This is a genomic window from Shewanella sp. MF05960, from assembly GCF_050849305.1.
Classification (GTDB): domain Bacteria; phylum Pseudomonadota; class Gammaproteobacteria; order Enterobacterales; family Shewanellaceae; genus Shewanella.
The window spans coordinates 173,015-229,926 of record NZ_JBOZPS010000007.1 but is presented as its reverse complement, the minus strand read 5'-3'; the positions used below and the strand labels follow the sequence as shown (position 1 = coordinate 229,926).

Sequence of the window (56,912 nt, the reverse complement as noted above, 5' to 3'; positions counted from 1 at the left end):
AATGATACAAATTACTCAACGAGTCATATTGCAAGACAACGAAGTCGAATGGCAGTTTGTTCGCTCAAGTGGCGCTGGCGGCCAAAATGTCAATAAAGTATCGACCGCGGCCCAGCTTAGCTTCGATATTGCGTCATCGTCTTTGCCTGAATTTTATCAACAAAAGCTGTTAGCCAAAGCCGATCACCGCATTACTAAAAGCGGAAAAATTGTCATTAAATGTCAACAATCAAGAAGCCAGGATTTTAATCGCCAAACCGCGTTAGAACAATTTATTGAGCTGGTAAAAAGTGTCGGCATAGTACAAAAGAAGCGCATACCGACCAAAGCGACCAAAGGCAGCCAAACAAGACGAATAGAAACCAAAAAGCAACGTGGCGCCACCAAAGCTATGCGTCAAAATAAAACCGGCTATTAATGCATATTTAGCCGTGAGATGAACATTTTTAGGTTTACCACGCGCGCATCTTCAGTAAGAATGGACTCATTCGCTTATCGCCCACTACACAGGAAGTCCCATGAGCAGCACTACCAAAGTTTTAGTGATTAACGGCCCTAATCTAAATTTGCTTGGCCGTCGCGAGCCGGGTCACTATGGCCATCAAACCTTAGCCACTATTGTGAGCGATTTAACCGATGCCGCAAACCAGGTTGGTGTTACGTTAGAGCACATTCAATCGAACGCTGAATACCAGCTTATTGATGCGATTCATGCAACCGATGCCCAGTTTATTATCATCAATCCTGCTGCATTTACCCACACCAGCGTAGCCCTGCGTGACGCGATACTCGGCGTTGCCATTCCGTTTATTGAAGTGCATTTATCCAATGTGCATGCGCGCGAACCTTTTAGACACCATTCGTATTTTTCAGACAAAGCCCTAGGGGTTATTTGTGGACTAGGTGCACAAGGTTATGATTTTGCTCTGCAAGCAGCGATTAAGTACCTAAAAGAGCACAGCAAAAGTTAATCTGATTTGAGTAAGCTAAAAGCCGACGTCAGCATTGTTTATAGTGGACTCTTTAGTCAATGGAATAGCGAGAGCGATGACTTGCCACGTTTTTTAGAGGCGACAGTTCACGTTCCCGCCGTTATCGATACAGAGTTTGGCTTTATTGCTCGGATCAAAAAAGCCAAAAACCAAGTATTAACCTACTGCATATATCATCCTGATATTCCTGACGACGATGGCAATGTGAGACCACCGTTTGATGGGACGGTTAATACCCAATCGACCTGAAGATGCTCGATTTCAGCAAGAGTTTACACACGTTTAGGCAAGGCATTGATTGCGGGTAATGGTTGTTCCCTTTCCAAAATCAATAACGCAGCATAAACGCGTGTAAAACTTGCCCTTTGGGAGTTTCACCGTGTTCCCACTACGTTGTTGCGCTAATTTATAAGGTGCCTACATTACCGCATTAACGCGCCTAGTATTGAAAATACGGTGAAGCTCTGAAACATGCATCGTCAGGTTGATTGGGTATCGATCAAAGAAAACGATTGGCGCTTTTACTTGGGTGATTGCATTTGGGCGCCCGTGAGTAATAAGCTCGGTAACTGGCGAATGACGCTTGAACTCAATGGCAAAATTGTTGCCGACAAAACCTTTAAGGTATATCTCCCCGAATAAAGTGAAGCTTTATCGATAATCTCACTACCACATTAACGATGATTGCATTTCGACTCCAGTAAACAACAAAGTCGGTAACTGGCGAATGACGCTTAGGCTTAATGGCAAAATTGTTGCCGACAAAACCTTTAAGGTATTTATCCGCGAATAAAGTGAAGCTTTATCGATAATCTCGCTACCACATTCAAGGTGATTGTTTGCTATACTCCGCGCAAATTGCCCCGCCATTATCGAGTGTCCATGTCTATTCAAGCTGTTTTAACTGATGCGTTAGCGAAACGCGCTGCCTTTTTTGAGCACGCTAAGCAACATAACACCGATTGTTATCGGGTATTTCATGGCACTGTAGAAGGCGAAAATGGCCTTAATATTGACCGTTACGGCGATGCGTGGTTAATCCAAACATTTCACCAGACATTATCAGACGAGCAACTGGCAGAGATTTCAAGTGTGCTGACCGCTCATGCTGACTTTCATATCGTTTACAACGATCGCTCAGGCAGCCACTCACGAGTCGCCAACGCTGGCGTAAACGAAGCCCAGGATTACGCCCAAACCGAACAAGTTATCCGTGAAAACGGCATTCTATTTACCTCTAAGCTACGCCATGAAGGTCAAGACCCGCTGTTGTTTTTAGACATGCGTATTGGTCGTGAATATGTGTGCGACAACAGTAATGGTAAAACCGTGCTCAACCTGTTTTCGTACACTTGCGGCATTGGTATTGCCGCAGCCATGGGCGGCGCGCGTAAAGTGATGAATGTCGATTTTTCATCATTTGCACTTGAAGCTGGGCTAAAAAATGCCGAGTTAAACAAGGTCACAGATGTGTGTGAATTTGTGCAAAGCGATGCGTTTCCGGCGCTGCGTCAATTAGCGGGTTTACCCGTTGGCGGACGTCGTAATCAAAAACTGCCTAAATTCCCAAAACTGCGAGCAATGCAATTTGATTTAGTGTTTTTAGACCCACCACGCTTTGCTAAAAGCGCTTTTGGCATTGTCGATTTAGTGAATGATTACCAGGGTTTATTTAAACCTGCAGTGCTCACCACTAAAGCAGGTGGTAAGATTGTGTGTTGTAATAATGTCGCCAAAGTTGAACGCCAGGCATGGTACGACAGCCTGGTGCGCTGCGTTGAAAAACAGGGGCGTAAAGTCACTGCTACACAGTGGTTAGACTGCCATCAAGACTTCCCTGCATTTGATGATAATCACCCATTAAAAATTGTCGTGCTGACGATAGATTAATCGACAGTCTATCGACTATTGACGACAAACAATTCAGCCACCCAAAAGGTGGCTGAATTGTTTGGTTAACCCAAAAACTGACTTACGAGATTGATTTGTGGATTCCCCACGGCACTCGTTGCGCTGTAATTACGCGCATCTAAACTCGTAAAGCTTTTGTCTAAAATGGTATCTACGTATTGCCAATCACTGCGTACTGCATCTGCTGTGAAAGTCAGTAATAAATAACCGCGATCTTTTAAGTTAGCGTATTTAAGGTCGCTAATTAAGCCCACAATGGCCGCTTCGGTTGCAGGCATCTCAGCATCAGACAAACCTAAATAATACTCAAGCCCAGGTGACGATACTGAGCTGGTAGCAAATTCAACACCCACGACACTTCCGTTGGTGTCTGTTAACTCACTTGCCCAGGCATTATGGGTGTCGCCCGCAATTACCACTAAATTATGATTTAACGATTTGGCGGTCGCGTAAATCACTTCACGCTCGTAGGCGTAACCGTCCCACGCGTCTAAATTGTACGGAATAGATGGCAATTGTAATAATACCATCACCTCTGGGGTCAACTTGTCTTGATTAGCTTGTAAGTACGCCAGTTGTTCTGCCGTTAATGTACTGTCCCCAGCTTGTGCTCGCCCTGCCAATTGGGCTATTCCGGCAAGTTCAGCAAATTGTGGAATACTCATTTGCTGGGTCGCTATGGCGGCTGGCATTAACATTTTACCCATTAACACCTGTTGTCCTAATACCTGCCATTTAGCAGTAGACTGCAACAAGGTTTGCTGTAACCACAATAGTTGTGTTTGCCCTAGTAGCGTGCGGTTGGTGTCGGTGACCGCAGTCAAAAATGTGTCACTGTTAAACGATCCGGTGGCAGGGTCAATGTAGTCGCCGTATTCTAATTGTTTGTCGCGACCCAGCACACGAGTATCGAGCATGTGCAAATCAACCAAGTTACCGAAATTAAAACTTCTGTAGATTTCTTCATGATTACCTTCACTCCAGGGGCGGATTGGCAGCCACTCAAAATAAGCTTGCAGTGCAGCAGCTTTGCGTTGGTCAAAATCACCTTCACCGTCGTTATGATTTTCAGCGCCATCTTTCCAGGTATCATTGGCGACCTCATGGTCATCCCACACCGTAATAAACGGCACTTTAGCATGCAGTTTTTGTAAACTGGCATCACTTCGGTATTGGCTGTATCGAGTACGATAATCGGCTAACAAAAACAGTTCACCCTCAGGTAAAACTTCACGCCCTAATGTGGCAGCATTTTCGCTGGCATATTCACCACGAGCATATTCATACAAGTAATCTCCTAAATGCACCACGGCATCTAAATCATCTTGCTGAGCAGCCATTTCGTACACATTGAAATAACCCGCAGGGAAATTGGCGCACGACATTACCGCAAGCTTAACCGAATCAACACTGCCCTGTGGTAAAGTGCGAGTTTGCCCCACCTCCGATACGTTTTCGCCCGCGTTAAAGCGATAAAAATATTGCTGGCCGGCCACTAATCCCACGGCATCAATTTTAACGGTATAGTCGCGGCTATCATTAGTAACAGTTTTGCCATTTGTGACCAAATCAGTAAAGTCACTGTCTGTCGCCACTTCCCATGACACCGTTATATCGCCTGGCGTATCTGGAGTGACTCGCGTCCATAAGATCACGGCATCTGTTGCTGGATCACCACTGGCAACACCTTGTAAAAACTGACCTGAAATAACATCGTCGTCATCACTATTACAACCCATTAAACCGTAAGACACGACAACAGCACCAACGCCCTTGGCCGACATAGCTAGAAAATCACGACGAGTGACAAACCGTTTCATAAACAAATCCTTATTTTTACTATTCACATGCGGCTATGTCAGTCATAGCCAAAGAGGTCTAATGAGCGCCTATTGTGAAAGTAAACGATGACATAACAGTGACAAAATCATGACAACCCCGCCTTGCCTGCACCCGTAAACGATTTGCAAATAATGCCTGTTCATACGCGGCTTTTTAACGTGAAGCGAACTGGCTAAAAATTAAATTGCGTACAATGTAGTTGCATTTTAATTTTCGCTTAGTTATAGTGAACACAATTAGATTGCGCACAACTTAAATTATCCATAACTTAAAATAGTTTACTTATACACGAGGTTTATTATGTCAACGTTATACACCACTTCAGCAACAGCATTAGCCGGCCGTAATGGTCAAGTTTCTACCGACGACAAAAAAGTCGACTTACAATTAAGTTACCCAAAAGAAATGGGCGGCAGCGGCGAGTTTACTAACCCAGAACAATTATTTGCCGCAGGTTATGCTGCATGTTTTTCTAACGCAATTTTGCACGTTGCGAGCCAAGGAAAAGTGGCCATCAAAGCGGCGCCAACTACAGCAACGGTAGGCATTGGCCCTAACGATAATGGCGGATTTGCACTTACAGTCGCCCTTGCAGTTGAACTTGATTTAGACCAGGAAGCAGCAGAAAAACTGGTTAAAACAGCACACCAAGTTTGCCCATACTCAAACGCAGTTCGTGGCAACATCGATGTAAAATTAACCGTTAATGGCCAAGCGATTTAACGCAAAAAGTTACTGCGTAAGGTGTGTTTAGCCAAAAAAAAACCAAGACGCGAGTCTTGGTTTTTTGTTGTTGGATACCTAGAGAGTTGTAACTACGCCTTAATACTCATTAAAATATCGAGTGCGCGCAAGCGGTGCTCGTTGCGGTATAAATCGTTAGTAAACATCACTTCATCTACGCCAAGCTGCTCAACAAACACTTCTAAACGATGTTTAATGGTCGCTGGGCCGCCGCAAATAGATAAGCTCAAGAAGCTATCGACATAGCTTTTCTCTTGCTCGCTCCACAATCCATCCATGCTGTCGATGGGCGGTTTTAGCCACATTTCCTGGCCGCGAATAAGCGCTAAAATACGTTGCTTTGATGTGGTGCTTAGGAACTGCGCTTCGGCATCGGTAGGCGCTGCCACTAACGGTAAGCCAACCATCACATAAGGTTTAGCAAGCACTGCCGACGGGGTAAATTCACGGCGATATAGCGCAATGGCTTCTGATAAAAAGCGTGGCGCAAAATGGCCCGCAAACACATACGGCAAACCACGTTGCGCCGCGAGTTGCGCACTGAACAAGCTTGAGCCGAGTAACCAAATCGGTACATTGGTATTCTCGCCCGGAATAGCCCTTACCGCTTTAGCTTGCCCAATTTGGCGCGCTTCACGTGGGCCGAGTAATGATTGCAGCTCACTGACCTCATTGGGGAAATGCTCTGCCCGCTGAGTATCACGATTAAGCGCTAAGCTGGTTACCGGGTCACTGCCCGGCGCTCGGCCTAGGCCTAAATCAATCCGGTCTGGATACAAACTGGCTAAAGTACCAAATTGCTCTGCCACCACCAGCGGCGCATGATTAGGCAGCATAATGCCACCCGCGCCCACTCGAATGCGCTTAGTGCCACCCGCAATATAACCAATCAAAATTGATGTTGCCGAGCAAATAATGCCTGGCATATTGTGATGTTCGGCTAACCAAAAACGATTAATTCCCAGACTTTCTGCATGCTGGGCATAACCTAAACTGTCTTTTAAGGTATCGGTGATGGTGGAATCTTCGCGCATTGGCGCAAGTTCGAGTAGCGAAAAAGGAATATCAGCCAATATAGACATCATGGCTCCTTATTTGAATAGTAAAAATCGGGCTAAAAGGCTTGTAGCATCTCGGGAGTAAATTCGTCGGTATCGATAGTAAAACCCGCAGCTTCAATCGCTTGCTGTAATTTATCGAGCTCATTATTGACGTTAGACATGGTTAAGGTGTTGTTATCTAGCTCGTAAACTATCGCCAAACTTTGATAATAAAAACTCAATATCACTAAGGCGTCACGGTTATTGTCTTTGGCCGCTTGTTGCACCGCTTTGAGTTTACGGAAAATTTTGTTTTGCAGCTGTTTGAGTTGCCACACGTAATACACTTCATAAAATTTAGCTTTTTCGCGCAGGTTGCGGATCAATAAACTGCAAACCATTAACGCTAAAATGACGCCAGTAAAATTAAGATGAAAATTCCCCGAAGACTCTGCGCCAGGTAACGGCTTAACGCCAAAGAAATAAATCATCAACTGACCAAACACTAACGACAAAATGGCCAGAGTAACCACTAAGCCAATCTGCACCTGATTGTTAACTGAACGGTATTGGCTTTTATCTATTTTAACTAACTTCATTTTGTTACTCGCACATTTCACACTACAGAATTATGCATAGCTTAACGTGCAGCCAAGCCAGAACAAAAGAGTAAATAGATTTAAATCAGATTAAAAAGACACAAGCCCTTAAATCATCAATAATTTAAGGGCTTACAGTCATTACAAAAATAAGCTTACTAGGGCCTGTTGATCTTAATTACGGCCTGCCATTACGCCGCCATCAACATCCCAAATTGCGCCAGTCACCCAGCCCGCTTGTGGAGACAATAAAAACGTTACGCTGTTTGCGACATCAGCAGGTGTACCAATGCGGCCAATAGGGTGGAATCCATTAAAGCCCGCCAATGCGCTTTCAACATCTTTTGGCTCAATGAAGGCTTCATAAATTGGGGTAATCACTACCGCTGGCGACACAGCGTTCACGCGGATATTATGCTCTGCTAATTCCATCGCCATATGTTGAGTCAGTGCATGTAAACCGGCTTTTGCCATAGAATAAGCACTCGACGGAGTCGCTTTAATGGCTTGCTTGCCCCACATAGAGCCAATATTAACAATACTGCCACCGCCAAACTTAACCATATTTCTAGCAACAGCTTGCGAAATCACAAATATCGCTTTGTTAAGCTCCATGTAAATGTCGTAGTCACTCAGTTGATGCTCTAAAAATGGCTTAGGGTTGAAATAACCTGCCGCATTAACCAAATAATCTATTTTACTGTCCAGCGCATCAATCATATCAACCACGCGCTGTAAATCTTGTGCGTTGTATAAGTTAGCTTGAACACCACTCACACTGCCAAGTGCTGATAACTGCTCAACTGCGGCGTCAAGCTTTTGAGGGTTGTTGCCGACAATAATTGTGGCACTGCCTTGGGAGATTAATTGCTTAGCGGTTTCAAAACCAATGCCACTGGTACCGCCAATAATTAATGCTGTTGTTTGAGTGAATGCTGTCATTTGTTGACACCTAAGTTACGAATAAGTGTGATAAGCTTATTGAGAAACTATCCATTTGAATAGTAAGTACAATTTAGTTCCATAGGTACTTTTAGGTACATATTGATGAATACAAAAGAAAAATTATTTCCGCGAAAGTCTGCCCCAGAAAAATCAGCCAGAATGGTCGAAACGATTTACGGCTGCAAATGGTCGTTAACTGTGTATCAGTTGCTCGCCAATAACATTAATCGTCCCGGTGAGATGGTTAAATCGGTTGATGGGCTCAGCACCAAAGTGCTTAATCAATGCCTGAAGAAAAACATTGAATTTGGGATTTTGAATAAAATTAACTATCCCGAAATCCCACCTCGAGTCGAATACGAAGTCACTGACTTTGGACAAAAATTTATGCGGATTTTAGACGACATTGAAAAGCTGCAACACGAAATTGATGCCTAGCCAGCAGGCTAAGCATCCATTATCTCTTTTCGTTTTAAACTTGTGATTATTCGCTGGCACCATTAAGCCAAACAAACTTAGGCAAGGCGGTTAAATCCAAACAATCTCCGCGCTTAGCAATCGCACTGCTTTTCGGCTTAGTGGCTTCATCTTGATTAAGCGCTTGTATTAACACTTGCTGTGCTTCGGGCTCACCATGTACCAGAATAATGGCGGGTGAGTCTTCAAAGTGATGATACCAACGCAGCAACTCAGCTTGGTCTGCATGGGCAGACAAACCGCCGACGGTGTGAATACGCGCAGCCACTTTGACACTTTGGCCATGAATGGTCAGCTCTTCTGCGCCATCCACCAATAAGCGCCCTGGGGTGCCTAATGCCTGATAACCACAAATAATAATGTCGGCTTCTTTACGCCATAAATTATGCACAAAGTGGTTACGAATACGGCCACCATTACACATGCCGCTTCCCGCTATCACTATTAACCCTTCGTGTATGTCGTTAAGCTCAATAGATTCCTCGGTGCTGCTGATAAATTCCGCACAAGACAACAACGGATGCTTGCCAGGAGATAAACGCGTAAAGCGCTTAAAGTCTTCGTCCATTAACGGGTAATTGTTCACGTAAACTTGTGTGGCTTTAATCGCCATTGGGCTGTCTAAGCAAATACGCCAGCGCGATAAATCCCATTCTTTGGCATACAAATGGAATAGATACAGCAACTCTTGTGCTCGGCCGACTGAAAATGCTGGAATTAAAATATTACCGCGACTTTCACTAATGGTCGTTTTAAAAATGGATTTAAGCTCAACCAGAGTGTCTTGCCAGCTGCGGTGTAAACGGTTGCCGTAAGTGCTTTCCATCAACACTAAATCAGCTTTATCGATAAAGGTGGGGTCATCCAAAATAGGCATACCTGCACGGCCTAAGTCACCGCTAAACACCAATTTTTTCTGTTCGGGTTGTTGCCCTAGCCACAACTCAACCACAGCAGAACCCAAAATATGCCCCGCATCAGATAAACAGACTTCTATTTCGTCTGCCACCTTTACTCGCTGACCATAATCAAGAACCACAAACTGGGTTAACACCTGCTCGACATCTTCTTCCGTAAACAATGGCTCGAGCTCTTCTAAATCGTGCTTAGCACGCTTTTTATTGGTCCTTTCTGTATCACGCTCTTGTAGCATCGCAGCGTCGCGCAACATAATGTCGCATAATTGTGCCGTCGCCCGTTGAGTGTAAATGGGGCCGCTATAACCTTGCTTGACCAAATAGGCGAGCCGTCCTGAATGATCAATATGGGCATGGCTTAACACCACCGCGTGAATTTGCTCTGCTTGGAATGGAAAGGGATCATGATTACGTAATTCATCCGCTTTACCGCCTTGAATAAGTCCGCAATCAAGCAACACTTGCTGACCACCAACCGTAAGTAAGTGGCATGAACCGGTAACCTCTTCAGTCGCACCGAAAAACTGCAATGTCATTTGCATAATGTCACTCCTCTCAATTTACGTTTTAAACAAAGCCCTTAAGTTAAGCCTATGCCATTTGCAGAATAAAATAGCGATCTAGGTCAAAGAAACACCCAAAAAGTGATCGTAACCACACCAAAATAAAAAATCACATTAAATGCATAATTAACCACAAGTTAACAACTAACCTCATGCGTTAACCACTTGTTAACACGGATTTATACTAAGTCATTGATGATTAATTTTTATGAGCAATATCGCTCTTTTTGAGCATATTTCACTTTGAGAAAACTTAATGTGTTTGCTACTCTGCATCGCCTCAATGGATAGATGAGTTAATGGACTAAACTGTGCTTACTCAAACAACAAGACAAGAGATTAAAATGAAAAAGACTTTAGTTGCTGCATTAATTTCAAGCGTTCTGATTGCGCCTTCAGTTTCGGCAACAGAAATTTTTAAAGACGACGTTAACGCCGTTCAAATTGGTGGTTTTGTTGATGCTCGCGTGATCAACACTCAAGGTGAAACGGAAGTGGTTAACGGTGCATCTCGTATTAATTTTGGTTTTGAACGTCAATTGCATGATGGTTGGAAAGCCTATGCAAAATTAGAATGGGGCGTTAATCCTGTTGGTAGCACAGACATTGTTTACAACAATCGTTTTGAGTCCATTCAAGAAGAGTTTTTTTATAACCGTTTAGGTTACGCTGGTTTGTCACACGACGAATACGGCAGCCTCACTATTGGCAAGCAATGGGGTGCTTGGTATGACGTGGTATACAACACTAACTATGGTTTTGTATGGGACGGTAATACAGCAGGTGTTTACACCTATAACAAAGACGACGGCGCAGTAAATGGTGTCGGCCGCGGTGACAAAACCGTGCAATACCGCAACAGCTTTGGCGACGTAAGCTTTGCAGTACAAGTACAGTTAAAAAACAGCGAGTTTTATACCTGTGACATTGAAGATATTACCGAAGACGCTTGTATAGATTTATGGACTTCTGGTGCAGTTGAGGCGCAAAAAGTTGAATACAACTATACCTACGGTGGCGCATTAACTTACCAGGCAACAGACAAATTAGTATTCACTGCGGGTGTAAACCGTGGCGAATTTGATGTGACGTTTGGAAACGGCAACACTTCTACAGCAGAAGACATCATTTACGGTATGGGGGTTACCTGGGGTAACTTCGACCAACATGGTTTATACGCTGCAGCGAACATTAACCACAACGAAAACCACGACACCGATAATATTGGCCGTTTAATTGATAAAGCTGTGGGTGTTGAGTCGTTATTCTCATATATGTTTGATAATAATATCCGTACCTTTGTGTCTTACAACATCCTTGATGCGGGTAAAGACTACGTGATTCAGCCTAACTACAATGCCGATCCTGAAGACGAATTTAAGCGTCAATTTGTGGTAATGGGTTTGCACTATGTATTTGACGTTAATACCGTTGTTTACCTAGAAGCTCGTCGTGATTACAGCGATTTCACCAGCGCCGACAAAGATCAACAAGCAAGAATGGAGCTGTCTGAAGATGACGGTGTCGCCATTGGTATCCGTTACTCACTTTAATGTTTATGAGTAATGGCATCTTAAGTGATATCGCCTAGGTTTTATCGCTTGGGTTTTACCGCTTAAGTGCAGACAAAAAAAGGTTCGACATCACTGTCGAACCTTTTTTATTGGGCTAGAAAAACCACATAAATAATCATTTCTAAAATGACAATCTAATACCATTTCCATTAATTATGTGGCCAATCAGAGTCACTCAGATTGTTCAGTTTGAGGCGCATTGTTGAAATAATGGTTATTCCCTTTTAAGGCAATGCAACAAAGAAATGAACGGTCTGAGTGTCTCCTGCAAGGCGGGTTTCTGTGCCTTCTATGCTGCTTAATAGCATTTTGACGTAGAGCAACTATGTCTTCAATCCTATTACTTGCCTAGAAGGCACAGAATTCCCGCTGAATGACCAGATAATTAGTGGAATTGGTATAATAGCCAGTTAAGCAACCGTTGGCTCATCAACAATGGTCACTTTCTCAACCACTATTGGCTCACGCGGTACATCTTCATGCCCTGCTACCGTGGTGGTTTTTACACGTTCCATTTGCTGAATAACGTCCATACCCGCAGTCACTTTGGCAAATACCGCATAACCCCAACCGGCATTAGTGGTGCCTGTATGGTCTAAAAAGTCATTGTTAGCCACATTAATAAAAAACTGCCCTGTCGCTGAATGCGGTGCATCTGTACGCGCCATCGCTAAAGTACCGATCACATTTTTTAAGCCTTTGTTGGCTTCATTGGCAATCGGGTCGCGGGTTGGCTTTTCTTTCATTTTGGCGGTTAAGCCACCGCCCTGCACCATAAAACCTTTAATTACCCGATGAAATATCGTGCCTTCATAAAAGCCATCCTGGCAATACTTTAAAAAGTTCTTCGATGACACTGGCGCGCGTTCCATTTCCAATTCAACGGTAAAATCGCCAAGGTTGGTGCTAAAAATAATCATAAAATGCCCACAAGGTTAAACACAACAATAGCGGCCATTATAGCCGCTATTGTGACTGTCTAGTTTGAGTTTATTGTGCCGTTTGATTAAATAACCTGAGCTAGGGATAATAAACGCCTTTCAAACAGTCCTTTGCCCTGCTAACTGCGTTGAATCGACTTACAATAGGCTAGCTATTGACGCGTCAATTCGCCTTGTTAGCTGAACAAATGACAAGCTTGAAAGTGAGGAGTGGTAACATGTTGATTTTAAATAGTATAAATTCATCCCTTATTCCGAACTCAGGTTAAATAAATCCATCGCAGTATGCGTCATAGCACGAACACCGGTGCGAATAGTTAATTTGTAATCAGGTGCAAATTGACTTGAATGCAAAGATGGTAGCGCATTGCCCGAGTCAACACTGGCCTGATATTGCTTAGGATCAACGCCGCCAAGCCAAAAGATCGTAATCGGGCGTTTTTCAGGGGTGAGACCATACAAACCAAAGTCTTCACCTGCCATCACCGGTGGCGCAATAAGCACATTGTCACTGCCAAGCTCTGCTTCAATACTGGCTTTTACCTTAGCGGCGAGCGTTGGGTCGTTGTACGTTGATGGAATAGTTTCATCGTCATGCACATACACTACTGGCGCTAACTCATCAGGCAAGCCAGCACTCATCGCAATACCCGCGGTGATACGTTTAATAGCCGCAATTTGTTGTTCGCGCACCTCAGGGTTATATGAGCGCAAGGTGAGCTGAAGCTTTACTTCATCTGAAATAATATTGTGCTTTGAGCCGCCATGAATTGAGCCCACCGTGATGACATTAGGCTCTAACGGCGACACTTCACGGCTTACTATGGTTTGTAATGCCAACACAGTGCGCGCAGCAAGTACCACGGGGTCAACAGTGGCATGCGGATAAGCGCCATGGCCGCCCTTGCCTTTAATGGTAATATCAACCGAGTCGACATTCGCCAATGCATAACCGCTCACAGTACCGACTTTGCCGGCAGGAATGGACGCACTCACATGCAAACCAATGATGCTGTCTGGCGTGGGGAATTGACTAAATAGCCCCTGTTTTAGCATGGCTTTGGCGCCGCCACCCACCTCTTCTGCGGGTTGGGCCACCATCATTAATGTGCCCTGCCAATCGGCTTTATGTTTTACCAATTGCTCAGCCGTACCAATAAGGCTGGTCATATGAATATCGTGACCACAGCCATGCATAATACCCACTGTATTATTATTTGCATCGACCGTGGTGACGGTTGAGGCGTAATCCTTTCCGGTTTGTTCAATAATCGGTAAGCCGTCAATGTCAGCGCGGATCATCACTACCGGCCCTTCTCCATTTTGCAATATGCCGACCACACCATAACCGCCAAAATTAGACGTTACTTCAAACCCAAGCTGCTTAAGCTCTGTGGCCATACGCTCGCTGGTGGCTTTTTCTTGGTACGACAACTCAGGATGCTGGTGTAAATGCAGGTAAAGCTTTTCCAGCTTAGGTAAGGCTTGAGCTACTGATTGATCTAGCTTGGTATTCGCCACAGCATTCAATGACAGTGACGAAGCAGTAAGTGCAAGCGCTAATATGGGGTAAGCAAGACGTAGGCGGGTCATATTATTATTCTTAAATGTCGGGAATTGAGTATGTTAACCTATCACAAGCTCACGCTAGGTGGTAAGACGTTTGAGCGACATCATTGCCAATGCATAATAAAAATAAGGGAAGCCAATGAAAATGATTACCGAAACACCCAGACTCATTATCCGAGAGTTCACCCTTGAAGATGCCCCCGCGGTGTTGCACTTTAATACCCCAGAGCAAGTGAATCGATATACCGGCGATGCTGGCGTGTGCACCACATTAACGGATGCCGAAAACATCATCCGCAATATTTGGCTGGTGGAATATCAACAGTATGGTTTTGGCCGTTGGGCGGTAGTCATTAAAGACACCAATACTGTGATTGGCTTTTGCGGTTTTAAAAATGAAACTCGTATTAATGCCGTCGATATTGGCTATCGTTTACATCCAGATTACTGGGGTATGGGTTTAGCCACTGAAGCCAATCAGGCATGTATTGATTATGCTAAAGCACACATGGATTTAGACATTGTTTATGCCGATGTGGCGGACGCGAACACAGGTTCAATTAATGTCGTCACTAAGCTTGGGATGGTTTATCACTCGCAGTATCAAGAAGGCGAATTTACCTTTAATCGGTATGCTATTTCACTCAAAACTGGTGGTTCTGCGGATAACAGCTAACCCAAATAAAAATCCCTTAATAGAGCCACTATTAAGGGATTTTTAGTATTCATTTAACGTTAACGATGGCGAACAAGTCGTTACATTTTGAGCTGCACATTCGAGGTCATTTTAGTCGAGCACGCCAATACAAAACCTGCAGCAATTTCTTCAGCGGTTAATGCCATCTTGCTAGACGACACAGTAGTGCCTGACACAACCTGACATTTACATGCACCACATACGCCCGTTCGGCAAGCCGCTATCATCGGTAATTTTGCAGACTCTATGCCGTCAAGTAAGCTTTGATCGCCGCTTAATTCAACCTGCTTATCACCAATACTCAACATAAACCGTTCAGTTGATGGATTACTGTCTAACGCCGCTTTTAAGCCTAGAGCGCTACTTGCGCCAAAGCTTTCTTGATTAAACTGACTCATATCAAATTCGGCGGTTTCAAGCATTAATTTTACCGCAGCCATATAGGGCTCAGGTCCGCACACAAATACAGTACGTTGTTGATAATCGGGTACTAACTTGACTAAGGTTTCTAAGCTTAAGCGACCACCTTCGCAACCTGTAGAGGTATGTTTAGCGGTTAAATCTTGCTTATTACTGTCGGACTCAAGTACATAATTAAGATTAAAACTCGGGCTTCGAGATGCCATTGACGCCATCGAATCGGCAAACATAATGTCATGAACCGTTTTGGCGCTGTGTACAAAAGCAATATCGCTGTCGGTCGTGGTATCGCACAACCAGCGCGACATAGAATGCATTGGCGTAACACCACAACCGGCACTTAACAATAAGTACTTATCGGCTTCAATGTCGATCAAGTTAAATATGCCATCTGGGCCCGTTACCGTCACATCATCGCCAACATTGAGCGACTCTGTTAAGTAATTAGACACCAAACCACCAACGATTTTTTTAACGGTAACCACTAACGAAAATGGTCGTGAAGGTGACGATGAAATAGTGTAACTGCGATAAACTTTGTCGCCATTAATGTCGAGTTTAAAGGTAATAAACTGTCCCGGTTTAAAATTAAACTTAACCGGTGTCAGTCCTTGAAATCGAAAGCTCACCACATCATGGGTTTCATTCCACTTTTCAATACAGCGAAGTTGCACTTCTCCTCGTTGCCAGTTTTCAGCAGCCCAAAGTGCCTTCGAGCCTGTCAATACAGGCGGTTGCACCGTAGGCGAGGTCTTGAAAACAGGGGTATCGATAACAGGAGTCACCTTTTTTGCCGCTTGGGCAGAAAGCGCTTGTGAAAATGAAAAACCAATTGAGGGAGCACTACTCATTTTGACACCTTTAACGCAGTAAAAAATACCGAGCGCGATATGAACTTCTCATATCGCCTGTAATCGTTATCGTGCAAATACGTGTAACATAAATGCACGATTTTTAGGGCGAATTACGCCACTTTCATCATCGCTTTTAAGTCTGACGCAACATCAGTAGTGCCACGTAAACCAAACTGCTGCTCTAAAATAGTCATTAGATTGTCAGATAAAAATGCTGGCGCAGTAGGCCCTGTACGGATGTTTTTCACACCTAGCGATAACAGAGTTAACAACACTACAATGGCTTTTTGCTCAAACCACGACAACACTAGGCTCAACGGTAAATCGTTAAGGTCACACTCAAAAATATCTTTTAATGCTAAGGCTAACTGGATAGCAGAATAAGCATCGTTACATTGGCCCACATCTAATAAGCGTGGTATGCCATTGATGTCACCAAAGTCTAATTTATTGAATTTGTACTTACCGCAACCTAAGGTCAAAATAATTGAATCGTCAGGCACTGATTTAGCTAAATCGGTAAAGTAATTACGCTCTAACTTGTCGCCATCACAACCGCCAATTAAGAAGAAGTGCTTAATAGAACCATTCTTAACGTTTTCAACTACGGTTGGTGCCGCTGCCATTAAGGCATTACGGGCAAAACCGATGGTGATCATGTGTGGAATTTCGTCATAAGCAAAACCTTCAAGTTCAAGGGCTTTGTTAATCACTTCGCTGAAATCATCACCTTCAACGTGAGTCACACCAGGCCAACCTACGATACTACGGGTATAAATACGGTCAGAATATTCGCCGACTGTAGGGTCGATAATACAGTTTGAAGTCATCACAACTGCACCAGGGAAAGTGGCAAATTCTTTTTGCTGATTTTGCCAAGCGCCGCCGTAGTTACCGACTAAATGCGAGTATTTTTTAAATGCTGGGTAAGCAAGTGCTGGTAACATTTCGCCGTGAGTAAAGACATTAATGCCCTTGCCTGCGGTTTGCTCAAGAATAAGCTCTAAGTCTTTCATGTCGTGACCAGACACTAAAATCGCTTTACCTTTAACAGATTTGGTATTCACTTGTGTTGGCTCTGGATGGCCAAAAGAGGTGGTTTCGCCTAAATCTAACATCGCCATAATGCGGTAGTTTAGTTGGCCAATTTCCATTGCAGTCGCAAATAACTTGTCTGCATCAACAGAGTCTTCGCCTAAAAATGCCATAATTTTATGGAACTCAGCAGCCACATCAACATCAGTTTGATCTAATACGCGAGCATGCTCCATATAAGCCGCAGCGCCTTTTAAGCCATATAGGCATAATAAACGTAAGCCTAAAATGTCTTCATTTACGTCACCACGATTAAGCAGTGCAATGGGTGCTTGAGCTAAAATTTCAGGTTTTGATGTCGCCAGTAATAGTTCACCTTGGCCACTCACCATTTCTGGTTCAACGCCTTTGCTTTTACAAGCAGCAATGTAAGCCGCTTTTAATTGGTCGCGATACGTCTGTGCCTGGTAGGCATAATCAATTAAGCGTTCATCGTCGAAGTTTACGTTAGTTAACGTGGCAAAAAAGGCTTTAGGCACAAAAGTGTCAATGTCGTTATCTACAATGCCAAACTCACGCGCTTTAACAGCATAAGCCGACACGCCTTGTAGCATATAGATTAATAAATCTTGAATATCAGACGTCGACGCTAGCTTGCCGCACATACCTTGCGAGTAACTACAGCCATTGCCTTCTGGTGTTCTAATGGTTTGCTCACATTGCACACAAAACATAACTCTACTCCTCAAATATTATTTATTCATGTATAAATTTTACATGTTAAGGATGAGTTTACTCTTTACTCTGTAAATCGAAACCCGTTTTTAGGGCCAATGTTGCGTTTTATGAGCCAAATCACCTTAAGCATTTACTGATATAAACCAGAAAAACGACTCGCTGTTATACATTTTTTGATGAGCCATAACCCGTCTTTGTTGATATTTACTGCGGCCACGAACCTTAAATTTGGCTTATAACTCACCTTAAAATATTTTCCTGTTACCCCTTAAATAAACGTAGAATTACCTCATTAACGACTCATAAATCAGGATGAATAGATGAAAACCAAACTTAATGCGATTGCATCAGCCCTCTTCTTATTACTTGCCCCAGCGGCAATGGCTGCCGATGTTGCGGTGATCACCTTAGAAAACGGCACTAATGTCCGCCTAAAAGACGACTTCACCTGGGAATACATTATTACCGAAACCGTGGCGCAACCTGCAGCGGCAATTCAGACACCCACAGTGCCAGTTGCCACTACTGCACTCGCTGCGCAAGCAACCAGTGCGGTGAATACTGCTGATGCTAAAATGGCTGTCGATACCACAAACGCCAAGCCTGCGGTCGTAACGACGGTGACGCCAATGGCTACCACGCGTTTAACCGCCAGTGCGATGGCACAACCTGAATTAATGGGCCGCACGGCAAGAGATGGCATTACAATCACCCTTGCAAACACTCAATGGAAAGATAACGAATTAGGTTTAGTATTTGATTTTGACAGCACCAGTGGCGAACATGTCATCGTGGTGAATGTCGAGGCCAGTTTCTTTAACGATCAGGGTGGTTTAATCAAAACCGAAACCCTAGAAGCCTGGGAAGCCATTGTCCGCATGCCAGAAACGTATTTACGTAAAGGCCAACACCGCCAATCGCCAGTGTTATGGGTAGAAGGAATTAATCAACAACAATGGCAGCAAAAGCTCATCAGCTTAAAAATTGTTGAAATTGAATCGCGCTAAGGCAGTTATTCTGATTAATCAAATCAAGCTTTAAGCGTATCAACCAAAAAAAGCCCAGATGAAATAGTATTTCACCTGGGCTTTTTTAAACATCATCAAGTCATGTTAATTCAATAATTCATGTTCTTTCGGTAACTGCTTACTAATCCACAATATCAATTTATGTTTACGGTTGGGGCCGTCGTCTTTATCTTCGGCAAGCGGTTGTATTAGCTTATCTTGCACTAATAATCGATAAATACATTCCACTTTGTCTTTAGGCGAAATACCTTTACCAAAATCGTCAAAGCCACGTTTTTGTGCGTAACCCATCCCAATCTCCATCGCGAGCTTGAGCAATTGTGTATCATGCTTACCAGCTTTCATCTAACGCCCTCATCATGCTTTTTCTCTCTTTTAAACTACGTGAAAACTCACAAATAGCCACTAGAATTCACCATAAACAGCACTAAAACCCAACAAATATCACCCTTGGTAAGTTTGGTTACAAAAATTAATCTTCGTTAATCGCATTACCCTATGCCTACAGCCGTAGGCTTGGTATTGTATCAAGGTATTTACTTTCGTTTTTATGGTCACTATTTTGCGGTATTTACCACATTTGAAATAGGCATAAAAGCACTACAATCGGGCCGTGCCCAAGGATATATTAATGCGTAAAACTCTTATTACCACTGCCGTAAGTGCGGCATTGATGCTTAGTGCGTGTTCAGAACCAACAGCAGACACCGCAATGACTAGCAAAACCACAGCAGAAGCACCAACAACAACGACCAAAGCACCTGCAACCGCCGAAAACGCGCTGTTAGTCGCAAGCCCATTACAATACATGGCGCCGCAGTTTGACAAATTTAATGCAGCTGACTATCTACCTGCCTTTGAACAAGGTATGAAAGAGCACAAAGCTGAAATCGCAGCCATTACTAACAACGCTGACGCACCAACGTTCGAGAACACCGTTGTGGCACTTGAAAAAACCGGCGCGATATTAGACCGCACTCAGCGCGTGTTTTTTAACCTTACAGGGTTAATTTCAGACGACAACTTCATTAGTGTTGAAGAGCAAGTTGTGCCTCAGTTGACCGCACACATGGACAACATCTACCTCGATGAAAAGCTGTTTGCCCGCATTCAAGCCATTTACAAAAACAAAGCCACATTAACAGGCGAAGACTTACGTTTAGTAGACGTCTATTACGAACGCTTTGTGCGCGCAGGTGCTGAATTGTCAGCAGAAGACAAAGCCCAAATGCGTGAACTAAACGGCGAGCTTGCTAAGCTTGAAACCAGCTTCTCACAAAACGTTTTAAAGTCATTTAAAGATGACGTGATTGTGGTTGAAGACAAAGCCATGCTCGACGGCTTGTCAGACAATGACATCGCATCATTAGCGGCAGCAGCAAAAGCGGCAGGCAAAACCGGTTACATGATTACTCTGGTTAACACCACCACCCAACCGTTACTGTCTAGCCTTAAAAACCGCGACTTACGTAAACAGCTTTGGGAAACTTCAGCTTATCGCGCAATGGACACCAACAGCCCGCTTAACATCAAAATCGCCCAACTGCGTGCACAAAAAGCCAAACTATTAGGTTACCCAACCTGGGCCGCTTACTCTACAGGCGACCAAATGGCGCAAAACCCAGAAGCGGTTTATGGCATTTTAGATGACTTAGCACCTAAAGCTTTAGTTAAAGCCAAAATTGAAGCCGCTGATATTCAAGCCGAAATCGTTAAAGACGGTAAAGACTTTACCCTTGAAGCATGGGACTGGGCTTACTACGCCGAAAAAGTTCGCGCTGCAAAATATGACCTAGACGACAGTCAAGTTAAGCCATACTTTGAAATGAATACCGTACTAAACGACGGCCTATTCTTCGCGATGGAAAAACTGTACGGCATCACCTTTAAGTCGCGTAACGACTTACCTGTATGGCACAAAGACGTTACCGCTTATGAAATATTTAACAAAGACGGCAGCTCACTAGGCTTGTTCTATCTTGATATGTACGCGCGTCAGGGTAAACGTGGCGGTGCATGGATGGATGAATTTGTTAGCCAGTCATTCTTAAAAAACACCAAACCAGTCGTGTATAACGCGCTTAACGTGCCAAAACCTGCTGAAGGTCAGCCAACGCTGTTAACCTTTGACGAAGTGAGCACGTTATTCCACGAGTTTGGCCACGCGATTCACGGCTTATATTCACAAGTTAACTACCCAAGCCTAGCTGGGACCTTAACCGCTCGTGACTTTGTTGAGTTTCCATCACAAGCAAACGAAGACTGGAGTATCGACCCTGCCGTGCTAGCGAACTATGCTAAGCACTACCAAACAGGCGAGCCTATTCCTGCCGAGTTACTGGCTAAAGTATTAAAAGCGCACACCTTTAACCAGGGGTTTGGCACCGTTGAATACTTAGCAGCTGCACTGCTTGATATGGAATGGCACTCAATTCCTGCTGGCACTGAAATTACCGATGTTGCTACCTTTGAAAAACAAGCACTGGCAAAACATGGTTTAGACTACAGCCCAATCGCACCGCGTTATAAAACCACCTACTTTAGCCACAGCTTCGGCGGCGGTTACTCTGCTGGTTACTATGCCTACCTGTGGACCGAAGTGTTTGCCGCAGACGCGTTTGCCCACATGATGGCGAACGGTGGATTAACCCAAGAGAACGGCCAAAAATACCGCGACACCGTATTGTCAAAAGGTAACAGCCAGGATCTAATGCAAAGCTACATCGACTTTGCCGGTAAAAAACCCTCAACAGACGCGCTATTAAAGCGTCGTGGTTTAGTGCACTAAGCACTATATTGTTGTCACAACCTCTACTGCTGAACATATTTGGCAGTAGAGATTGCTAACAAGCACAACGGAACGCAGCAAAGCAAAACGGCGATAGAGACAACACGCTAAAACGCATTGAAAGAATAAAAAGAGCAAAAATCACCCAAACGCAGCCCTTTTTGAGCGATATTGCACATTTGTTGCGCCATCGCACACTTCAAGGCTTTACATTTTCGTGAATACCCTTATTATTCACCGCGTTCGGAGGGATGGCAGAGTGGTCGAATGCACCGGTCTTGAAAACCGGCAACGGTTTATCCCGTTCTAGGGTTCAAATCCCTATCCCTCCGCCACATTCAAATAAAAAGGCTCATCAGAAATGATGAGCCTTTTTATTGGGCGAAAAATAGGACTTTGAGCTCAAGGGATCCTCCTTATTACAAGCAAGCTATCCCTCTTCAAGAATTAAGACCAAATGCAAAATGCCAGATCGACAAACCTAAGGCCTTTTGCTTAGACGAAAAATAGAGATTTAAACCCCGCATTACATGCAAGCTATCCATTCTCAAGATCCAAGACCAATACGAAAAAGTATCATTATAAATTACAGATTAACTATGGGTGTCACGGTTAATACGCCTTAAGGTTTTATTTTACGCATTATTATTAATACAAATATTTGCGATTAAATCCTGTACGAGCAGATGCAAAAAGCCCCATCATTTCTGATGAGGCTTTACTGTTGAATCTTGCGGATAGAAAGCTGATCTAATGTTAACTATGGGGTCTCGCTAAACTTTTCTTAACTACGAATAACCGTTTGAACCATCTCGGTAATCTTTTCTAAATATGAATTCCTATCAGGAACTGACAAGGTAAGCCCTTTTGATGCCATATACATAACGAATGCAAAGCGCTCACCCTCAGCTAAATCAACCACAATACCTTCAATAACCAGTTCTCTGGCAATCAATAATCGTATTTTTTCAGCAACGGTAGGGCCGTCTCCTGCAATATTCCTCGCAACGATAATGCCTAATTCCATAATTTCCGCTGAATGTGGTGAACTGCGCAAGGTATCAACATAGCGGCCCGTCCAGCAATCGAAACCCAATACTATTCGCTCCGTCATCGTCTTTGATCCATCAGCGAGTGCTTGCTTCATTCCAGACAATGCATAAGCATTAATTTCACAGACCAGCCAATCAAGCACTAATTCCTTGCTGCGGAAACGTTTATATAACGCTTGTCTGGAAATGCAAAAGGCGTCCCCAAGCTTGGCCATTGAGGTTTTTTGATATCCATTATGAGCAAAGGTTTTTAACACCTCGATCATTTTATTTTCAGTTTTTATAATCATGTTGTGAATGATCACAGCAAAAACACTATAAGTCAATAATGAAACCGAGCGGTTGACACTTTTGTGATAAACTGTAAACTTATGCTCAATGAATGAATATTCAACAATCAAGGTAGATTTACGATGAAAAAATTTATAACGTACACATTTTCACTCATTCTGCTACTGATAGTGGCAGGTGGTGTGGTGTATACCTTTTTCCCTCAGGTGATGCTGGATGTCACCTATAAACAATTCTCAAGTGCTGCAAACCTTGAAGCTAAAACGATTGACCTCAATGGCTATAAGGTGCATTACTTCGCCAGTAAAACACCTGACAAAGCCGACACTATGGTGCTAGTTCATGGCATGGGAGATGACAAGAATAGCTTCTTGCAGTCTGCCGCAAAGCTGTCCGAACAATACAATCTGATTTTGCCTGATCTGCTAGGCCATGGTGAAAATGAGCGCGACCCTAACCGCAATTATTCAATTGATAGCCAAGCGGATTTCCTGAAAGCTTTCTTAACCAAGCTCGGCCTAGAACGTGTTCACTTAGTTGGTAACTCGATGGGCGGCCATACGGTTGCTGCGTTTGCCATTAAATTTCCGCAAAGCGTTAACTCGTTGGTTTTATTAGATGCAGCAGGCCTTAAGCTTGATGACCACGTCGTTTACACCGGCTTTGGTAAAACGATTGATAGCGATGAAGAGCTTCAAGCCGTTATGGACCGCGTTTTTTATAAAACACCGGCCATTCCCGGATCCGTCAGAAATCTGATGCGCGAACAGATAAATGCTAGCAAAGACTTTGTAGATAATAAGCTAGTCAAAGACATCACCAACGGTGAGTATTTTAACTTAAAGGATCAAGTGCAGTTAATCCAGGCGCCGACCCTTGTTTTGCAAGGTAAGTATGATCAAGTCGTTAAGATGAGTGCAGCCCAGTACTACGCAGACAATATTCCTATGGCAACGCTCAAAATCATTGAAAAAGCAGGCCATTCACCGCAACTTGAAGTACCAGATGAAGTTGCACAATCCATTTTAGAATTTATACAAAGTAGAAAGCCAACATGATCAAATCAACCAAAAACACTCATGCCGCGTTGACGCAGTATTATCGTTGGTATCAGCTATATGAGGGCGAACTCTCTGACATCAGAATCAACAATCAAATGGATATTCTCAGTGATGATGTATTGATTAAATCAGCAGCAGGTGAGATGAAAGGATCTGCTAACTATCCTGATCGTCTTGCGATGTATAAAGGCTGGAAAAATGCCCACCACGTTCAAAACGTCAATGTAACCGAGGTGGCAGATGGCAGGCTAAACCTTGAAGCCGATATCATCTATCAAAACATTCAGCCTAGTGGTGAACAAAGCATCTACTCAGTGCACTACAGCACTTTTTTGGAAAAATCCGAAGGTGAATTATTGCCACTATTCACTGAGTTGAATTTGATACCAACAAGCCAGCTAGAACCAAAACCATTTGAAGCGGCTTATGCCGATAACCGGGTTCTGTCTTTGCTGCATTATTGGTTGCTAAATATGGAACAACTTGATGGCAATGTTTTACCATTCGAGGAGGTATTGGCACCGGAGTTTACACTCGACTTTTCAACGGTTGGCCTGATTGAATCAACCGATCAGCTAGCAATGTGGTTGCAGACTGTTCCAACACAGCTAAAATTAAGTAGCCACTATCCACAAAATTTTTCGGTAAAAGCAATAGGAGACAACCAATTCGAAATGGAAGTTAACCTTGTTTGGCGAGGTGTCACCAAAGATGACAAAGCAATGAAAGCGACTACGCATCATAAATGGTTGATTGTTGATAACCCGAATGAGCGCTTTGCAAGAATAAAAACGGCAAAGATTACGCAAGTAGATGCTTTATCGTTAATTGAATAGTGATTGATAAATCTCAACTTTATTTAAATTTTTGGATTAAATGCAATTGACAACTCCCAGTTTATTACAAAGAGTGCATAGGCACAGATATCAATAGCAAAGATAGTCGTTAATTCAAGAATACGTGAATCAACCCACTCACGACGATGCTCGATGTAGATTTTCAATCCTACATAAAAATGCCTTACACCCCGCGGTGAACCGCAGTGACACCTTTTTATATATTTGGACGAAAGGTAGGACTTTGAACCCACGGGTTCCTCTTTATTACAAACAATCCCTCTGCCACATTTATCGAGAAAGCCTCATCAGAAATGATGAACCTTTCTCGATTTAAAGGATAAAGCCTAAGCACCTTTCTAAGCACTATGACTTGCTCTATTCAACACGACTTGATCCATTTTTGGGTTCAATTTTTCAAGTTTCAATCCGCTAGGCTTCTCATCATATTAAGCACTGCCACATTTTGCATTGGCGTTCCTGTAATCCTCAAAATGGTCTTTTTATTTGTCAGATCAGGCTTGTGTGCATCATTGAGGATATCAGTTAGTAATGACACATTATTGAGAAACCCTGCTTTGTTGGCGGCTTTCATATCTGGCGTAAAACTGCGCGTTAAGTCGTAATCAAACACCACATTGATGTTATCAAGGCCATAGACTTCGCCTGTAATCTCACCGACCTGTGAAGTTGTGCATAGAGAGGCTATTACAGCCCCTTTTTGCACTGTGTCTATATTCGCGCTGTTGATCAAGCATGTTGTAGTATTCGTGGCCATAATGATGGTGTCGTATCCAGCAAGATCTAAAACGGGTTGGTAAGTTGCGCTGATATCTAGCGCATTACATACAGCCTCAAAGGTATCGGCTCGTTGCGTGCGGGCATGGTAGTCGAGCATATTTAAGGTAGGAAAGCTGTGCTTGAGGTATCGAACAGTTTCAGTGGCTAATTTGCCAGCCCCAACCAGTAAGACTTTGGATGGTCGATGATTGATAGTATCAAAAAACAATGCAACCATAGCCGCTGTTCGTTGTTGAATTTGATCTTTTATGTCGCATTCAAAGATTCGTTGGCCGTTTTCATAAATCCGTCCGATTGTCGCATATTCGTTACTGATAACGTCGTAAGGCCCAGAGACTTCATAAACCAGTGGAGACTGTTGGTCGCGTAATAAAAAGCTGGTCTCGAACACATTGTCACCTAAAAAGGCACCTGAGTTATCTGTGAATTCTAATAGTTTTCGCTGATATTTTAACTGCTTGCTGTTAACAAATTGGCCCCGAATATTGGCCATCAATGTGTCTTTATCTAGTATTAATTGGGTCACGATGGTATTCCTCGTCTTTATTATATGTTGAAAGGGGTTAGCTCAACATCGCCAAATTGGCCTGCATAAGCATGGATGGCGGGCGAACCGCCAAGGTGCATTAATAAGATATTGGCATCAGGTTCGAAGCGTTTCGCGGCCGATAAATCGAGCAGGCCACGAATAGCACGTCCTTCGTAAACGGGATCGGCGATTAACCCTTCATGAGTTGCCATTAAGCGGATGCCATCTTTGATGGCTTCATCTGCATAACCATAATCACCATCGTTTGAGGCAATCACTTCAACATCTGCATCTTCAACTGTGGCGGGTAATCCAAGGGTGATTAATGCCTCATTTGCCAACTCACGTACTCTCCGAGATTTAATGGCTGTCTCACCATCATCGGCAACGCCTATGATCCGTGTGGTTATGCCAAGCGCTTTAAAGCCTGCGACTAAACCCGCCTGCGTGCTGCTAGAGCCGGTGGTATGCACTAAATAGTCAAATGTAACGCCAGTTTGTTGCATCTGCGTAGCCAATTCGACTGCACAGTTAATGTATCCCATAGAACCATAGCGATGCTCAGAGCCGCCGCCAGGAATAAGATAGGGGTTATGCCCTTGACGGCGTAAGTGGTCCATAAAAGCGGCCAATGGGCCTTGATCTTCAATAGGTCTAGGGGTTTCGTCGACATATAGCTCGGCCCCCATCATATGGCTGAGTAGAATGTTTCCAACATGACGATAATTCGGCCCTGCATCTTTTGTCCAGGCACAGTGCAATAGTGCGCATTTCATTCCTGCTTTGGCCGCCGCTGCTGCTGTTTGCCTTGTATGATTAGACTGAATAGCACCCACAGTAACCAGCATATCATGGCCATTTTTTAGGGCATCACCGGTTAAGAATTCTAGCTTACGGGATTTATTGCCTCCCCCTTCTAACCCACTTAAATCGTCGCGTTTCATCCAGAGGGTTGGACCACCTAACAAGCGGCCAAAATTGTTTAGTGGCTGCAGTGGTGTCGGCAATTGCAAAAGCGGAAACCTGGGAACGGTTTTGAGACGTTCAACCAAGTCATTCAAAGCAAGATTATCCATATACTGACCTCTTTAGATGGTGATTTTTGGTATTTTTTATATTTTTGATAGGCCAAAATCAGTCGAGTACACGTTGATTTCGGCCTTTTCCTCTACAGACTATATTTGTTTATTCAGACAAATCGAGTTAGTATCTGTCGGAAAATCAGACAGGTTAATTATGTTGAATTTGGATGCGATAAGAGCATTTTTATATGCTGTTGAAGAAGGTTCTTTCTCGGCGGCTGCACGTCGACTCGGTCGTGCGCACTCTTCTATATCGACTGCAATCTCCAATCTGGAAGTGGACTGTGGTGTCAGTCTGTTTGATCGCAGCGGGCGTAATCCGGTGTTAACCCTAGAAGGCAAAGCACTTTTACCTCACGCGCGCGGGATTCTGTTAGGCAATAATGAATTTCTAGCAACTGCAAACGCAATGGCTGAAGGGATCGAAACACAAGTCTGCCTTTGTGTAGAGCAAGGGATCAGCGCCAAGCCTCTAATGCCAATACTGCAACAATTTACAACAAAATTTCCCAGTGTGGCGCTAAAAATCTGTGCCGCCGCCCCTGGCGATTCGGCGGTACAATTGCGCCAAGGAATTACAGACATTGGCTTAATTGCAGAACAGGAAGGCTACCCTATTGGATTTCAATTCCGGGGTGTAGGATACTCAAAAATAATACCTGTTTGTGCACCAAACCACCCATTGGCACAAACCAATCCAGCAAGTTATCGCGATCTGAGGCAACATCGACAAGTGATTCGTCATGCGCAACCGGTAAAGGGTACAACTCAACAATATGAGAAAAAAAGCCCATCTGTTTGGCATGTTGAAGACCCCCATTTGATCCTCGACCTTGTTCGCTTAGGCAACGCCTGGGCTGAACTGTCTGTATCACTTGTGGCAAATGCTATCGAAAATGGCGAGCTTATTCAGCTCAGTTATACGTTTCAACAAAATGATCAGCTTGAGGGCATCGACCTTGTTTGGACAGAACAGCGCACTTTAGGTACTGCGGGGCAATGGCTACGAGATGAAATACTGAAACTGCCTCAAACAATTTGGCAAGAAAAATACTAAGCACATTATGAATTCTAGATGCAGAAGATAAAGCGAAACATTGGTTAGATAACGATATATTATTGTCCACAATATGGGCAAAACCATGTTAATAGTCCCTTGGTAATCGAAGGGGTAACAATGCTTATTATTGACTAATAAATTGGCTGCCTTAATGAATCACGACATATCTTAGAGAGCTGATTTGGATGGAACCTAAATACGAGACCTACAGTTTTGAAGAGCTTCTAGATGTGCGAAAACATATCGACAAAGATGCTTTTCCTGAACGCTCGGAAAAACTAGAGATTGAGATCAAACTTAGGCAATCGATGACAAAGGTTATCAGTACGTTGAATACTATAACTGTTATTGATATTGAAGATACTGGCGTACATTTAAAAATTATTAAAAAAATCTGAAGACTGCTTTCAATTTCACCTATCCATAACTTATAACTTCATCATTTTTTATCAAAAAACATGGTATGAAATAGAGTTTAGTCAATTAGCATTGTTAACCCTCATAAATGATCTGCGTGAAGGTAATCAATCTTGGCATGGAAACAGTGACATTTGGTCTGCTAACAAAATTTTTATAAAAAAGCTCAATCATCCTTTTCACTTTAGGGATGTTCGTTTATACAGACGTTGGTTTATCCTTGGATTTAATATTGTACCCACAAGCTTATCAGGCAATTTGTTAGGTGCACTGTATCGCGCTGAGCTATAAAATCGTTAGCATTATCATGCGGCTGTTAGATTCTGATTCTGGACGACTTAAACGCCATTGCATTAAGCCTCTACCCTTTATGATGCAAGTGTCGATGATATTTAGGTAATGGCCTCAGCAAAAAATAGCTCACCATTTGTAGAGCCAGAACACGGTAAACAATGAAGCTATTAGCTCCCCATACTAAAAACAAAGGCCTTATCAAAAGATAAGGTCTTTTTATTGAGACGAAAGATAGATGTTTTAACCTTAGATTTCTCTTATCACAAGTGGCACATTTCAATCATGCATAACTGCCACGCGAATACCCTCAAATTAAATAAACATGGTATAAACGATGAAATGGCAAAGGGAGAATGCGTTGGCTGTTATTGATACATCATCTTCACCGAAGGATGAATATGTTATTTTACTGCACGGTTTAGCAAGAACGCATCGTTCGATGACGACTCTAGCCTTGGCCTTAAATGCGGCTGGCTATCACACTATTAATTTTTCATACCCGTCAACCCAATATCATATTGCAAAATTAGCTGAAGATGCCATTACTGCCGCGCTTGCACAGTGCCCCAAAGGCAGTAAAGTTCACTTTGTTACCCATTCAATGGGTGGGATTTTAGTTAGGCAGTATCTGCATTTACACACGATTGAAAATTTGGGTCGAGTGGTGATGCTTGGGCCTCCAAATAAAGGAAGCGAAGTCGTAGACCGTTTAAAAACGCTCCCCGGTTTCAAATTCATTAATGGCCCTGCGGGTATGCAGCTTGGCACCCGCTTAGTTGATCAACCTCGCATGCTTGGTGCGGCTAATTTTGATGTTGGGATTATTGCCGGCACTCGCAGTTTTAATTTATTGTTATCAAGTCTTTTGCCAACGCCAAATGATGGCAAAGTCTCAGTGGCCAGCACTCTACTTGATGACATGAGCGATCATATCGCCATCGCTGTGACTCACACGTTTATGATGAAAAATAAAATCGTGATAGCACAAGTGCTGCACTTTTTAATGCATGGAAAGTTTAATCACTAGTTGAAACCTTTATCGATAAAAGCCAGCTTAAAAGGCACCATAAGGACAAATAACTATCTTGAAAAAGCACCGCTATTCGAAAGTGTACAAAAATATAACTACCGTAAAAAAGCAAATGCCTACCGTTCGATATGAGCTCACAAGGAGTGGCACTCAATGCATAAAGTCAGTTTGTTATTAATAACCTTACTCTCAATAGCTTCAGCCCCTATATTGGCAAATGACGCTACACTAACCGATCAAATGAAATCATTGGATACCGCAGTGTTTGATGCCTTTAATCAATGCCAACAACCCGAAGAACTAGAGAGACATGCGAGCTTTTTTGCAGAGGATGTTGAGTTTTATCATGATAATGGTGGAGTGACATGGGATCGCGATAGCATGATTGCCAATACGCAAAATAATGCCTGTGGGCATTTTATTCGCAAACTGGTTGAAGGGACGTTTAATGCCCACGCGATTAAAGATTTTGGCGCTATAACAGAAGGCGTGCATGTATTTTGTCAAAATAAAACCAACAAATGCGAAGGTAAAGCTGACTTTGTAATGATTTGGCGTAAAGTAGATAATAAGTGGGAAATCACTCGAGTATTAAGTTACGGCCACCGTGAAAATAATTAAAGGATAATGATGATGTATAAACAAATAACCATACTGTCACTCAGCATGATGCTATTAATGGGTTGTTCTGGCACTGTGCCAACTCTGGGAGTTAATGATGGCCAATTTATGCCCTGCCCTGATTCACCTAATTGCGTGAACAGCCAACAAGCAACTGCAGATGAAGAGCATTATATTGAACCGATTGAATTTAGCGGCACGTCCCAACAAGCTCAAGTAGGCTTATTGCACGCCTTAAAATCAACAGAGCAAGCCAATATTGTAGTGGTTGAAGATAATTATATTCGGGTTGAATTTACCTCGCAGATTATGCGCTTTGTTGACGATGTTGAGTTTTACTTTCCACCCGCTGAGTCAGGTAAAATCATGATTCAGGTGAGGTCGGCTTCGCGTGTTGGTCACTCAGACTTTGGCGTTAACCGTGAGCGAATTGAATCGATTAGAAATAACGTTAAGCTATAAATCTGCATAAAAATCAATCAGTTCGATGACAAATTAACTGATGTCTGTTCTTTTGGCTAGAAATGAACTCGATGGAAGCTCTCATACCTCAGAAATTGGTCTGGGAGCTTGTATTAAGAGCCCTCATGAGTTGCGTTAGTTTCGCGTTATCTATTACGACATTATTTATTGCGACATTATCTATTGCGACATTATCTATTGCGACATTATCTATTGCGACATTGTCTATTGAACGTCATCAACTGTGGCATTATTAGTGCCGCCTCATTAAAGTCTGGAGTTAGAGTGAACAATAAAATTATTGGAATTGTACTTGTTATTGCGGGTATTTTTTTAGCGTTGTGGGGTTACAATATTTATGATGCTGCGAGCTCTCAAATTACCCGAGCGATAAGTGGTGATACGCCTATTGAAGCCTGGGCGGGAATGGCGGGTGGTATTATTGCGGTTCTAATCGGTATTACAAAGTTGAAATAATGAATTGTGATTAAGCGTTAATGCAAAAATATTCAACCATAATGGCTACCAGCTGATGATTATTGATAGGTAACGTTATTATCTCCCAAACCAAATTATGACACGTAAACCGCAAATGACTATTGGCTGTTACTTTTTAAATTTCAATATTATTGGTATTGGTAAAGGTTGCAGTAAATTATCACTGCAACCTTATGTTAGATGTCACCCAATGAGCCTTACTCGGTCAACTTATCGTTAAGTAATTCGAGTCTATCCTGACCCCAAAATGGCTCGTCTTGATAAACGTAGGTCGGCACACCCAACAAACCTTTTTCAATAGCAGCCGTGGTATTGGCTTCGTATATTGCTTCAATTTCACTCGATGATGCCTGCTCGATAACCTTATCAGCATCAAGCTGCATAGACGCCAGGATCTGTGCAATCAGTGCAACATCGGCAATGTTTTGATCTTTTGACCAGCATGCCGCCAGTACATTGACAACAAACTCACTTGGGTCTTGTCCCATTTGTTGTAGCACAATGGTGCATCTGTCGGCCAAGCTTGGGTCTGCCGGGAAAAAAGCCGGATGAAGGTTAAGCGGTAATTGGCGTTTTTTAGACCAGCGTGCTAACTCGATTAAACGGTAATCTTGCCTGGCTTGCGGGCGTTGCTTTACTGGTAACACGCTTCGCTCTGCAAACAGTTTGCCGAGCTTTATCGGCTTGTAGTCAATGGCGGTGTGATGCTCTGCCGCAATGGCTGTTAACGCATGGTGACCTAAATAAGCATAGGGAGAAAGGCTGGTAAAGTAATACTCAATGGCTGTTTTCATGTTTCGCGTTACCTATTAATGGCAGTATTTGATAGCAAAGATTGATGGCGATAAGTCATGTCAAAAACAACGTCGATAAAATGACATCACAATAAGCGCTGAAATACAGACTCACCGCCAAAAACATAACGTTAGCGTGCAACACCTTACGCAGTCTAGTATTGATTTGTGAGCAAATGTTCTACTTGGAACAGTCTCAATAAACAGTGTAAAAATACTGATATCTTACGTTGATTTTATGCAGTCTCTAAACTGTAAATATGCTGCAGTGATAGCAGTGGCATCTTCTACTTGAGGGTAATGACCGAGTGTCGGTAAGGTGGTTACATTCGCATTGGGGATTAATTGATCATAGCGATCGATCATATGCTGACCCGATATCGGATCTAATGCTCCCGCGATCAGTTTGACTGGTACAGGGCTATCCACTAGAGCACCCACCCAACGTTGACGATGTTGTTTACGTTGCGTCATATAGGTAATGAGTTTGTGCATTATTGCGATACCATCATTATGGGTTAACAATTGCCAAAGCGTATCGACTACCTCTGGCGTTGGTGGGGTTGATGGACCAAATATATGCTGTAAGTTGGCTGCAAATTTTGGCTTGGTGATCCTTTTCGCCACAAACGCCCCAAGCGGCGATAATAATAACTTTTGAATTAATACCGGTTTGTGGGTTTCAGGAAACAAGCCACCATTTAATAAGCACACGCTGTTAATGTGTATTTTGCTATCACCATCAACTTGCCTTGCCAATAACTCTTGTGCAACGGTATCGCCGTAATCATGGGCTAAAATATGATATTCATTCACGCCTAACTTGGCTAAAAGCGCCTGATAAATATCGGCCTGTTGGCTAATCAAATACTCGCTATTTTTAGGTTTATCCGACAAACCAAAACCTAACATATCAAGGGTAATCACATAATATCGTTCAGTGAGTTGTTGCCACATACCTTCCCAATCCCAACTGGCGCTGGGAAAACCATGAATGAGCAATAATGCCGGCGCTGAGGGATCCCCCCCTGTACGAGTGAAGATTTGCTGGCCATTAAATTGCTCAAACTGTCCGTGTTGTTGCCATTCACTCAAGGTTATCATGGTGAAATTATCCTTAACTTATACTCACTGTGTTGCATCATACTGGCGGGGTTTGCTCGTCAGCACAATAGCTAGTAGCGATAATTGATTTGCTATACCTGTGGCGGCAGTGATTGGTATTCCGCTATACATCCGTGCAGAAGCGGTTATTCCGTTAAGTGCTGCATAGCGGCAAAAGGTATGGGGCTGGGTGCGGTTATGGCACTGATCATTAGCAGTGCTGGCGCCAGTTTAACTGAGATAATTTTGCTCAAATCTATTTTTAAAAATACCCTAATCGTGACTTTTCTTGTGGTGATTTTATCAATGGCAGTGTTAGCAGGTTACCTATATGGATTTTTATTTTAGGTCTAAATCAACACTGATGACGAAGCATTATCATTAAATCGATACCGTGCAAACACAACATGTTAATGGTTGCACTTTATTTAACATAAAGTGCAACTCACTTATTTTAATAATATTTTTAATATTTCAACACTCAGGCAACTCCATAAATACTGATTTTTAGGTTAAAAACGCTGCCTGAGTAGTTTTTTTAAACATCCGCAGTATACTTATTGCTTAATCATTCATTGTGACGGTAAAGGTGCTCATGACGACATTGGTAGACCCACAGCTCCTGCATGACCACCTAAAATTGTTATACCGTAGCTCCATTCCTGGTATTGGTATTACCATTATTGCCTCTGCAGGATTAGCATTTGGCTTTGAAGATCAATCTGCTGCCCACCTCAAATTACTCTGGTGGTTATGTTTATCTGGGTTAATGATACTGCGTGCTATCGACGCCTTCCTTTGGGTTGTACGGACGAATAAAGGCGCACTCGGATGCCAACATGACTTATATCGTTTTAGCGCAGGTGTAATATTAACGGCGGTTTTCTGGGCATTTTACTGCCTGTTTTTTTACTCTATATTGAGTATTTACGAATTGTTTTCCGCACTGGTTATCGTCTCTGCCATGGCCGGTGGCGCAGCGACAATACTCTCTGGCAATAAACTCGTATCGCAAATATACGCCTCTTTGTTACTGGCCCCCTTTTCAATCCAAATGATAATATCCGGTAACCCTGAACACCGCATATTGGGTTTTTTGGGCCTTGCTTATACCATTGTGATGTTTTCTATCGCCAAAACGGCGGCTAAATTTACTGCGCATTCTATTAAGCTACGGAATGAACATAATCAATTATTAAAAAGTATGGAGCAAAAGGTCATACTAAGAACCAAAGAGATTATTCAATTAAGCCAACGAGATCCTCTTACTCATTTATTAAATCGACGCGCTTTTGTTGAGGCTGCGAATCAACAGCTCCAACAAGCCGAATCCGATGTTAAGTATGCTATTTTCTTCCTTGATTTAGACGGTTTTAAGCAAGCCAATGATAATTTTGGCCACCGGGTTGGGGACGAAGTATTAACCGAAGTAGCACAACGGATACAACAGACTTGCGAACATGGTGAAATTACCTGTCGTTGGGGAGGTGACGAATTCATTATCATGGCGCACCAAACCAAACATTACCGCTTTGAAGAGCTCGCGATTAGGCTAAAAAGACAAATCAACATGCCTTTTGTAACGACTCAACATGCCCTTAATATGGACTGTTCTATTGGCATAGCCAAATATCCTGAGCATGGCCAATCACTCTCCGATTTAATCAGTTTAGCGGACTTGTCTATGTACAGCCGAAAAAGTGGGGGTTCTGACGATTTTGTTATGTTTAGCGGTGAGTTAGAGCAAAAAATAAAACACGAAATACACCTCAGTAAAGGTATTACTCAAGCGGTTTCTGCGGGGCAGTTAAGGCTAGTGTTTCAACCTATTATCAAGTCAAATACTGGTGAGATTGCATCAGTTGAAGCACTACTCAGATGGGAATTTGAAGGTGCGACTGTATCACCCGATGTGTTTATTCCATTGGCTGAGAAAAATGGCGCCATCAAAGAAATCGGTTATTGGGTAATAGACGAGTCGATGCGCAAATTGTCTGCATTACATAAGCAATATAAGCCCTTGAAAATCTCTGTTAATGTGTCGGTTATACAATTTGAGGATGCCGACTTTGTTAATCAAGTTTATACCATTGTAAGTCAGCATAATGTGTCGCCCAGTGATGTGCATATTGAAATTACCGAATCGGTATTTTCCCAGGATAAACATAAGCTAATTGGCATGGTTAACGACTTTCAAACGCTCGGTTTTTTAATTTCAATTGATGATTTTGGCACCGGTTATTCATCACTTTCGGTCATTCAAAATTTACACATAAACATTGTCAAAATTGATCGCTCGTTTATTGCTAACCTTCACCTTAATGGTATTGATATTGTCAAAGCCGTCATGGTGATGTCGCATGGATTGGGTTATCGCATCGTTGCGGAGGGGGTTGAAAACAGACAACAAGCAAGCACACTCACCACCTTGGGTATCCATTACTTGCAAGGGTATTTGTTTGATAAGCCCCTTGAGTTTGATGTATTAGTTCAACGACTCGCTAGCCACACTACAGAGCAACAATCTCCAGCACTATTACGCTCCGCTAATTCTTAATGGTTAGCGCTTATTATCCCTCGCGAATTGATATCCTTAAATTTGCTTGCTCAATGCCATTCGCTCAGTGCACTATGAACCTCTAAAACATTTAATGACAAGCTCAGTTAATCGACAGAGAGAAACATGTTAACCGATCCAATATTTTGGCTTGTCGCCATACCAGCAGTACTCATTACCGGCATTTCTAAATCAGGCTTTGCAGGTGGCGCAGGCGGCTTAACTGTGCCGTTATTGGCTCTCGCCATTAGCCCAGCTGCGGCGGCAGCGGTCATGCTCCCATTGCTGGTTTACATGGATTTTTTAAGTGTCCGCTCGTGGTGGAATAAACAAAGTAATCAGCAATTATTGATTTTATTACCTGCGGCCATGGTCGGTATTGTGGTGGCTTATTTATTATTTGATCAACTCAATGAGCAGTATCTTCGCGGTATTTTAGGTGTTATTTCGTTAGGCTTTGGCATTTATGGTTTAACGTTTGGTGAGTGGTCTCAGCGTAAACCGTCTGCCCTGATTGGCCGAATATGCGGCACGCTTGCAGGGTTTACCAGCTTTGTCGCCCATGCCGGTGGGCCACCATTAAATGCTTATTTAATCCCGCTGCGCCTAGAGAAAACACAATACCTTGGTACCGCCGTGATGTTTTTTGCCGTTATTAATGCAGTAAAATTGATCCCCTACACCATGCTAGGACAGATTAATCTGAGTAATTTAATGGTTTCAGCCATGCTTGCCCCTATTGCTTGGATTGGAGTAAAACTAGGGCTACGCATTCAAGATAAATTTAATGAAAAACAATTTAAGCAGATCATTCTGAGTTTAATGATCGTAGTAGGTTTACGTTTATTGTGGACCGCATTGATGCCGTCATAAAAAGGGACATGTAATGAGCACTGAAAATCGATTTTTTTATGAGCCGAGTAAAGGCCATGGGCTACCGCATAATCCATTAAATGCGATTATTGGCCCACGCCCTATTGGCTGGATTTCAACGCGTAATGCCCAGGGGCAGCGTAACTTAGCCCCTTACAGCTTTTTTAACTGTTTTAACTACGACCCACCCATTATTGGTTTTGCTAGTACAGGTTGGAAAGACAGTGTGGCTAATATCGTCGAAACGGGCGAGTTTGTGTGGAACTTAACCACTCGCAGCTTAGCCGCGCAAATGAACCAAACCTCGGCGCCATTAGCTCACGGTACTGACGAGTTTGAATTTGCAGAATTAACACCTATAGCCGGTAATATTGTCGCGGCAGATAGGGTCGCCGAAAGCCCAGTCAACTTTGAATGTAAATTAACCCAATGCATTCAGCTCACTGATGCGAATGGCAATAAAATTGATACCTGGTTGGTACTCGGTGAAGTGGTCGCGGTACACATTGAAAAGCACTTACTCAGTGCAGAAGGAATTTACCAAACAGCCTTAGCAGAACCAGTGTTACGTGCTGGCGGACCCTCGGCGTATTATGGTATTTCAGATGATCAGCGTTTCGATTTACATCGTCCTACGCTATAAGCACGAAACAATTAAGGCTACCCGTTGGTAGCCTTAATTTTCTTGATAAACAGCTCGAATAAATTGTTAGAACTGGTAATGTAAACCCAATGCTAATTGCTCAATTTCAGCATCTATATCATCAACATAGCCATACTCATCAATATCAAGATCGCCTTTGCTCATATCGTAACTTAACCGAAGGTTAAGGTTTTCAGTTATTGCTGCGTTTAGACCTATGCCATAAGTTAAACCAAAACCCGAAGCGGTAAAGTCATCATAGTAACCATCAACAACAACCGCCATTGATGCCACACCCACTTTAGCAAAAACCGAAAATGTCTCATTGAAACGCGCAGTAAATGTGGGAGTAAAGGTGAGTGCACCAGCGACCACATCAAGGCCATCTTCACCCACATCAGCGGCAAAAAAGTTACTTTCTAAACCAAACCAGTCGTTAAATTGATAACCACCGTATATCCCAAAACCTGTCGCATCGGCTGAGCCACTGGCATCACCAGAACCAAGTTCTGTTTTATTCACTGCACCACCGATATAAAAACCGCGGTTATCTGATGTTGATGAGAGGGTATCGGTGTTGGCAAAGGCAGGAGCAGCTAAAACAGCACACAAGGTTGTGGCAAGAAGAGACATTTTGTACATCATTGTTCCTTAATGATAGTGAAAAAATCTGGCGAATACTATCACAAAGAATATTAACGCAAACAGTTAATATAACTATATTTTTATCAATAACCCCCGACCATGTACAGCAGCGTTAAACAAGCATCATATAACTAATTTATGTGGCGTGATTAAGGCAGCAAAAAGCCCAGGTGACCGTCTGAATAAGATTGGCACCTGGGCTTTTTTAGCGGGGATAATTAATCTTTAATGGCTTACTTTCACCCTCAAAGATCGACAGCCCTTAGACGTTATATTAAAGATTAACGCCTAATGCTTTTACCGTTTCGATATTGATGTACTTATCGGTTGGTAAGTTATTATCGTTTTGGAATGCATTAACAGCTTTGATGGTATCAACACCCACTACGCCATCAATCTTACCTGGGTTATAGCCTTTTGTTGCTAATGCCTGTTGTAGATCGGTAATGGTTGTACGCGTCATGTTGGTTTCACATAAAATTGGACGCCATTCCATAAAGCCATCTTTATCAATACGGCTCAGTGACACTGTTTCAAACTCTGCAGGCACTTCAGAACGCATCTCTTTCGCAGCAGACACTAATTTAGTCACACTCATGGTTTCATATTTTGCAGCAACATCTACGCGCTGAGTTGATGCAGGGCTTACCACAACACGGCGACTAACCGTTTCAAATTCAGCTGGCGTTTCTGTCAAACAAATCTTGTTGCCAGTGCGAGTTGCTTTTGGGTGTTCGTCGTTATGCACTTCATGCCAAACAAACTCAACATCAGCGACTTTTTGAGTGACCTGAACGTCTTTATACTTAGCAGGCACTTGTGTACGCACTTCTCTTGCTTCGCTCACTAACTCTTGCACGCGAACTGTTTCGTATTCTTCAGGAATATCGACAGTGCGTGATGTTGCAGGAGACACCAATACGCGTTTTGTCAGTGTTTTATAAGTGGCTGGCACTTCAACTAAACACATGATTTCGCCAGTTGCTTCATCAATTTTCTGAATTGGGCCAACGCCTTTTTTCCAGATATTGTGAGCCGGTACGTCTACAACGTCTTCAGTAACCGTTTCATATTGTGCAGCCACTTCTTCCATACGAGTACTGGCTTCTTTAACTAGGATACGCTTTTCAACCCAACGGAATTCTGCAGGAATGGTTTCAACGACATCATATGCTTCGGCAACCAGTACAGACTCACCTTTTTGCTCATAACGTGCAGGCATGTAATGTTCATGGAAACACATTCCAGCCGTGGCATTATTAAGATTAATGCCGTGCTCTGTTGCGGCTTTCAATAATTCAGCACTTGCAGGGGCACTGCCCTTACGTAAGTCGACTAACCACTGCGAACCTGCTGCACGTATTAGTTTTTGCTCAGTCACAACATCGTAAGTTGCAGGTACTGCGACCATGTTAAAGCTAGCAGGTTGTACTTCAATGGTTTCAGTGGCCTGTTGATATTGTGCTGGCACAATACTCACATTTTCACTGGCTTCTTTTACCATGACGGTTTCTGTGTAATTTTCGTAAGTAGGTTCTACCCATACACGCGCATAACATTCACCAGGTTTAGCATTAGGCGGAAGTAACTCACCTTCTGGGCTCGTTTTACCGGCTATAGCATCTTGAGATTGAGCTTCGCGCTTAGCGACCGCTTTTTCTCTTTCTAGCAAGGCATTGTTTCGTTGCGCTAACTCTTCTGCGTTGTATACAGATACACTGGCTGGTTGTGACAAGTTGCTACATGCAGTCAATAAAATAGCAGCAGAAAGTGTGCTCAGTTTGAAAATGGTTGTCCTTGCAGTGGCCATGATTACTCCTGGATCGATTAAGCGGATTTGCTAATATAATGTAACAATATGTAAATCTTTGTTACATTTTGCGCACAGGATACCGTCAAATTACTGACTATTCAACAGCTGAACGTAAAACCGCAAGCCTAATATAAACAATAGCTTGCATTAAACGCGACATTACATCGTCACTTTAACGTCACAATAAATGAAACAATTGTTTCTGAAATAAAACCAATCGATGTTAATAAAGTGTTTTAAAACAAGTGTTAGGTTGCTTATTAAAACATCAGCATGCCCACCGGCATGCACCACGATCAACCGCTTTTTTACGCATAAAAGATACATTAGAAAAAAATTATAAATTTTTACACTCTCACAATAGATCATCATAAATGCGCATTAATACTGAGAGATAAATAAAGGCATTGCAGATAAAATGAACATCGAGGAATAGTTAAGCCTATATTTGAAGTTTGTTACAATAGGGCTTAGCCAATCACGCCGAGACACGCTTACACATGCCAAACCCACCAGTATCAGAGAATATTTTACAACGCATTAGTCATGCTATTGGTGCAAGTCATATCAGCCATGTGGAACTCATACAGCCACTTTGGGGTGGTTATGGCCAGTTATTCAGAGCTTATGTTTGTGCAAAGCCCTATCCGTCTGTCATTGTAAAATACATCCGCTTGCCACAACCGAGTTCGCACCCGCGAGGTTGGAATACGCTTTTGTCTCATCAACGAAAATTACAATCGTACCGCGTTGAAGTAAATTGGTATCAACATTATGCCAACGCACACTTACAACAGCCATTGAGCCCTTTACCTCATTGCATGCATGTAGAACAGCGCGCTGATGAGACCTTACTCGTATTGCAAGACTTAAACACGATTGGGTTTACCCGGGTTAATCCTCATGTGACCCCCTCGGTTGTACGGGCGTGTTTAACCTGGTTAGGTTATTTCCATGCACAATACATGTCAGCCAAACCCAACGGACTTTGGCCAATAGGCACATATTGGCATTTAGACACGCGCCCAGATGAATATGCTGCGTTACCTGATGGCCCGTTAAAGTCAGCTGCGGTTATGATTGACAGTGTATTAAGCCAATGTCCATTTCAAACTCTGGTCCACGGTGATGCAAAGTTAGCTAACTTTTGCTTTAGTGAAGACAACCGAGCTGCGGCAGTCGATTTCCAATACATTGGCCAGGGCTGCGGCATGAAAGATGTCATTATGTTGCTTAGCAGTGTCTTGAATTACCATGAGCCAGAAAGCATGATTGATGCTTATCTTGAGCATTACTTTAGCGAATTGACTCACGGACTAAGTCAGTTTCATCCTCATATTAATCCGCAAGATGTTTTGCACGCTTGGCGGCCGTTATATTGTGTTGCATGGGCTGATTTTCAGCGGTTTGTGAAAGGTTGGAGTGTGGAACACGTTAAAATAAATGCTTATACCGAATCACTAACAGCATTAGCAATAAAGCAACTCACAACATCCACCTAGGCTTACCCTCTTTTGACTTAGTGTCGTGAACCTAATTTATCATTTTTGCTGTTTTATTAACCACACAACTTCTAATTGCCGTTCACCATTGGCTAAGCGCTATATTGCCGTCTACAGTTGATTAACACCTTATTTTTAACAGCTAATTCGTTAATCCGCTCGCGCTTGTTAAGCTGTGTGTTGCCTATACCAACTCAATAAGAAGACGGCATATGGAAAGTCCATTTACGTACATTTTGATCACTTTATTTTTTTCGAGCATTTTGCTGGCGATTATTTTTTTCATGACTTGGCAAACGATGGGGAAACAAAAGTACGCGTTGATGTTTTCATTATCTTTTTTGGCCTCTACAGCCCTTTGGGCCAACACCTTATTTAAAAGCCTATTTCTGTCGCACAATTTGTATTGGATGATAGGTTGCACCCTGTCGATGCTGTCTGTCGTTCTGGGCACCAGGGGGCATTGTTTACGCACTAAAACACCTATTCCAACTTCAGCCTTACTGAGTTTGGGAGGGTTGGGTGTCGCGCTAACTTTTTACTTTACCTATATTGATCCCTTCATTGGCATGCAAATGTCACTGTACTTGTTCATTGATGTGATATTTCTACTCATTACCAGTGTCGTCATCATTAGACATCGAAAAAAATCACGCCCGGCTGAAATCGGCGCTTCTGTGATGCATTTTGTGTTTGCGATAAGTTTGTTTATTGCAGCCAGTATCGCCTTATCACAAGGGCGTAATATGGATGTTGAACTCATAAAACTGTATGCCGTAGTCAATTTTACAGCCTTACCAGCAGCATATGTGGGCATGTCGGTGTTTGTTATTTATATGCTGGCGTCTGATTTAGCAGAAGAAATGAAACGGCTGGCCATGACGGACACGTTAACAAACTGCTTAAATCGGCGGGGGTTTTATGTGCATGCCAAACAACAAATACTGGAGCTGCAACAACAAGCACAACATGTGTGTTTGATTTATTGGGACATCGATAAGTTTAAAGCCATTAACGATCAATATGGTCATGCGGGCGGTGATGAGGTGTTGGTCAGTATTAGCCAAATGATTAAACAGCATGTTAAAAAAGACGATTTGTTGGCCAGAATGGGCGGCGAGGAATTTGTTATTTTAATTGGTCGTACTTGCTATGACGACGCTAAAAATGTCGCTGAGCGATTAAGAGCCATGATAAATAACACACCGATCCCGTTCGGCGAGCAACACATTAATATCACCGCGAGCTTTGGTGTCGTCGAGCTCGGCTCGCAAGACATTAGCGTAGAGCAAGCAATCGACCTTGCCGATAAAGCATTATATCAAGCCAAAAGCAGCGGCCGAAACAAAGTGGTGTTTAGCTAACCTAAACACCATCAAACTTACTTATATACCCAATCAACGACTCTAACTCAGCACTTATGTTATTCGGCAACATCAATACGGATATTGTCACTTAAGGTTTCAAGCTGAGATATCAGTAATCCAACGGTGACGTTCTCAGGTAATCTTAATGTTAATTTAGCACTGTAAACGGTTTTACCTAAACTGGTAACTTGAACGCGGTAACATTCCTGATGATCGACACTGATTTCAAGATCATTTAGAATTTCATTCATGTCATGGGTTAAGCCAGAGCGATCATTACAATCTAATGTGAGCTTGCACTCTGCAGATAAATGAATAGCCTCATGGGCATATTCTGCATAAACAAAAGTCAGTTGGCTAAACTGTTGCTCTAACGCTTGTTTTAACGCCATTTCTTTATCAGCATCAATCATAACCCGCATCATCGCCACAAATTGGCCATCAAGCTTAATGACTTTACTGGTTTCCCAACTCGCACCTATTTCACGGCTAACTTGAGCCAACGATTGCAATAAATTAGGCTTTAATGTGCCCAATACTGTTGTTATAAACTTATGTTGCATAGTGCCTCCGTTGAGAAATAACGCTTACTACAGACTATCTATCACCTTAAACCTCGTCTGTGCACTAGAACACAAATCGCACAAAACCTTCGCATAAAACAAGCAGAGTCGTTCACTGCCTTATATTAATTGGTATAAATTATTGATTTTGCACACACTCACACACTTAGCGTATTTGTGTCGCTTACATCACAAACTTAAGCTGATTACTGCAATCAAAATGACATATTAAGCTGCGCTTAACGTGCTGTTTTTGATTATTGTCACACCAATCAAAACGACTAGCGGTACATCACCCAACAATTAAGCTGCTTTGTATCCAACTGAATTTTAAAGACTTATTAACACAAAATTTGCCCAACCAAATCAACCACAACAAGTTTAGCTGTAAAACCTTGATTTTAAATGTATTTTTATCTTGTAAGTGTTTTTAAGAATACTCATAACGAGTTATTGCTACCTCATTAGGGTTTCTCTAAAATGCGCGCCTTGCCTAATAAGGCTACAGATTAACTTTTTAGCGGCTGCAATGAGCTGTTGAACTTTCCACTAAGGGAACACCATGTCTACAAAATTTGCGAATCCAGCACCATTAGGTTTAATGGGTTTTGGTATGACCACCATACTGCTTAATATTCATAATGCAGGCTATTTTCCAATTGATTCGATGATCCTTGCGATGGGTATTTTTTATGGCGGCATTGGTCAAGTTATTGTCGGTATGATGTGCTTTATGCGTGGTGATACTTTTGGTACCACGGCATTTACTTCATATGGCTTATTTTGGTTAACCTTAGTTGGAATTATTTTAATGCCCAACATGGGTATTGCGGCCAGTCCGGCACACTTTATGGGTTGGTATTTAACATTATGGGGCACATTTACCGCCTTTATGTTTGTCGGATCGTTACGTTACCCGCGCGCCAAACAGTTTGTGTTTGCCTCACTGACGGTATTGTTTTTCTTGCTTGCTGCTCGCGACTTTACCGGTAATGCCTTACTCGGCACCATTGCAGGATTTGAAGGCATTATTTGTGGCGCCAGTGCCATTTACTTTGCCATGGCACAAGTGCTTAACGCTGAATATGGCCGTACTATTTTACCCGTTGGCGAATTAACGCAAGTTAACGTATCAACTAATACTCACCGCCAACCACAAGCAGTTACTGCAGAGCCTGTCGCGTTACACTCAGTTAACGCATAAAAACGGTTGCCATTAAAACAATAAAAAGGCCGGTGCAATCATTGCATCGGCCTTTTTATTTTGTTTTATCATAATTTAATTAATAACTTAGTACACTTAGTGACTTGGCACACTTAATCATTAGTGCGCTTAATCATTAGTGCACTTGAATGACTAGTGCACTTGAATGACTAGTGCACTAGACGGCATCCACACACGGTATTACTCGGTTGAAAGAGTACCACTGCATAATCTTTGGTTTCATCACGTTCAAGTACCTGGACACTCAATGAGTGCATACCGTTTTTGTTTAAGTTGATGCCACTGATATACGATAAATACTCATAATGCTCTGGTGTCGCCTGACCTTTTGCCCCCACGTACTCTTGTTTTGTGGTCACTGAAATATCAAACATTTGTCGTTCAGTATCCACCTTATTCACCTTACCTGTCATCGATAACGTTCCCGCGGAGTTACCCTCTAAATCATAATAGCGATAGTTGATTTGGGCTAAACCATCTTTAGAGACTAAATCGACCAGTAAATAGTGATCACTATCAGCCTTATCCGCTTGATGATTAAATAATTCAGAGCTGCAACTGAGCATAAAATTAGCCGGTTTGGAGGTCAGTGAGTATATTGCTCCTACGCAGCCAAGTAAGCACACAAGTACCACAATATTGATGGCCCATAATCCTTTTCTGGTCATTTACTCACCTCCTCGTGACCGACTTGATAGCGTAATTTGGCCACTTGAAGTGCTGCAAATGTTCAATTGCTCTAACCACTGCGGTGTCACAAATTGCTTTGGCTGGCGCAAATCGCTAATTTTTAAATTACGGATAAGAGACTGACCATAATGATCTCCTCTAAGGGTGATATTGAGCACTTGCTTGTCGTGCGATAAGGATAAAAAAATGCGCGTCCATATCGTTACCGGACAAAATTGTAAACCTTGGATCAATTGCTGGCTTTGCTCTATAAGGAGTTCATTATTGGTTTTAGACGGCGAATATAAAATGATATCAACTTGCTGACCTGAGTTTAAGGTGATGGTTTCTACGCTTAATGGCAAAGCAGGGCCAACTGATTCGCTCGTTTGATTAAACCACCAAAAAACAGCGAGTAACACGCTAACAAGAGCCATAACCACCAGCAACATTTGCAGTGGTTTAATCAAAGTTTTTAACCATGATTTGTCAGAATATTTACGGGCACGATGAGGCCTAAGCAAGTAGCCCTGGCCTTTTACAGTTTCAATCAGCGTTTCATATTGTGGGCCAAGAAATGAGCGTAAGGTAAAAATAGCTCGGGATACCGATGCTGAACTTAGCGGCAAGTTATCTTCGTGCCCAGACTCCAGTAATGGTTTAGCCACGACGTTGCCTTGATACTCCACCAATAATGTCAGTACATGTAATTCTGCTCGAGGAAGATGCCACACCACACCAGTGTCTTGGTTAATCAAATCCCCTTTGCCAATATCGAACCTACAATGGCCCAATTGCATTTTTGACCGCCTCAATAATGACTTAAACGTCGACCAATACAGTGTATGCAAAAAATCTGATGAATTCTGTGATCCTGCTATCTAAGCGTTTTATTCCTTAGTAAAAGTCAGTGTTTAAATTTACAATCTCATCAATCCGTGAGTAATATCACTCTATTTACCAGAATTAAAATGAGTAGATTTGCCATCCAATGAGCATAAATGTGATAAATAAGGCGACTTAAGTCACATTTCATATTCGTTTTATGCGATTTTATCGTCAATTAACTGCTGCAATAATCACACTCTTTGTATTTTGAAAACCTCTACTTTTATCTGCTTTGAATCACACCATTAATAACTCCATCACTTATTGTTACCCCATCAAGTTGTTCAGCAGATTTTGCTAACGACTCTATAGCTCCCAACACCAGCGATTGGGAATAATAAAATAACGATGAGTAAAGGGTGATTATTATGAGCATAAACAGACGTCAAGCATTGACACAGATTATTGGTATTAGCACCGCCGCTGCTGGAGCCACCTTATTAGGTACTTCCGCTTTTGCTGCCACAGACGCAGATGGTAACTACACCCTCGCATTAGGTGAAAAGTTAAAATATATACCACTAGATGCCATGGCAACTGCAAAGCTTGCTTATGAAACAGGCGGCGGCTGTATGCACCAGGTGTTTCACGCCATTATCAACATGTTATCGACATCAGCCAGTGCCGATGCCTCTAAATTTGCCACTATTCCTACTGCGTTAGCAGGTTACGGTTGGGCAGGCGTTGTCGGCCAAGGGACCTTATGTGGCAACCTGAATGCTGCCGGAATGTTGATTAATATTCTCGACGATATTAACGGCCAAAATAGTGCCATTATTGGCGCCTCGTTCCGCTACTACGAAACGACAGATCTGCCATTATCGTCTGCCGAATTTATAGCGGGCATTGGTTCTACCGAAGCTAAATCGCTTGAAGTGGGCGCTACGTCAATTGCTAACAGCCCATTGTGTCACTCATCAATCAGTAACTGGTCTGCGGCGTCAGGTAAAGAATTTGCCTTAAAAGGCGAACGCTGCAAACGCCTCTCTGCCAGCATGGCTTACTATATTGTTGATTTACTTAATCGCGCTTACGGCGGAGAAGATATTTCAGCATTAACCATCGCGAAGCCGTCAGTAGAAGCACAAGCTTGCCAGTCATGCCATGGCGTAAGTTCAACAATGGGCTCTGCTGCCAGCGTGAAAACCGATATGGAATGTACGACTTGTCATACAGGGCATTTCAATTAAGGAGCGCATCATGAAGATCAAATATCTTAGCGCCATTTTAGCCAGTAGCTTGCTAATCATTGGTTGTGGCAGTGATAACGATGACGACGACATCATTACCGTTGAGCCGCCTGTCGTTGTGACACCACCCGTTGTCGTTGTACCACCTGTAGTTGTTGTACCACCCGTGGTTGTCGATCCTGTGAGTGAAGGCGTGACTGTTGATGAAGCCACCGACATATCGATGCAGCTTGACTCATTTGATGCGGCAACAGGGGCATTAACGTTCACATTGACCAATGCCGACGGTAAAGCCATTACCAATGCCAGCGATTATGACATTGTGTATTTTGGCTACCCAGACCCAGCATCACCTTCCATTAAGCCAAAAGCCTGGAAGCGCTGGCATGTAACGCAAAGCTTCAAGTGCGATAAAACCGACAGCGACAATTGTGTTGGCCTACTTCAAGAAACTGATGTTGAAGGAAAGTATACCTTTGATGCAACCGACCTCGACCTAGGCAGTAAAGCCGCTGCTGGCGCTGTAGAAGTGTTTAAAGTTGCGGTTCAAATTCATGGTTCAATTGCCAGCAATGAAATCACCCTTATTGCCGCAGACGAATGATGATTCCCCCCACGTTAGTTAGGAACATAGCCAGTTCACCTAACTAAACTTGGACCTCAGCCGCAGGCTTATAGCTGCGGCTTTTTTTAACTCTCAATGTTAATCTTTACCCCAACAAAAAAGGGCCTCGTTTATACGAGGCCCTTTGTTTTATGAACGTTTACGATACTAAATTCTCAATACTCAACGTTAACGTAGTTGCTGCATTAAATACGCATAAACCATTGAGCTTAACTCGGCTGCTTGAGTATTATCTGCGGCCCCCGCGTGGCCACCTTCAATGTTTTCGTAGTACAACACATCAATGCCCATGCCTTCCATTTTAGCGACCATTTTACGCGCATGCGCTGGGTGTACACGGTCATCACGAGTTGAAGTAGTAAAGAACACTTTAGGGTAATTCACACCTTGCTTTAAGTTATGATAAGGCGAGTAAGTTTTAATGTATTGCCACTCTTCGGCAATATCAGGATTACCGTATTCGCCCATCCAACTGGCACCCGCTAATAGTTTGTTATAACGTTTCATGTCTAATAATGGCACTTGGCACACAACAGCGTTATATAGATCAGGACGACGAGTGAACGCTGCGCCCATTAATAAGCCACCATTACTGCCACCTTGAATACCTAAATGCTGGCTTGTGGTAATGTTACGCGCAACTAAGTCTTCGGCAACGGCCTCAAAGTCTTCATAGGCCTTGTGACGGTTTTCTTTTAAGGCGGCTTGATGCCAAGCAGGACCATACTCACCACCACCACGAATATTAGCTAACACATACACACCGCCCTGCTCTAACCAGTTTTTACCGACTGTGGCTGAGTAAGCGGGTAAGCGTGACACTTCAAAACCGCCATAAGCATAAAGCAACGTTGGATTGCTGCCATCTAGCTTGATATCTTTGGCCATCACAACAAAGTAAGGCACTTTGGTGCCGTCTTTTGACGTCACAAAGTATTGCTTGGTTTCAAATTTATCAGCGGCAAACTGTTGTGGCATGCCTTTAATTTTGTCTGCTTTTAAGGTTGCACCATTAAAACGATATAAGGTTGATGGCTCTAAAAAGCTGGTGTAATCAACGAAAAACTCATCGCTGTCACGTTCAACATCAAACACGCTTAAGGTGCCGTTGACTTCAAATGGTGCGGTCTCACTTTTCCATTCACCTTTGTCGTTTTGCATATAACGCACTAGCTTACTTTTAACATCGTCTAACCAGGTCACAAATATGGCACTTTTACTGAAGCTAATTTGTGAGATAAACGCTGTTGTAGTCGGTGATACAAACTCACTAAACTCAGGCTTTTGCGCAATGAGTTTATCAACTGGCGTCATGACTATAGCGCCCTGTTTAAACGTGCCTTTTGCTGTTACGAGATCGCTTTTTAGCTCGATATACAATTGGCCTTTAAAATAGCCTTTAATGTCTGCATCTTCTGGGAGCGGTAACGGTATCAGTTTGTCATTTTGATATACGTAATGTTTGGCGGTATAAAACGTTAAGCTTTCAGTGATGATATTGAGCGGTGTTTTGTCATCAAACACGACATAACCAGATGAGGCAACCGATGCTTTATCACCTTTAAAGACGGTCTTAGCTTCAGATAATGGAGTGCCGCGCTTCCATAGCTTAACTTGGCTTGGGTAACCAGAGTCGGTCATGCTTTGATCATCGCCAAAGTCAGTCCCAACAAAGACAGTATCTTTATCAATCCAGCTAATCATTGATTTAGCTTCTTTAAGCGCAAACGGTTTCTGCGCTTTATCAACAAAGGCTTTAGTGGTGAGGTCAAACTCACGCACTTCAGCTGCGTCAGCACCGCCACGCGATAACGACACCATGCAACGCTCATTGAGTGGGTATTGGCAGTTCATACCTTTGTATACCCAGTTGACGCCTTCGGCTTTACCTAGCGCATCAATATCGAGCACCGTTTCCCATTTCGGTTCGGCTTTTGCGTACTCAGCTAACGTAGTACGGCGGTAAATTCCGCGAGTGTGAGTTTCGTCTTTCCAAAAATTATAAAAATACTCACCAATGCGGCTGGCATAAGGGATCCGCTCTTTATTATTTAATATCTCAAGGCTGTTAGCCACTAAGGTATCAAAGCCTTTGTAGGCTTTGATATGGGCAGCTGACACATCATTTTGTTGCTTAACCCACGCCATAGGCTTAGCGCCTTCAACGTCTTCTAACCAAATATATTTATCTTCTTCTGCTTGAATAGGTGTTGCCATTGTCATCGCACTCGCTACGCATAAAGGTATGATTCGCTTAAGCATTTAAATGTCCTTTTTGTTATTTGCTTGCGGTTTTTTCAAATGTGTCACTACTTTATAGGATTTACACAGATGTTCAATCGTTAAGCTACTGTAAACTGTAACAAGTTATCGCAGGTAAAATAATGCCCCATAGAGTGGCTAAACAGTTATAATCACCACGACATTTTTATCTCTGGTTTCCCCTCAATACAGGCATCAACATGGCTAAAACGGCAGCGGCATTACATATTTTAGTGAAACACCAAACTCAAGCTGAAGATATTATTAAACAGCTTAATAACGGCGTTAAATTTGATGTATTAGCCAAAAAACACTCTAGTTGCCCTTCTGCCAAAAGTGGCGGCAGTTTAGGTGAATTTAAAAAAGGCCAAATGGTGCCGCAATTCGATAAAGTCTGTTTTAACGGCGAACTCATTACCCCGCATTTAGTTAAAACCAAATTTGGCTGGCATGTAGTCAAGGTGCTTTATCGCACTTAGGGCCTATTGAACATGGCTTTATTAAAAGTCACCGTAGACGAAAAGAGACAGTGGATTACCAATAACGGGCCACTGTCATCAAGACTTATCCATTTGCATATTGCCTTATCACTACTACTTACGCAGCTTGATATATAACTCGCCATCGCGAATTTGAACATCCTCAACACCATCGGCGAAGGTATTCCAAAAGCCTCTATCGCCAAATTCACTGACCAAATTGACGTTTTTCATATTGCCTAACCAGGCATTGGGAATAGGTACGCCCATTAAACTCACACCCACTAATGCCACCACAGGGCGACGATTCGCATCTAAACGAATATCCAAGCCAGTATTTACCCGTAAAATTTCCCCAGGCATAACCGGAAAGTCTTTGGGGATCGGGATCAGCATGGTCGCACTGGCTAAGTTATCAGAAAAATCGATCGCTACGCGCTGGGCAAAATCAGGATTACGGCCAATCATCGCATTCACTTCTTTTTCACTAAACGACACTTGTCGGTCGGCGTCGTATTCACGATAAGCTTGAGGAGTTAGCTCGCCTGTGTCGTTGATGGGGTTTTCATTGGTGTGATGGCTATTGATGGTAGCGCTGTTTTGACTGGCTCTATCACTGTGACCAGAGGCACTGCTTGGCACTTGAGTCCTTGAGTCGAGCGGCCAACCAAGCTGAGTTAGTTTTTGATCTAACTTTTGCTCCTCTTTGGCATTTAAGGTTACTGGAGTCATTGGTGAGGGGAAAATATACGTGCGAATAACAAAAAATGTTAAGCCAACCGTGAGCAATATCGTCGCTAAAATAATCAGCAATAACTTAACGCCCGAGGCCCCTTTTTGTTGTTTGTAGGGCACAGATAAATGAATATATGAAGCTCGCATAGCATGCTTTTCCGTTATTTATTTTGTTCATGGTAATGCGCGCAAAGGCTAAACAGCAAATAAAACACCACCACTATAAAAATAAAAAACTTGCGCCTACACCATTATAAACATTCAAACTAGTTAACAATCGCGCAAAATTTGGGTTACAAACTGGCTGAGTTGTAATAAAATTGTCCATCGAAAGTACGTAAATCAACCAAATAGGTTTGAGATAAATAAAGGATTATTTTAATGCAGTTAATCTCTCGCAGCACCTTAGCGCCCTTCATTATGGGCACTAGCCTTTTACTCACAGCGTGTGGAGGCTCATCAAGTGATGATAACACCTCAGGCTCCACTGCACCGCAATGGGTTTCTGGGACTTTTGCTAATTATTCAAGCCTGGCCAATCAATGTAGCGCACCATTAACCCAAAAGCTGTGGTTACGCTCGTGGAGTAACGACACCTACCTTTGGTATGACGAAATCATTGATCGCGATCCCGCGCCTTATAGCGTTGCCGAATATTTTGACCTATTGAAAACCAATGAGCTATCAGACACCGGGAGTCTAAAAGATAATTTCCACTTTTCGATGTCGACCGAAGAATGGAACCTGCTTAATGGCTCTGGCGCCTCTGTCGGGTATGGTATGGAATTGAGTTTACGTAATGCCTCCGCTGGCGTGAGCAGACAAGTCACAGTTGCTTATAACGAGCCCAATACCCCTGCGAGCAATGCCGGAGTGAGTCGTGGAGCAATTATTGTTTCTGTCGATGGCGTTAATGTTGCTAATGCTAACGATAGCGCCAGTATTGATACGCTTAATGCCGGTTTATTTCCAAGCACCAACGGTAAGCAAACGGTATTTGTAGTGCGAGACTTAAACGCGCAAACCGATCGCAGTGTCACGTTAACGGCTGCGACAGTAGTATCAACGCCGGTACAAAATACCAATACGATTCAAACGGCTAATGGCAAAGTGGGCTATTTACAATTTAACTCACACATCGCAACGGCTGAAAAAGGCTTATATGATGCGATGACCACCCTGAGCAATGCACAAGTTGATGATTTAGTATTAGATATCCGTTACAACGGTGGCGGACTATTAGCTATCGCGAGTCAGCTGGCTTACATGGTTGCCGGCGACGAAGCCACAGCAAACCACGTATTTGAACGTACAAGCTTTAACGACAAATACCCAACCATTGATCCGGTCACTCGTGACGCCTTAACGCCAATGCCGTTTATTCCTGAATCACTTGGTTTTAATACGTCATTACTCAGAAGCGGCATAGCGTTACCGACATTAAATCTTAAACGTGTATTTGTATTAACGACGCCAGGTACCTGTTCGGCAAGTGAAGCATTAATGAATGCATTGCGTGGTATTGATATCGAAGTCATTCAATTAGGCGACACCACTTGTGGTAAACCTTACGGTTTTTACCCAACAGGTAACTGTGATACCACTTACTTTACTATTCAGTTTAAAGGCGTAAATGACAAAGGTTTTGGGGAGTATTCTGACGGATTTGTGCCATCAACAAATCCAACTGTCGACAGTGAAGTACAAGGTTGTATGCTAGATGATGACCTTACTCATGCGTTAGGTGATAGCAACGAAAGACTGCTTAGCGCGGCATTATATTATCGCGACAATAACAGCTGTCCTGCCACTGCAACGGCTGTAGCACGCGCCCCTGTTAAAAATACCTTTATTGACCCAGGCTTTATGTTGCAAGACACTCGCAATCAAAATGTGTTGTTAAACAACCGCATTTTAATGCCACAGGCTTCGGAGCAATAATGCTAAAACCTCTCATAGGGCTCATTGGTATCGTGCTTATAAGCGGTTGTGTGGCAACAGCAAGCGAGGTTAACGCCTCGCCTCAAGCTGCGACAATCACGAATCCAAATGCGCAAACTCACGCCGAGTTACAGCAAGTAATAGCAAGCTTATTAGGGGTCAGTAGCGTAGTGATTAGCGACAGTGCCTTTACGCAATACAGCCAGGAAGTGATTGAGCGCGCACTGCACAAAGATGCCAACGGGTTATTAATTATGGGCCGCAGCACAGAAATACCTGATGCGATTCAGTTATTAACACAAGGTGATAAATGCCTATTGCAACATGTGCAAAGCGGCAACACGGCAAATTTATCGCAAGTACGTTGTAAGCTTGAAGACGCGCAATAGCAGCACATTGAGTGTTTTGATATAAGCGAATAAACCAAAAGGCCAGAGCATATCTTAATATGCTCTGGCCTTTTATTACGCGTTAATGCATTTCACCGCTAATTTATTTCACCGCTAATTTCACTATTAACTCACGACACTGTAAAGCCAAGCTCCGCCTTTTAGCATCATGGCAAAGCCAATACCCATCATAAATAAATAGCTAAACATAAAACCGATAGCACCGTTTGAGCCTTTTGCAGCGTCAGGGCCCTCTAGCTCCATGATAACGCGACTCATGGTCAATAAAATAAAAAAGTTGATGACGATGCTTAACAAAAAATAGTCACCGATCAAAGGCATTACACCACCAGCAACAGATGCAATAAACAGCAGTAAATCACTCAGTTTCTCTTTAAATGAATATTTTCTCTCTAATATAGACACACACAGTACCGCTAACATGAGTACCAGATAATACAGTGAGCTGGTTAATGCGGAGAAGATCCCTTGCGATACCGTGATGGCATTCGGATCTATTGTTGCATTCAGCTCTGTTGTTGCAATAGTGTCTGTTACGCTTGAGTCAGTAAAAAAACTGGCTATCCAATGACCAATGCCAAAGATGATTAACCATGCGACTGCAAATGACACCAGGCCACCATAATCAATCGGATGACTGGCTTTTCGGTTTACAATCAAGGCCAATAACACACCACATAACGCCACGCCAACCAACACGCCTAACGCGTACCAGTATTGGTCTAAATAAAAAAATGCGAAGCTAGGAGATATCACTAAAAAGGATTGGTAAAACTCATTATCTTTAGTGGTTAAGCCAGTATCTTTATAAAAAGCGAAGTAAACAATGAAGGGTTGTAACAGCACAAGCACAGTGCAGAGGGTAATAATATCCATATCAACGTCCGTAAAAATCCATGTAAAAGAGTTATTAAATCAATAAAACAACACGCTAAAACCTGAACAGTATAAACACCAGGGTAGTAAATTCAATCATTTATCGAATGCTGTAACGTATAAATAGTGCTCGGGTCAATCATGTTTAGAGACTCACTAAAATCAAAGCCTATTTAATCTGTTTTTTAGTCCAATTGTGCAACAGCCATCTTGCCCCCAACAGGCTAAAACGTGATAAAATCTCGCCCTACTCACTTCAACCACACAAGGTAACGCAATGAATCCTATTATTGCCATCTTAAAAGAACACAACGTCACTGATGCACAAATTAATGAGTTGTTTCAAACGTTAACGGAAATTCCATTTGCAGCAATGGCAACTATTGGTCAATTAGGTATTCCTGCGGACAAGCTACAACAATTAATGGCCATGGTGATGCAAAACCCAGCCTTAATCAAAGAAGCAGTTGAAGAGCTTGGCCTAGATTTTTCGAAAGTTGAAGCAGCAAAAGCACAGTTACAGCAGTAAGCGTGCCGGCTCATTACATTAGAAAGGCCAGTATCACAAGATTCTGGCCTTTTTTAACACCTCGAAATAATACCAATTCACTCGCCTTCAAAAGCCGTTAACCAGGATTTAAGTAATTGGTTTAATGCGGGCACCTCGCTGGTAGATAAGCTGGCAACGAGTTTGTGCTGCACGAGTACATGTTGTTCTATCATCGCATCAATCACTGTAAGGCCTTTACTGGTTAGCCCAACAGATACGCTACGGCGATCTTCAGTGCTGTGTACCCGCGCTATGAGTCCTTTAGCTTCTAGTTTGTCTAGGCGGTTAGTCATGGCACCCGAGGTTAACATCATTGACGACAGTAGCATTGAGGGCGTAAGCGTATAAGGCTTACCACTTCGTCTTAATGTCGCCAGCACATCAAACTCACCCATGGTTAAGCCAAACTGCTTATGGCAAGCAGAGATGTCGCCTTCAATGTGTTTTTGTAAACGCAAAAAACGCCCTAGCAATGCCATCGGCACGGTATCTAAATGTGGCTTTTCTGTTGCCCATTGCGCGACCACTTTATCGACATCTTCCATGCTTATTTTTACCTTTCATCAATCAGCAATAAAACTTAACGCTAAGATACTTTATATAAAGTAACTTTACAAAAACAACTTATCAGTTCAAAATCGCCAACTATCTTTACGTGAAGATAATTAACACCAAGGTTATTTATGAATATTTTACTTGCCATGATCCCCGCTTTTTTTTGGGGGACAACCTATGCGATGACTCAATATACATTGGCAGACTGGCCGCCCTTATTGCTCAGTGCACTGCGCGCTTTACCTGCGGGATTAATATTATTGGCGATAAAACCCAGTCGTCCAGCGTCTGCTGACTGGTCTATTTTAATCAAGCTTGGGGCCGTTAATATCGCGGTGTTTTTCTGTTTGATTTTTGTCATGGCATTAACACTTCCCTCAGCTATCTCTGGGGTTGGAATGATCTCGGTGCCTGTATTTGCGATGCTATTTCATTGGGTTATGAGCAAAAAACGTCCCAATGCTATACAGGCATTTTGTGGTGCTGTGTTAGTTTTACTCGCGTGGATATTGTTTGACCCAAGTTCAATCACCCTAAACCCAGTCGGGCTCACTGCCATGCTCGCAGCCATAGGTTGCATTATTGTCGGCAGTACAATTACCAAAGCACTTGGTTCGCGGATTCATTGGTGGACTATTTTAACCTGGCAACTGATTATTGGCGGCGTGTTACTCACTCTGGTGTCTGGCGTACAAGCAATGATAACACCAGAGCCTTATTTCAATGTGATAAGCGGGTTTAATTGGGGTAACGCGTTAGGGATAATATGGATATTGTTGCTCAATACTGTATTGGGCTACAGCATGTACGTGTGGTTATTGCAGCGCATGTCTGTTGTCGACTTTACCTTTGGCAGTATCGCGAATCCCATTGCTGGTATTGCCTGTGGCGCCTTGTTACTCAATGAATCATACACAACGCATCAATACACCTTGATG

The 56,912-nt window shown here is 42.9% G+C and carries 58 protein-coding genes, 1 tRNA gene and 2 pseudogenes (1 of these 61 cut by a window edge); 37 read left to right on the top strand and 24 right to left on the bottom strand.

The window, feature by feature from the left end:
• The first annotated feature begins 1 nt into the window (after position 1).
• The 6 genes and pseudogenes from arfB (at position 2) to ACROAE_RS09575 (ending at position 2,882) form a co-directional block, all read left to right on the top strand.
• A complete protein-coding gene (gene arfB, locus ACROAE_RS09600) occupies positions 2-418 on the top strand; it encodes an alternative ribosome rescue aminoacyl-tRNA hydrolase ArfB (protein WP_188956206.1) in 417 nt (138 codons plus the stop codon).
• A gap of 100 nt (positions 419-518) precedes the next feature.
• Complete coding sequence (gene aroQ / locus ACROAE_RS09595) at positions 519-971, top strand: type II 3-dehydroquinate dehydratase (RefSeq protein ID WP_432401134.1); 453 nt, start codon at positions 519-521, stop codon at positions 969-971.
• 6 nt (positions 972-977) lie between these two features.
• Positions 978-1,241 carry a DUF3859 domain-containing protein gene (locus tag ACROAE_RS09590; protein ID WP_432401132.1) on the top strand — a complete coding sequence of 88 codons (264 nt, stop codon included), beginning with the start codon at positions 978-980 and terminating at the stop codon, positions 1,239-1,241.
• A 243-nt stretch (positions 1,242-1,484) separates the two neighbouring features.
• A pseudogene (locus tag ACROAE_RS09585) lies at positions 1,485-1,634 on the top strand (DUF3859 domain-containing protein); the annotation flags it as partial.
• 31 nt (positions 1,635-1,665) lie between these two features.
• Complete coding sequence (locus ACROAE_RS09580; RefSeq protein ID WP_432401175.1) at positions 1,666-1,785, top strand: DUF3859 domain-containing protein; 120 nt, start codon at positions 1,666-1,668, stop codon at positions 1,783-1,785.
• 89 nt (positions 1,786-1,874) lie between these two features.
• The gene (locus tag ACROAE_RS09575; protein WP_432401130.1) at positions 1,875-2,882 is read left to right on the top strand and encodes a class I SAM-dependent rRNA methyltransferase; all 1,008 of its coding nucleotides are present in this window, start codon (positions 1,875-1,877) and stop codon (positions 2,880-2,882) included.
• A 65-nt stretch (positions 2,883-2,947) separates the two neighbouring features.
• On the opposite strand, the gene ACROAE_RS09570 is transcribed toward ACROAE_RS09575, so the two are convergent.
• Positions 2,948-4,723 carry an alkaline phosphatase D family protein gene (locus tag ACROAE_RS09570; protein ID WP_432401128.1) on the bottom strand — a complete coding sequence of 592 codons (1,776 nt, stop codon included), beginning with the start codon at positions 4,721-4,723 and terminating at the stop codon, positions 2,948-2,950.
• A gap of 322 nt (positions 4,724-5,045) precedes the next feature.
• On the opposite strand from ACROAE_RS09570, the gene ACROAE_RS09565 reads away from it, so the two are divergent.
• Positions 5,046-5,468, top strand: coding sequence for an organic hydroperoxide resistance protein (locus ACROAE_RS09565; RefSeq protein ID WP_238106423.1), 423 nt, complete (start codon positions 5,046-5,048; stop codon positions 5,466-5,468).
• Between the two features lie 92 nt (positions 5,469-5,560).
• Here the strand turns inward: ACROAE_RS09565 and ACROAE_RS09560 are convergent, their stop codons facing one another.
• The 3 genes from ACROAE_RS09560 to ACROAE_RS09550 all read right to left on the bottom strand — a co-directional run bounded on the left by ACROAE_RS09560 (position 5,561) and on the right by ACROAE_RS09550 (position 8,070).
• The gene (locus ACROAE_RS09560; protein WP_432401125.1) at positions 5,561-6,571 is read right to left on the bottom strand and encodes an LLM class flavin-dependent oxidoreductase; all 1,011 of its coding nucleotides are present in this window, start codon (positions 6,569-6,571) and stop codon (positions 5,561-5,563) included.
• A gap of 32 nt (positions 6,572-6,603) precedes the next feature.
• Positions 6,604-7,128, bottom strand: a complete 525-nt coding sequence (locus ACROAE_RS09555) for a DUF3087 domain-containing protein (RefSeq protein ID WP_432401123.1) — start codon at positions 7,126-7,128, stop codon at positions 6,604-6,606.
• Between the two features lie 174 nt (positions 7,129-7,302).
• Positions 7,303-8,070, bottom strand: coding sequence for an SDR family NAD(P)-dependent oxidoreductase (locus tag ACROAE_RS09550; protein ID WP_432401121.1), 768 nt, complete (start codon positions 8,068-8,070; stop codon positions 7,303-7,305).
• 105 nt (positions 8,071-8,175) lie between these two features.
• On the opposite strand from ACROAE_RS09550, the gene ACROAE_RS09545 reads away from it, so the two are divergent.
• Positions 8,176-8,511, top strand: coding sequence for a winged helix-turn-helix transcriptional regulator (locus ACROAE_RS09545; RefSeq protein WP_432401119.1), 336 nt, complete (start codon positions 8,176-8,178; stop codon positions 8,509-8,511).
• Between the two features lie 46 nt (positions 8,512-8,557).
• On the opposite strand, the gene ACROAE_RS09540 is transcribed toward ACROAE_RS09545, so the two are convergent.
• On the bottom strand, positions 8,558-10,009 hold the full coding sequence (locus tag ACROAE_RS09540) for an MBL fold metallo-hydrolase RNA specificity domain-containing protein (RefSeq protein WP_432401117.1): 1,452 nt from the start codon (positions 10,007-10,009) through the stop codon (positions 8,558-8,560).
• Between the two features lie 365 nt (positions 10,010-10,374).
• Here ACROAE_RS09540 and ACROAE_RS09535 point away from each other — a divergent pair, with 365 nt between their 5' ends.
• A complete protein-coding gene (locus ACROAE_RS09535) occupies positions 10,375-11,583 on the top strand; it encodes a porin (protein ID WP_432401115.1) in 1,209 nt (402 codons plus the stop codon).
• Between the two features lie 431 nt (positions 11,584-12,014).
• Here ACROAE_RS09535 and ACROAE_RS09530 read toward each other — a convergent pair whose 3' ends face one another.
• Positions 12,015-12,524: a peptidylprolyl isomerase gene (locus tag ACROAE_RS09530; protein ID WP_432401113.1), complete on the bottom strand. Its 510-nt coding sequence runs from the start codon at positions 12,522-12,524 to the stop codon at positions 12,015-12,017.
• A 270-nt stretch (positions 12,525-12,794) separates the two neighbouring features.
• Entirely contained in the window at positions 12,795-14,138 is a 1,344-nt protein-coding gene (locus ACROAE_RS09525; RefSeq protein WP_432401111.1) for a M20 metallopeptidase family protein, read from the bottom strand.
• A 115-nt stretch (positions 14,139-14,253) separates the two neighbouring features.
• Between ACROAE_RS09525 and ACROAE_RS09520 the strand changes: the two genes are divergently transcribed.
• Positions 14,254-14,790 (top strand): GNAT family N-acetyltransferase, encoded by a 537-nt coding sequence (locus ACROAE_RS09520; protein ID WP_432401109.1) that lies wholly within the window; start codon positions 14,254-14,256, stop codon positions 14,788-14,790.
• An 80-nt stretch (positions 14,791-14,870) separates the two neighbouring features.
• Here the strand turns inward: ACROAE_RS09520 and ACROAE_RS09515 are convergent, their stop codons facing one another.
• Together ACROAE_RS09515 and hcp are read right to left on the bottom strand one after the other, a co-directional pair.
• On the bottom strand, positions 14,871-16,082 hold the full coding sequence (locus ACROAE_RS09515; RefSeq protein ID WP_432401107.1) for an FAD-binding oxidoreductase: 1,212 nt from the start codon (positions 16,080-16,082) through the stop codon (positions 14,871-14,873).
• Between the two features lie 113 nt (positions 16,083-16,195).
• The gene (hcp, locus tag ACROAE_RS09510) at positions 16,196-17,854 is read right to left on the bottom strand and encodes a hydroxylamine reductase (RefSeq protein WP_432401105.1); all 1,659 of its coding nucleotides are present in this window, start codon (positions 17,852-17,854) and stop codon (positions 16,196-16,198) included.
• Between the two features lie 324 nt (positions 17,855-18,178).
• On the opposite strand from hcp, the gene ACROAE_RS09505 reads away from it, so the two are divergent.
• Positions 18,179-18,865, top strand: coding sequence for a DUF3157 family protein (locus tag ACROAE_RS09505; protein WP_432401103.1), 687 nt, complete (start codon positions 18,179-18,181; stop codon positions 18,863-18,865).
• A 105-nt stretch (positions 18,866-18,970) separates the two neighbouring features.
• Here the strand turns inward: ACROAE_RS09505 and ACROAE_RS09500 are convergent, their stop codons facing one another.
• The gene (locus ACROAE_RS09500; RefSeq protein WP_432401101.1) at positions 18,971-19,231 is read right to left on the bottom strand and encodes a DUF5062 family protein; all 261 of its coding nucleotides are present in this window, start codon (positions 19,229-19,231) and stop codon (positions 18,971-18,973) included.
• 153 nt (positions 19,232-19,384) lie between these two features.
• On the opposite strand from ACROAE_RS09500, the gene ACROAE_RS09495 reads away from it, so the two are divergent.
• The 3 genes from ACROAE_RS09495 (at position 19,385) to ACROAE_RS09485 (ending at position 22,009) form a co-directional block, all read left to right on the top strand.
• On the top strand, positions 19,385-19,525 hold the full coding sequence (locus ACROAE_RS09495) for a hypothetical protein (RefSeq protein WP_432401099.1): 141 nt from the start codon (positions 19,385-19,387) through the stop codon (positions 19,523-19,525).
• Positions 19,518-21,674 carry a M3 family metallopeptidase gene (locus tag ACROAE_RS09490; protein WP_432401097.1) on the top strand — a complete coding sequence of 719 codons (2,157 nt, stop codon included), beginning with the start codon at positions 19,518-19,520 and terminating at the stop codon, positions 21,672-21,674. Before ACROAE_RS09495 ends, ACROAE_RS09490 begins: the two co-directional genes overlap by 8 nt.
• Before the next feature lie 245 nt (positions 21,675-21,919).
• A tRNA-Ser gene (locus tag ACROAE_RS09485) sits at positions 21,920-22,009 on the top strand.
• Between the two features lie 449 nt (positions 22,010-22,458).
• Here ACROAE_RS09485 and ACROAE_RS09480 read toward each other — a convergent pair.
• The gene (locus ACROAE_RS09480; protein WP_432401095.1) at positions 22,459-23,127 is read right to left on the bottom strand and encodes a TetR/AcrR family transcriptional regulator; all 669 of its coding nucleotides are present in this window, start codon (positions 23,125-23,127) and stop codon (positions 22,459-22,461) included.
• Positions 23,128-23,139: 12 nt separating this feature from the next.
• On the opposite strand from ACROAE_RS09480, the gene ACROAE_RS09475 reads away from it, so the two are divergent.
• Together ACROAE_RS09475 and ACROAE_RS09470 are read left to right on the top strand one after the other, a co-directional pair.
• Entirely contained in the window at positions 23,140-24,075 is a 936-nt protein-coding gene (locus tag ACROAE_RS09475) for an alpha/beta fold hydrolase (RefSeq protein ID WP_432401093.1), read from the top strand.
• Positions 24,072-24,914 (top strand): hypothetical protein, encoded by an 843-nt coding sequence (locus ACROAE_RS09470; protein ID WP_432401091.1) that lies wholly within the window; start codon positions 24,072-24,074, stop codon positions 24,912-24,914. The genes ACROAE_RS09475 and ACROAE_RS09470 overlap by 4 nt, the downstream gene beginning before the upstream one ends.
• A gap of 424 nt (positions 24,915-25,338) precedes the next feature.
• Here the strand turns inward: ACROAE_RS09470 and ACROAE_RS09465 are convergent, their stop codons facing one another.
• Together ACROAE_RS09465 and ACROAE_RS09460 are read right to left on the bottom strand one after the other, a co-directional pair.
• Complete coding sequence (locus ACROAE_RS09465; protein WP_432401089.1) at positions 25,339-26,241, bottom strand: hypothetical protein; 903 nt, start codon at positions 26,239-26,241, stop codon at positions 25,339-25,341.
• A 20-nt stretch (positions 26,242-26,261) separates the two neighbouring features.
• The gene (locus ACROAE_RS09460; RefSeq protein WP_432401087.1) at positions 26,262-27,320 is read right to left on the bottom strand and encodes a 1-aminocyclopropane-1-carboxylate deaminase/D-cysteine desulfhydrase; all 1,059 of its coding nucleotides are present in this window, start codon (positions 27,318-27,320) and stop codon (positions 26,262-26,264) included.
• 160 nt (positions 27,321-27,480) lie between these two features.
• Here ACROAE_RS09460 and ACROAE_RS09455 point away from each other — a divergent pair, with 160 nt between their 5' ends.
• From ACROAE_RS09455 to ACROAE_RS09425, 7 genes are all read left to right on the top strand, one after another.
• Positions 27,481-28,383: a LysR family transcriptional regulator gene (locus ACROAE_RS09455; protein WP_432401085.1), complete on the top strand. Its 903-nt coding sequence runs from the start codon at positions 27,481-27,483 to the stop codon at positions 28,381-28,383.
• 188 nt (positions 28,384-28,571) lie between these two features.
• Positions 28,572-28,784 (top strand): hypothetical protein, encoded by a 213-nt coding sequence (locus tag ACROAE_RS09450; protein WP_432401083.1) that lies wholly within the window; start codon positions 28,572-28,574, stop codon positions 28,782-28,784.
• Between the two features lie 647 nt (positions 28,785-29,431).
• Positions 29,432-30,124 (top strand): esterase/lipase family protein, encoded by a 693-nt coding sequence (locus ACROAE_RS09445; RefSeq protein WP_432401081.1) that lies wholly within the window; start codon positions 29,432-29,434, stop codon positions 30,122-30,124.
• A 156-nt stretch (positions 30,125-30,280) separates the two neighbouring features.
• Complete coding sequence (locus ACROAE_RS09440) at positions 30,281-30,748, top strand: nuclear transport factor 2 family protein (protein WP_432401079.1); 468 nt, start codon at positions 30,281-30,283, stop codon at positions 30,746-30,748.
• A 12-nt stretch (positions 30,749-30,760) separates the two neighbouring features.
• Complete coding sequence (locus tag ACROAE_RS09435; RefSeq protein ID WP_432401077.1) at positions 30,761-31,210, top strand: DUF1499 domain-containing protein; 450 nt, start codon at positions 30,761-30,763, stop codon at positions 31,208-31,210.
• Positions 31,211-31,335: 125 nt separating this feature from the next.
• Positions 31,336-31,467: a hypothetical protein gene (locus ACROAE_RS09430; protein ID WP_432401075.1), complete on the top strand. Its 132-nt coding sequence runs from the start codon at positions 31,336-31,338 to the stop codon at positions 31,465-31,467.
• A gap of 28 nt (positions 31,468-31,495) precedes the next feature.
• Complete coding sequence (locus ACROAE_RS09425; RefSeq protein ID WP_432401073.1) at positions 31,496-31,687, top strand: DUF3185 family protein; 192 nt, start codon at positions 31,496-31,498, stop codon at positions 31,685-31,687.
• 218 nt (positions 31,688-31,905) lie between these two features.
• On the opposite strand, the gene ACROAE_RS09420 is transcribed toward ACROAE_RS09425, so the two are convergent.
• Both ACROAE_RS09420 and ACROAE_RS09415 read right to left on the bottom strand, forming a co-directional pair.
• Positions 31,906-32,502, bottom strand: coding sequence for a 2-hydroxychromene-2-carboxylate isomerase (locus tag ACROAE_RS09420; protein WP_432401071.1), 597 nt, complete (start codon positions 32,500-32,502; stop codon positions 31,906-31,908).
• 225 nt (positions 32,503-32,727) lie between these two features.
• A complete protein-coding gene (locus tag ACROAE_RS09415; protein ID WP_432401069.1) occupies positions 32,728-33,606 on the bottom strand; it encodes an alpha/beta fold hydrolase in 879 nt (292 codons plus the stop codon).
• A gap of 88 nt (positions 33,607-33,694) precedes the next feature.
• Between ACROAE_RS09415 and ACROAE_RS09410 the strand changes: the two are divergent.
• The 4 genes and pseudogenes from ACROAE_RS09410 to ACROAE_RS09395 all read left to right on the top strand — a co-directional run.
• A pseudogene (locus ACROAE_RS09410) lies at positions 33,695-33,954 on the top strand (permease); the annotation flags it as partial.
• 247 nt (positions 33,955-34,201) lie between these two features.
• On the top strand, positions 34,202-36,163 hold the full coding sequence (locus ACROAE_RS09405) for a putative bifunctional diguanylate cyclase/phosphodiesterase (protein WP_432401067.1): 1,962 nt from the start codon (positions 34,202-34,204) through the stop codon (positions 36,161-36,163).
• 126 nt (positions 36,164-36,289) lie between these two features.
• Entirely contained in the window at positions 36,290-37,036 is a 747-nt protein-coding gene (locus tag ACROAE_RS09400; protein ID WP_432401065.1) for a sulfite exporter TauE/SafE family protein, read from the top strand.
• Between the two features lie 13 nt (positions 37,037-37,049).
• A complete protein-coding gene (locus ACROAE_RS09395) occupies positions 37,050-37,679 on the top strand; it encodes a flavin reductase family protein (RefSeq protein WP_432401063.1) in 630 nt (209 codons plus the stop codon).
• 66 nt (positions 37,680-37,745) lie between these two features.
• Here ACROAE_RS09395 and ACROAE_RS09390 read toward each other — a convergent pair whose 3' ends face one another.
• Together ACROAE_RS09390 and ACROAE_RS09385 are read right to left on the bottom strand one after the other, a co-directional pair.
• On the bottom strand, positions 37,746-38,312 hold the full coding sequence (locus ACROAE_RS09390) for a porin family protein (RefSeq protein WP_432401061.1): 567 nt from the start codon (positions 38,310-38,312) through the stop codon (positions 37,746-37,748).
• 286 nt (positions 38,313-38,598) lie between these two features.
• Entirely contained in the window at positions 38,599-40,134 is a 1,536-nt protein-coding gene (locus tag ACROAE_RS09385; protein WP_432401059.1) for a peptidoglycan-binding domain-containing protein, read from the bottom strand.
• A gap of 503 nt (positions 40,135-40,637) precedes the next feature.
• On the opposite strand from ACROAE_RS09385, the gene ACROAE_RS09380 reads away from it, so the two are divergent.
• Both ACROAE_RS09380 and ACROAE_RS09375 read left to right on the top strand, forming a co-directional pair.
• The gene (locus ACROAE_RS09380; protein ID WP_432401057.1) at positions 40,638-41,639 is read left to right on the top strand and encodes a phosphotransferase; all 1,002 of its coding nucleotides are present in this window, start codon (positions 40,638-40,640) and stop codon (positions 41,637-41,639) included.
• A gap of 284 nt (positions 41,640-41,923) precedes the next feature.
• Entirely contained in the window at positions 41,924-43,003 is a 1,080-nt protein-coding gene (locus tag ACROAE_RS09375) for a GGDEF domain-containing protein (RefSeq protein ID WP_432401055.1), read from the top strand.
• Between the two features lie 59 nt (positions 43,004-43,062).
• Here ACROAE_RS09375 and ACROAE_RS09370 read toward each other — a convergent pair whose 3' ends face one another.
• Positions 43,063-43,569: a glycine cleavage system protein R gene (locus tag ACROAE_RS09370; protein ID WP_432401053.1), complete on the bottom strand. Its 507-nt coding sequence runs from the start codon at positions 43,567-43,569 to the stop codon at positions 43,063-43,065.
• A 562-nt stretch (positions 43,570-44,131) separates the two neighbouring features.
• On the opposite strand from ACROAE_RS09370, the gene ACROAE_RS09365 reads away from it, so the two are divergent.
• Positions 44,132-44,773 carry an acetate uptake transporter gene (locus ACROAE_RS09365; RefSeq protein WP_432401051.1) on the top strand — a complete coding sequence of 214 codons (642 nt, stop codon included), beginning with the start codon at positions 44,132-44,134 and terminating at the stop codon, positions 44,771-44,773.
• A 170-nt stretch (positions 44,774-44,943) separates the two neighbouring features.
• Here ACROAE_RS09365 and ACROAE_RS09360 read toward each other — a convergent pair whose 3' ends face one another.
• Together ACROAE_RS09360 and ACROAE_RS09355 are read right to left on the bottom strand one after the other, a co-directional pair.
• Positions 44,944-45,462: a hypothetical protein gene (locus ACROAE_RS09360; RefSeq protein WP_432401049.1), complete on the bottom strand. Its 519-nt coding sequence runs from the start codon at positions 45,460-45,462 to the stop codon at positions 44,944-44,946.
• Positions 45,463-46,263, bottom strand: a complete 801-nt coding sequence (locus tag ACROAE_RS09355) for a winged helix-turn-helix domain-containing protein (protein ID WP_432401047.1) — start codon at positions 46,261-46,263, stop codon at positions 45,463-45,465.
• A 456-nt stretch (positions 46,264-46,719) separates the two neighbouring features.
• On the opposite strand from ACROAE_RS09355, the gene ACROAE_RS09350 reads away from it, so the two are divergent.
• The gene (locus tag ACROAE_RS09350) at positions 46,720-47,541 is read left to right on the top strand and encodes a cytochrome C (protein ID WP_432401045.1); all 822 of its coding nucleotides are present in this window, start codon (positions 46,720-46,722) and stop codon (positions 47,539-47,541) included.
• A 10-nt stretch (positions 47,542-47,551) separates the two neighbouring features.
• A complete protein-coding gene (locus ACROAE_RS09345) occupies positions 47,552-48,145 on the top strand; it encodes a hypothetical protein (RefSeq protein WP_432401043.1) in 594 nt (197 codons plus the stop codon).
• A 189-nt stretch (positions 48,146-48,334) separates the two neighbouring features.
• On the opposite strand, the gene ACROAE_RS09340 is transcribed toward ACROAE_RS09345, so the two are convergent.
• Positions 48,335-50,428 carry a prolyl oligopeptidase family serine peptidase gene (locus ACROAE_RS09340; protein WP_432401041.1) on the bottom strand — a complete coding sequence of 698 codons (2,094 nt, stop codon included), beginning with the start codon at positions 50,426-50,428 and terminating at the stop codon, positions 48,335-48,337.
• 200 nt (positions 50,429-50,628) lie between these two features.
• On the opposite strand from ACROAE_RS09340, the gene ACROAE_RS09335 reads away from it, so the two are divergent.
• Positions 50,629-50,907 carry a peptidylprolyl isomerase gene (locus ACROAE_RS09335; RefSeq protein WP_432401039.1) on the top strand — a complete coding sequence of 93 codons (279 nt, stop codon included), beginning with the start codon at positions 50,629-50,631 and terminating at the stop codon, positions 50,905-50,907.
• Between the two features lie 114 nt (positions 50,908-51,021).
• Here ACROAE_RS09335 and ACROAE_RS09330 read toward each other — a convergent pair whose 3' ends face one another.
• Entirely contained in the window at positions 51,022-51,789 is a 768-nt protein-coding gene (locus tag ACROAE_RS09330; protein WP_432401037.1) for an arginine N-succinyltransferase, read from the bottom strand.
• 234 nt (positions 51,790-52,023) lie between these two features.
• Between ACROAE_RS09330 and ACROAE_RS09325 the strand changes: the two genes are divergently transcribed.
• Together ACROAE_RS09325 and ACROAE_RS09320 are read left to right on the top strand one after the other, a co-directional pair.
• Positions 52,024-53,583, top strand: coding sequence for a S41 family peptidase (locus ACROAE_RS09325; RefSeq protein ID WP_432401035.1), 1,560 nt, complete (start codon positions 52,024-52,026; stop codon positions 53,581-53,583).
• Positions 53,583-53,972 (top strand): hypothetical protein, encoded by a 390-nt coding sequence (locus tag ACROAE_RS09320; RefSeq protein WP_432401033.1) that lies wholly within the window; start codon positions 53,583-53,585, stop codon positions 53,970-53,972. Before ACROAE_RS09325 ends, ACROAE_RS09320 begins: the two co-directional genes overlap by 1 nt.
• Before the next feature lie 126 nt (positions 53,973-54,098).
• Here ACROAE_RS09320 and ACROAE_RS09315 read toward each other — a convergent pair whose 3' ends face one another.
• Positions 54,099-54,869, bottom strand: coding sequence for a hypothetical protein (locus ACROAE_RS09315; RefSeq protein WP_432401031.1), 771 nt, complete (start codon positions 54,867-54,869; stop codon positions 54,099-54,101).
• A gap of 277 nt (positions 54,870-55,146) precedes the next feature.
• On the opposite strand from ACROAE_RS09315, the gene ACROAE_RS09310 reads away from it, so the two are divergent.
• On the top strand, positions 55,147-55,398 hold the full coding sequence (locus ACROAE_RS09310) for a DUF2999 family protein (protein ID WP_432401029.1): 252 nt from the start codon (positions 55,147-55,149) through the stop codon (positions 55,396-55,398).
• Between the two features lie 77 nt (positions 55,399-55,475).
• Here the strand turns inward: ACROAE_RS09310 and ACROAE_RS09305 are convergent, their stop codons facing one another.
• The gene (locus ACROAE_RS09305) at positions 55,476-55,964 is read right to left on the bottom strand and encodes a MarR family winged helix-turn-helix transcriptional regulator (RefSeq protein WP_432401027.1); all 489 of its coding nucleotides are present in this window, start codon (positions 55,962-55,964) and stop codon (positions 55,476-55,478) included.
• 138 nt (positions 55,965-56,102) lie between these two features.
• On the opposite strand from ACROAE_RS09305, the gene ACROAE_RS09300 reads away from it, so the two are divergent.
• Positions 56,103-56,912: the 5' portion of a DMT family transporter gene (locus ACROAE_RS09300; RefSeq protein WP_432401025.1), read on the top strand. Its footprint extends 84 nt past the window's final position; only the first 810 of its 894 coding nucleotides appear in the window; it begins with the start codon at positions 56,103-56,105; the stop codon falls past the right edge of the window.

Excerpts from the sequence above, each read along its gene's own strand:
- arfB (WP_188956206.1), top strand. The coding sequence starts at position 2 with ATGATACAAATTACTCAACGAGTCATATTGCAAGACAACGAAGTCGAA.
- aroQ (WP_432401134.1), top strand. The coding sequence starts at position 519 with ATGAGCAGCACTACCAAAGTTTTAGTGATTAACGGCCCTAATCTAAAT.
- ACROAE_RS09575 (WP_432401130.1), top strand. The coding sequence starts at position 1,875 with ATGTCTATTCAAGCTGTTTTAACTGATGCGTTAGCGAAACGCGCTGCC.
- ACROAE_RS09570 (WP_432401128.1), bottom strand. The coding sequence starts at position 4,723 with ATGAAACGGTTTGTCACTCGTCGTGATTTTCTAGCTATGTCGGCCAAG.
- ACROAE_RS09565 (WP_238106423.1), top strand. The coding sequence starts at position 5,046 with ATGTCAACGTTATACACCACTTCAGCAACAGCATTAGCCGGCCGTAAT.
- ACROAE_RS09560 (WP_432401125.1), bottom strand. The coding sequence starts at position 6,571 with ATGTCTATATTGGCTGATATTCCTTTTTCGCTACTCGAACTTGCGCCA.
- ACROAE_RS09555 (WP_432401123.1), bottom strand. The coding sequence starts at position 7,128 with ATGAAGTTAGTTAAAATAGATAAAAGCCAATACCGTTCAGTTAACAAT.
- ACROAE_RS09550 (WP_432401121.1), bottom strand. The coding sequence starts at position 8,070 with ATGACAGCATTCACTCAAACAACAGCATTAATTATTGGCGGTACCAGT.
- ACROAE_RS09545 (WP_432401119.1), top strand. The coding sequence starts at position 8,176 with ATGAATACAAAAGAAAAATTATTTCCGCGAAAGTCTGCCCCAGAAAAA.
- ACROAE_RS09540 (WP_432401117.1), bottom strand. The coding sequence starts at position 10,009 with ATGCAAATGACATTGCAGTTTTTCGGTGCGACTGAAGAGGTTACCGGT.
- ACROAE_RS09535 (WP_432401115.1), top strand. The coding sequence starts at position 10,375 with ATGAAAAAGACTTTAGTTGCTGCATTAATTTCAAGCGTTCTGATTGCG.
- ACROAE_RS09530 (WP_432401113.1), bottom strand. The coding sequence starts at position 12,524 with ATGATTATTTTTAGCACCAACCTTGGCGATTTTACCGTTGAATTGGAA.
- ACROAE_RS09525 (WP_432401111.1), bottom strand. The coding sequence starts at position 14,138 with ATGACCCGCCTACGTCTTGCTTACCCCATATTAGCGCTTGCACTTACT.
- ACROAE_RS09520 (WP_432401109.1), top strand. The coding sequence starts at position 14,254 with ATGAAAATGATTACCGAAACACCCAGACTCATTATCCGAGAGTTCACC.
- ACROAE_RS09515 (WP_432401107.1), bottom strand. The coding sequence starts at position 16,082 with ATGAGTAGTGCTCCCTCAATTGGTTTTTCATTTTCACAAGCGCTTTCT.
- hcp (WP_432401105.1), bottom strand. The coding sequence starts at position 17,854 with ATGTTTTGTGTGCAATGTGAGCAAACCATTAGAACACCAGAAGGCAAT.
- ACROAE_RS09505 (WP_432401103.1), top strand. The coding sequence starts at position 18,179 with ATGAAAACCAAACTTAATGCGATTGCATCAGCCCTCTTCTTATTACTT.
- ACROAE_RS09500 (WP_432401101.1), bottom strand. The coding sequence starts at position 19,231 with ATGAAAGCTGGTAAGCATGATACACAATTGCTCAAGCTCGCGATGGAG.
- ACROAE_RS09495 (WP_432401099.1), top strand. The coding sequence starts at position 19,385 with ATGCCTACAGCCGTAGGCTTGGTATTGTATCAAGGTATTTACTTTCGT.
- ACROAE_RS09490 (WP_432401097.1), top strand. The coding sequence starts at position 19,518 with ATGCGTAAAACTCTTATTACCACTGCCGTAAGTGCGGCATTGATGCTT.
- ACROAE_RS09475 (WP_432401093.1), top strand. The coding sequence starts at position 23,140 with ATGAAAAAATTTATAACGTACACATTTTCACTCATTCTGCTACTGATA.
- ACROAE_RS09470 (WP_432401091.1), top strand. The coding sequence starts at position 24,072 with ATGATCAAATCAACCAAAAACACTCATGCCGCGTTGACGCAGTATTAT.
- ACROAE_RS09460 (WP_432401087.1), bottom strand. The coding sequence starts at position 27,320 with ATGGATAATCTTGCTTTGAATGACTTGGTTGAACGTCTCAAAACCGTT.
- ACROAE_RS09455 (WP_432401085.1), top strand. The coding sequence starts at position 27,481 with ATGTTGAATTTGGATGCGATAAGAGCATTTTTATATGCTGTTGAAGAA.
- ACROAE_RS09450 (WP_432401083.1), top strand. The coding sequence starts at position 28,572 with ATGGAACCTAAATACGAGACCTACAGTTTTGAAGAGCTTCTAGATGTG.
- ACROAE_RS09445 (WP_432401081.1), top strand. The coding sequence starts at position 29,432 with ATGAAATGGCAAAGGGAGAATGCGTTGGCTGTTATTGATACATCATCT.
- ACROAE_RS09440 (WP_432401079.1), top strand. The coding sequence starts at position 30,281 with ATGCATAAAGTCAGTTTGTTATTAATAACCTTACTCTCAATAGCTTCA.
- ACROAE_RS09435 (WP_432401077.1), top strand. The coding sequence starts at position 30,761 with ATGTATAAACAAATAACCATACTGTCACTCAGCATGATGCTATTAATG.
- ACROAE_RS09430 (WP_432401075.1), top strand. The coding sequence starts at position 31,336 with ATGAGTTGCGTTAGTTTCGCGTTATCTATTACGACATTATTTATTGCG.
- ACROAE_RS09420 (WP_432401071.1), bottom strand. The coding sequence starts at position 32,502 with ATGAAAACAGCCATTGAGTATTACTTTACCAGCCTTTCTCCCTATGCT.
- ACROAE_RS09415 (WP_432401069.1), bottom strand. The coding sequence starts at position 33,606 with ATGATAACCTTGAGTGAATGGCAACAACACGGACAGTTTGAGCAATTT.
- ACROAE_RS09405 (WP_432401067.1), top strand. The coding sequence starts at position 34,202 with ATGACGACATTGGTAGACCCACAGCTCCTGCATGACCACCTAAAATTG.
- ACROAE_RS09400 (WP_432401065.1), top strand. The coding sequence starts at position 36,290 with ATGTTAACCGATCCAATATTTTGGCTTGTCGCCATACCAGCAGTACTC.
- ACROAE_RS09395 (WP_432401063.1), top strand. The coding sequence starts at position 37,050 with ATGAGCACTGAAAATCGATTTTTTTATGAGCCGAGTAAAGGCCATGGG.
- ACROAE_RS09390 (WP_432401061.1), bottom strand. The coding sequence starts at position 38,312 with ATGTCTCTTCTTGCCACAACCTTGTGTGCTGTTTTAGCTGCTCCTGCC.
- ACROAE_RS09385 (WP_432401059.1), bottom strand. The coding sequence starts at position 40,134 with ATGGCCACTGCAAGGACAACCATTTTCAAACTGAGCACACTTTCTGCT.
- ACROAE_RS09380 (WP_432401057.1), top strand. The coding sequence starts at position 40,638 with ATGCCAAACCCACCAGTATCAGAGAATATTTTACAACGCATTAGTCAT.
- ACROAE_RS09375 (WP_432401055.1), top strand. The coding sequence starts at position 41,924 with ATGACTTGGCAAACGATGGGGAAACAAAAGTACGCGTTGATGTTTTCA.
- ACROAE_RS09370 (WP_432401053.1), bottom strand. The coding sequence starts at position 43,569 with ATGCAACATAAGTTTATAACAACAGTATTGGGCACATTAAAGCCTAAT.
- ACROAE_RS09365 (WP_432401051.1), top strand. The coding sequence starts at position 44,132 with ATGTCTACAAAATTTGCGAATCCAGCACCATTAGGTTTAATGGGTTTT.
- ACROAE_RS09360 (WP_432401049.1), bottom strand. The coding sequence starts at position 45,462 with ATGACCAGAAAAGGATTATGGGCCATCAATATTGTGGTACTTGTGTGC.
- ACROAE_RS09355 (WP_432401047.1), bottom strand. The coding sequence starts at position 46,263 with ATGCAATTGGGCCATTGTAGGTTCGATATTGGCAAAGGGGATTTGATT.
- ACROAE_RS09350 (WP_432401045.1), top strand. The coding sequence starts at position 46,720 with ATGAGCATAAACAGACGTCAAGCATTGACACAGATTATTGGTATTAGC.
- ACROAE_RS09345 (WP_432401043.1), top strand. The coding sequence starts at position 47,552 with ATGAAGATCAAATATCTTAGCGCCATTTTAGCCAGTAGCTTGCTAATC.
- ACROAE_RS09340 (WP_432401041.1), bottom strand. The coding sequence starts at position 50,428 with ATGCTTAAGCGAATCATACCTTTATGCGTAGCGAGTGCGATGACAATG.
- ACROAE_RS09335 (WP_432401039.1), top strand. The coding sequence starts at position 50,629 with ATGGCTAAAACGGCAGCGGCATTACATATTTTAGTGAAACACCAAACT.
- ACROAE_RS09330 (WP_432401037.1), bottom strand. The coding sequence starts at position 51,789 with ATGCGAGCTTCATATATTCATTTATCTGTGCCCTACAAACAACAAAAA.
- ACROAE_RS09325 (WP_432401035.1), top strand. The coding sequence starts at position 52,024 with ATGCAGTTAATCTCTCGCAGCACCTTAGCGCCCTTCATTATGGGCACT.
- ACROAE_RS09320 (WP_432401033.1), top strand. The coding sequence starts at position 53,583 with ATGCTAAAACCTCTCATAGGGCTCATTGGTATCGTGCTTATAAGCGGT.
- ACROAE_RS09315 (WP_432401031.1), bottom strand. The coding sequence starts at position 54,869 with ATGGATATTATTACCCTCTGCACTGTGCTTGTGCTGTTACAACCCTTC.
- ACROAE_RS09310 (WP_432401029.1), top strand. The coding sequence starts at position 55,147 with ATGAATCCTATTATTGCCATCTTAAAAGAACACAACGTCACTGATGCA.
- ACROAE_RS09305 (WP_432401027.1), bottom strand. The coding sequence starts at position 55,964 with ATGGAAGATGTCGATAAAGTGGTCGCGCAATGGGCAACAGAAAAGCCA.